This window comes from Athalassotoga sp., from assembly GCF_049965695.1.
Taxonomy (GTDB): Bacteria; Thermotogota; Thermotogae; order Mesoaciditogales; family Mesoaciditogaceae; genus Athalassotoga.
In genome coordinates this window covers 1-57,671 of sequence record NZ_JBMFWB010000004.1, presented here as the reverse complement: position 1 = coordinate 57,671, position 57,671 = coordinate 1, and the positions used below count along the sequence as shown (strand labels likewise).

Here is a 57,671-nt window from a genome sequence, read left to right as displayed (position 1 = left end):
TCATGTTAAGACATTTTTCTCTAAGATATGGACATATTCCGCCTAACAGAGTTGATTTTGCCTCTTCAAGCGCTTTTATTTTTGAACGTGTTTCCGTTATGGATTCGTTCTTTCGATCGAGAAGGGTGCGCAGTTTTTCTTCTTCTTCGATTTTGCCGGAAAGCGCGTCAAAAACCTTTTTGCCTTCAGAATCAAAGTGGTTCGATATCGTACCGTAATCTTTTTTTGCCAAATTCATCTTGATTTCTTTAATTTCTTCGGAGATCGATTTGTATAATTCGTTTGCCTTTAAAAGCGCAACTTTCAGATCATCGGCCGTTTTGGAGTGAAATACGATCTCCTGCGATTGAACATTCATCGCTTCCTGATTTTCGACGATTCTTTTTCTGTCAGATTCTATGTTAGAAATGATCTTTTCTTTTTGATTTTTCTTTAAATTCATGTCATCTTTTATGGACTGAATTAAATCAAGCGATTTCATAATTTTTGAAATTTCATCGTTTGTTTTTTTGACCTTCTCCGATATCTCGTTGTAACGATTGTAATCTTGAACATACCTTTCAAGTATCTGGGCGGATCGTTGCGATCCTTCGGCATCCTTTGAAAGTTTTTCGATCTGCTTTTGAAGGCCTTCAATTTTAACGTCCAACGTACTTTTTTTCGAAGAAAGCATTTTGATTTTGTCACCTATTTTTGTTTGCTCATCGATAAAAATATCGATTTCGGATTTTTGCGCTTCTGAATCGTGAATTGCCTTTTGAACCTTTTCCATTTCTTTTTTTATTTCGGCCATGAGATCGTCAAGTGCTTTTTCCTTTTCGATTTCTGATTCGAGGTATTGTGCTTTTACGGTCAGATCACCCAGATCTTTATCCAGTTTATCGGTGTAATTTTTGACATGGGTCGAGGAGATGAATTTGTATATTTCCGTGTTGAACAGGGTGTTGAAGAATTCATTTCTTTTGGCCGGAGTGCGGGCAAAAACATCCGTTATGTCGTTTTGATAGGCCGTTATGATGTTTTTGTATATTTCTTCGGGATCGCTGGAATCAATTTGAAAAATCTGTTTTATCTTTTCACCTACCTTTGCGGCATTATCCACGATCATGCCTCTGTCATCCACAAGACGTACTTTTGATTGACGACTCGATATTTCTCGCGTTAGCGTGTAATTCATTCCATCGCCGTCATCGAATTCTATTTTTATCGTTGAGCCGTCATTTTTTACGTCATTTGTTATGAATTTAGAGAGATTCACCTTGTTGGTAATGCCAAAAAATCCGAGCCCTATCGCCTGAAGTATACTTGATTTTCCAGAACCGTTCGGGCCGATTATCAAATTCAATCCAGGTGAAAAAGATATGTAAGAATTCACATGGCTTTTAAAATTCTCGAGTTTCACGGATTTGATTTTCATATCAGATCACTCCGTGATTTTGTCAAAAAGGTCATCGATAATTTTAAAGGCATCTTCTTGAAGCGATATTTTTTTAAGCGCGTCTATGACTTCTACCACGCTGCCAGAGTGTTTTCCAAATTTTTCGTCTTTGGATACGATCGAATTCTCAATATCGTAAAGGTCGATATAATCTTTATCATCGTGCTTCGCATGATCGCTAAGTTGCCTTACCGTTATTTTTCCCTTTAAAGCACCCATGTTTTCCATTTCATTCTCAAATTCATTGATGTTTATGTCGAGAAATGTGCCAAAAGGAATACCAACGTTGACCATGTAAATGCAATTCGTTTCAACAGGATTTTCTTCGATCATCTTTGAAAACGCATGCTTGAATTCATCGGCATTTCCTGTCTCCAATTTTATCGTTTTTTCTATCTTCAATCTTCTTTTTGATTCAAAAAAATCAACAGAGCCGTCTTCGGTGTCGTAGATAAAAAAACCTTTTTCTCCCGATTCGGAAAGGTCCCAGTATTCAGGAGCGCCGGGAATGAAAATTTTAGACTTCTCGAGTGCGTAAATATGTTTTTGGTGTGCATGGCCAGAAGCGATGTAAAGGCATTTTCCATCAAAAGGTGAAAAATCTTTCAGTTCCACAAAACCCGGCATGATGAGCGTTTGTTGATCGCTTACGCCTGCGTGGATAACGACGATGTTACGATCGCCTGCGTCGAGTATTTGACCGAGAGATTCAATGTATTCAGGAAAGTTTATTCCCTGATATCCTATGCCGTAGAACTTCACACCGTCAATTTCAACCATGCCTCCGGTGTTTCCGTTCCACGGTTCAAAAAAGACCTTTCCATCTTTGATGGAAGGTCTTAGAATTATCATGTAATTTTTATCTTTCAGGTAATCAAGCCATGAAGAACTTTCAAAGTCGAACAACCTATCATGATTTCCTTCAATGGCTATGACTTTTATGTTGGCATCTTTTAAGATTTTGAAAATGTCTTCGGCCTTTTCAAGTGAATCCGGTGAAAGATCTTTCTTATCAAAGATGTCCCCCGATATGATGACCATATCGATATCTTTTGAAATTGCAAAATCAACTATTGCGCGAAAGGAACTGAAATAATCTTCGTACCTTGCCTTGAAGTACTGCGAATAAATCGAACCTGAAACTTTTCTTCCAAGATGAAGGTCAGAGCAATGCAAAATTTTCACAGTTTCACCTTCTTCCGCCAGAGTTAATTATTATAACACAAAAAATATAAAAAAAGCCCGATTGATTCGGGCTTTTCATTTTTTTCGATGTCAGATCAAAAAATCAAGCAAGTTTAACGTTCGATGCCTGTTTCCCTTTTGAACCTTCACTGATGTCGAAGACAACAGGTTGATTCTCTTTCAAGTTTTTGTAGCCATCCATCTGAATTGCTGAGTAATGAACAAAAATGTCATTACCATCTTCCATCGTTATGAAACCGTAGCCTTTCTTGGCATCGAACCACTTAACAGTACCTTTCATCTGTGTTACCTCCTTAAAAATTATTGCCCTTTCGAACAACATACCTTATTGTACCACGTAAATTTAATAAAATCAATAGGCGAATTGATTATGTAGAGACGGGCATATAGCAGGCGAATAGCCTATGGCAAAAACAAAACAGTGACGAGTGACGCTTAATCAGCAAAACAGCACGTGGCGGGTAGCCAGTGGCATGTAGAAAAAATAGTAACGCGTGATCAGTAACGAGTAAGCAGCCAAAGGCAAAAGGCGATTCCAGTTCTTCGACTGGAATGACATCGGGCGGAGAGCATGATGCCGCGAGGTGGCCGACGCACAAAAAAGCACATGGCATCCGATCTGATTATCAGTTATAAATTAAGATTGCTTAACATATAAGTAAATATAAAATTGATATCGCCTAAATCATTATAATACATGGCTTAAAAATTTGATATGAAAATTAGATCCCCTCTTGACATAAGGATAAGAGTTGATTATAATTTTAATTGAAAATGTGGAGGTGACATGAATGTCTGAAAGAGAATATGTTGTGGGAATAGACCTTGGAACGACGAATTCGGAAATAGCGATTGTAAAAGACGGGAAACCTGAAGTTATAGCTAATGCTGAAGGCTCAAGGCTTACTCCTTCCGTTGTGGCTTTTACAAAAACGGGCGAGGTGCTTGTCGGAGAACCAGCAAAGAGGCAAGCTATCTTGAATGCCGAAAGAACCGTGAGATCTATAAAGCGTCAGATGGGTACAAATAACAAAGTTAAGATTGATAATAAAGATTACACGCCACAAGAGATAAGCGCTTTTATACTTAGAAAGATGAAAAATGATGCCGAAGCCGTGCTTGGCGGGAAGATAACGAAGGCCGTTATAACCGTACCTGCTTATTTTGAAGATGCACAGCGTCAGGCGACCAAAGATGCTGGCAGAATAGCAGGTCTCGAGGTTATGAGGATTATAAACGAACCTACCGCGGCAGCCCTTGGATATGGTATAGATAAAAGCAAAGATGAAATGATAATCGTATGCGATCTGGGCGGAGGCACTTTCGATGTTTCTTTGCTTGAGATAGGTGGCGGTGTTATCGAGGTAAAAGCGACAAGTGGAAATAACCATCTTGGAGGAGACGACTTTGATCAGAGAATAATGGACTGGCTTATCGACAACTTCAAAAAAGAAACCGGAGTAGATCTCAGCGGCGATAAGCAAGCGATGCAAAGGCTAAAGGATGCCTCTGAACGTGCAAAGATAGAACTCACGACGAAGATGGAAACAGAAATAAATCTGCCTTACATCACGGCAGATGCGAATGGTCCGAAACATCTTCAGGTCTCTCTTACGAGGGCGAAATTAGAAAGTTTGATCCGCGATATAGTTGAAAAAATGAGAGATCCGATAGAGACTGTGCTTAACGATTCGAAAATAGCCATTGAAGATATAGGTGAAATTTTGCTTGTCGGTGGACCGACGAGAATGCCAATAGTTCAGGATTTTCTGAAGAATATATTTCACAAAGAGCCATCGAAGGCTGTTAATCCAGATGAGGCCGTTGCAATAGGCGCTGCCGTCGAGGCATCGATACTTGCCGGCGAAACGAAGAGAGAAGTTGTGCTCGTCGATGTTACACCGTTATCTCTCGGCGTCGAGGTCAAAGGCGGACTCATGCACAGAATAATTCCGAGAAACACCACTGTGCCAACGAAGAAATCCGAAGTCTTCACGACCGCAGAAGATGGTCAGACGGAAGTGGAGATAAATGTACTTCAAGGCGAAAGAGAACTTGCAGGAGACAACAAATCGCTTGGAAGATTTAATCTCACCGGTATTCCGCCGGCTCCAAGGGGTATTCCTCAAATAGAGGTTACCTTTGACATAGATTCTGAAGGCATAGTTCACGTTTCAGCCAGAGACAAAGCAACTGGAAAAGAACAATCGATAGTCATAAGTGGAAGTTCAAATCTTTCAGAAGAAGACATAAAGAAAATGGTCGAAGATGCGAAAAAATTCCAGGAAGAAGACGCAAAACGCAAACAGCAAGTCGAAATGAAAAATCAGGCTGATTCTCTTGTCTATCAAACGGAAAAATTGCTCAACGATCAAGGTTCGAAGATAGATCCTGCACTTCGTGCCGAAACTGAAAATATCGTCAAAGATCTTAAAGATGCGCTTGAAAAGAACGATTACGCAAGGATAAAAGTGCTGACAGACGATTTACAGAAAAAATCCCAGCAAATAGGTCAGACACTTTATCAAAAGACGGCCGGTTCACAACCTGGCAATGGGAATGGCACTTCAAGCGATGACACTGTGAATGCGGAGTATCAAGGAAAATAAAAAATTGAGGTGGCCGACGCTGCGCAGCGAGGACCAGACACCGAAGGGCGAATGCGAGAGCGATGATTCGAAATTTGAATTTTAACGTATATATAATGGAGGTGGTTTTTATGGCCATTGAAAAGAGAAGAGAAAGTGAGGAACTGGATATTTACAGACCCTTTGAGGAAATGCAAAGGGTGATGGACAGGTTCTTCGAGGAATTTCCAAAGATATGGCCGGCGACTATTTCTAACGAAATGTTCACCCCGGCAGTTGATATCTCAGAGACCGACAAAAGTTACGAGTTTGAAATTGAATTGCCGGGCATGAAGCGAGAGGATGTTCAGATCGAAGTTAATGACGGCATATTGACTGTAAGCGGTGAAAAACGGGAAGAAAAGAAAGAAGATAAAAAAGGATACAAAAAGATCGAAAGAAGTTACGGTAAGTTTGAAAGATCTTTCTCGCTTCCTGCGGATGTCGACGACAAAAACATAAGCGCGAAATTTGAAAACGGACTTTTAAACATATCGATACCGAAGAGCCCTGAAGCAAAGTCGGCCAAAAGAAAGATAGAGATAAAGTAAATTGGAAAGGGGCTTTGGCCCCTTTCTTTTTTGGAGGTGTTTTAAATGTTTAACCTTGAAGAATACACAGAAAAAGCATCGAATATAATGATGTCAACTCAAGATTTACTTTCAAGATACGGACAGGATCAATTAAGGTCCGAGCATATATTGCTTGCACTTATAGAAGACGAAGAAAATGCGGCGATAGATGCTTTGAAAAATCTGAAGGTCAATATTCAAAAACTAAAAGATAAAACTGAGGAATTCGTCAAAGAGTACGGAGGTAATCCCGCTTCAACCGGCAGCGTAAAGCAGATGTATCTGACGCCAGATGCCAGACATGTACTCGAAAGTGCCAAAAGCGAGGCCGGTCGAATGGGAGACGAAAAAATCGGAACAGAGCATCTTTTGCTTGGAATGGTGAAAACTTCCGATTCTATGGCCGCACGTGTTTTGATGAGATTTGGAGTAAACGATGAGAAAGTTTACAACGCCATTCTTGCGGTCAGAAAGGCTGGAAAATCAAAGGAATCTGAAAATTTAGATGCACTCTCAAAATTCACAACGGATCTCACGCAACAGGCAAAAGATGGAAAACTCGACCCCGTGATAGGCCGTGACGAAGAGATGGAAAGAATGATAGAGATCCTCGGCAGGAAAAGAAAAAATAACCCGGTTCTCATAGGTGATCCTGGTGTCGGGAAAACGGCCATAGTCGAAGGACTTGCCCAACTTGTCGCTTCTGGTAAAATTCCTGATTACATGATGGACAAAAGAATACTTTCCCTCGACATGGGCAGACTCGTGGCCGGTACCAAATTTCGCGGTGAGTTTGAAGAAAGGCTCAAAAGTCTTATAGATGCCGTGAAAGGATCGGATGGAAAGGTCATACTTTTCATAGATGAACTGCATACGGTTGTCGGGGCTGGAAGTGTCGAAGGAGGCAGTTTGGATGCATCGAATATGCTCAAGCCGGCTCTTGCCCGCGGTGAGTTAAGATGCATAGGCGCAACAACACTTGAAGATTACAGAAAATACATAGAAAAAGATAAGGCGCTCGCAAGGAGATTTCAATCTATAAACGTCGATGAGCCAACTGAAGAAGAAACAATAAAAATTCTTTCAGGACTTAAACAGTCTTACGAGGCACATCACGGTGTTGAAATAGAAAATGCGGCAATAGAGATGGCCGTTAAACTTTCATCGAGATACATAACCGACAGATTTCTCCCTGACAAAGCCATAGATCTCATAGATGAAGCGGCGTCAAGGGTAAAATTCGAAAATTCGTTCATCCCCTCAGAAATAATCGAAAGTCAGAATAAAATATCAGAGTTGGAAGAAGAAATAAACGATGCCGCAATTGCAGGAGATTATCAAAAAGCGGCCTTGAAAAAATCAGAACTTGAGAAAGTAAAGGGTGAATTTTCAAAAGTTCAGGAAGAATGGAAAAAGCATCAAGAAAATATACCGAAAGTTGTCAATGTGGACGTTATAGCGAAGATAGTCGAAAGATGGACCGGCATTCCTGTGAGTAGACTCATGGAGGATGAGAGAAATAAACTCATCAACCTCGAAAAGATCATCCACCAAAGGATCGTCGATCAGGAAGAAGCCGTAAACGTTATTTCGTCCACCATAAGAAGGGCAAGGGCAGGTCTTAAAGATCCAAACAGACCGATGGGTACTTTTCTCTTCGTCGGGCCGACTGGAGTGGGAAAAACCGAAACTGCCAAATCTTTGGCTTGGGCACTTTTCAACAGTGATAATGCCTTGATAAGAATAGACATGTCCGAGTACTCTGAAAAGCATACCGTTTCAAGACTTATAGGTGCTCCTCCGGGGTACGTTGGTTATGAAGAAGGCGGTCAGTTAACCGAAGCCGTAAGAAGACGTCCGTACAGCGTCATTTTGCTTGACGAGATAGAAAAAGCCCATCCGGAAATTTTCAACTCGCTCCTGCAGGTACTCGATGACGGCAGACTCACGGATGGAAAGGGAAACACCGTTGATTTCAGAAATACGGTGATAATAATGACATCAAACATAGGATCGGATTACATACTCGAAAGCGTGGAAAACGGGAAAAGAGAATACCTTGACGAAACCATGGTTCAGGAGTTGAGAAAATATTTCAAACCTGAGTTTTTGAACAGAATAGATGCAATGGTTGCGTTTAAACCTTTAGAGAAATCTCATATGGAATTCATCGTGGACAATTTCATATCAAAAATACGAAAGAATCTTGAAAACAAAAAGATTGACATTGAAATAACGCGGAAGGCGAAATCATTACTTGCTCAAAAAGGATACGATCCTGCCTTCGGCGCAAGGCCTTTGAGGCGCGTGATAGAGTTTGAAGTCGAAGATAAAATAGCGGACATGATAATATCAAACAAGATATCAGAAGGAGATAAAATCACCATAGACGAAGAGGACGGGATGATAACCGTAAACGTCGATCGAAATCTTGCGAATACAAAAATATGATAATGTGGTAAAATATGATCGTAACGGGGAGCCAGTGAACTGGCTGAGAGGAGGCTTAAAGCCTCGACCCTTTGAACCTGATCCGGTTAATACCGGCGAAGGGAAATAAGGATGAACTGGCCATCTCCGTGAGAGATGGCTTTAATTTTTTGGAGGTGGTTATTTTGAAAAAATACTTTTTGTTGATCGCATCGATCGTTTTGCTTATCGGAGTCGGCTTTGCCGGCGATACCCTTACGATATACACCTACAGCAGTTTTGTCTCCGGCATTGGCAACGAGATCAAGCCTGTTTTTGAAAAAATGTACAACTGCAAGATCAATTTTGTATCCATGGAAAGTGGAAATATCGTGGCAAGGTTGATCCTTGAGAAGTCTAACCCTAAAGCCGATGTTGTGATAGGTCTGCCTCAAAGCCAGATTCCAAAAGTTTTGGATGAAAACTTGCTTACACCTTATGAGCCAACGGATATCGCAAGCATCGTTGACAAATCTTTTCTCATCGATCCGCAATACAGAGTCATTCCATTTGATTACGGAGCCCTTGCTATAGACTATAACCTTAAAACCATATCGAATCCTCCCCAAACTTTTGAAGCACTTTTAAATCCTGAATATGCACATACCCTCGTCATCGAAGATCCGAGGACTTCAACAACAGGCCTTGACTTTCTTTTATGGACAATTGGAATTTACGGGAACAACTGGCAAAACTACTGGGAAAAACTTGTTCCAACTATAAAGACCGTTACAAGTGGATGGGACAGTGCTTTTCAAATGCTTGAAAGTGGAGAAGCAAAAATGATGGTAAGTTTTGCAACGGACGAGGCTTACAACTATTACTACTACAACGGTTCTGACATAGGCGTCGTCATTCCAAATGGCGAGGCATATGTCATGGTTGAATACGCGGGTATCGTGAAGGGAACTCGCAATCTTGCACTTGCAAAGGATTTTATGAATTTCATGCTTTCGAAAGATTTTCAGTCGGCAATTCCTTTAAATCAATGGATGTATCCCGTTACAAATGTGCCGCTTCCAAAAGTTTTCATCGATCATGCTCCTTCAATAACGAAAACCATAACGATCCCGCTCGATCAAATTTCCGATTCTCTCTCAAATTGGATCACCCAATGGACAGAGATAATCGTTAAATGAAGAAAAGTATCTTTTTCGAACTTACCCCTGCCATCTTTTTCACGGCGGGGGCTTACATCTTTCCGATTGTCATACTCTTCGTCTACACTTACAAATTAAATGGCAACGTTTCGATCTTCAACACCCTTAACTTTCAAATATTCAAATTCACGACTTATCAGGCCGTTTTGTCCACAATGCTTGCCGTTGCCATGGGTTTGCCCGGGGCATACCTTATCGGGAGGACGAAATTCAAATTCAAAGGAATCTTTATGGCACTTTCAACCGTGCCATTCGTCATGCCATCTATTTCCATGACGTTGGGTTTTATATCTTTCTTCGGTCACAGTGGTGTATTAAACGCATATTTTTTATGGCCGATTTTTCATGTGAGGTTTGAGCCGCTTTTCACTTTGCTTGGCGTTGTCATGGGAAACGCTTTTTACAATTTTCCTCTTACCATGGTGATAGTCGGCAGCGCAATCTCAACCCTTGATCCGATATACGCCGAAGCGGCGAAAATAGATGGTGCATCGAGATTGAGAAGTTTCATTTCCGTTGAATTACCGATTCTGTTGCCATCCATAATAGCATCGGCATTGCTTATCTTCATCTATTGTTTTACTTCTTTTACCGTCATGCTTGTCATAGGTGGATCACAATTTTCGACACTTGAAGTGCAGATTTACATGTATCTCACGACGTTACTTGATTTCAAAGGAGCAATAGGACTTACTTTGATTCAAATATGCTTGGTAGGGTTGATAGCATCTGTATTCTCGATTCTGAGAAAATCCGCAGGTACCTTTTCTCAAGAAGTATCGCGGACAAATTCAAAGTTTCCTTCATGGGGATTGTTTTACATACTGGGCATATCCGTATTTGTCTTTGGCCCTATTTTGTCCCAGATTTTCACCGGATTTTGGAACTTTCAAAATTCAACTTTCACACTCGAATGGTTTGAAAGGTTATTTTCCGGCAGGATGGATCCTTACATAGGGAATTCGGTGCTTTCTTCAATTTTATGGACTTTTGCCTTTTCGAGTTTAAGTGCGATTTTGACGGTAGCGCTTTCGATCACTGCGGCACATGCGGTGACAAAAATCAAAGTTCCGATTTTTGACGCGCTTTTCACATCTGCCCTTGCCGTTTCACCCGTTACTCTCGCTTTTGGATATCTCGCAGTTCAAAATTACATACCTCTGACATTTCCGTTCGAAATAATTCCAATATACACGATGCTATCATTTCCCATAGGATTTCAAACCATACTGGCAGGCTGGCAGAGATTCCCGTCGGAAATAGACGAAGCCGCCTCGGTTGACGGTGCAAATTGGTTTCAAAAAACGTTCATGATAAGAATTCCTGTTTTAAAACCTCAGATAATTTCAACTTTTTTCTTTGCTTTTGCCATTTCAATGGGAGAAATGGGTGCAACGCTTGTACTTTACGATCCCCGATTTCCAATGATATCCGCAAGCGCTTACAAATTATTTTCATCGATGCATGTTCCGGAAGCACAGGCCTTCGGTGCAATTTTGACGATTGTGACATTTGCGATTTTTTACGTACTTGAAAGACCAATTTTAAGAGATAATTGATTGTTTTCAACGTTTTTTTCGTAATTAGGACCAATTAAACGAATTTATCTTTTGCTTTCGCTTTTTATCTCAAGTTATCTTCAAAATTTTTGTTTTTAACGTTTTTTGTTGTATGATCTTATTTGTGGGAAAGGAGAGAAGTCTATGTCGATCGAAGATTTCATGAAAAAAGAGTTCGTTACGATTCAAAAAAGCACCTTAATCGGTGAAGCGAAAAGAATTTTGCGCACGTCAGCATCAAATTGTTGTGTTGTCTCTTCTGACAAAAATTTTGAGGGCATCGTGAAAGCCGATGAAATACTTGGGATGGATGATGCTTTACCGGTAACTGACTACATTCATGATGTACCTTATACTTTGAGCCCGCAAGATACCTTAGACGAAGCGGCGGTTTTTTTTCTTGAGTCAGATATGGAAATACTTCCTGTTATATCTTCGGATAAACTCGTTGGAGTTATATCCATTTTCGATATCTTAGACGCTTTTACACAAATGGCAGGTTTTGGTGAGGGAGGCATAAGAATTGAGGTGGATCTCAAAGATACACCCGGATCGTTGAAACATGTGCTTGATGTGCTTTACCTCCATTCCATGAATGTTTTATCAGTTCTAATTTATCCAACGGAACAGGTTGGAAATAAAATAGCCGTAATAAGAGTTGAAGGAAAAAGTGTGAAAGAACTTTCGAGGATTTTAGATATCAACGAAATACGTTACACCTCGATAATAAAAGAAGAAAAATTATGAAAGGAATGGTCATATATGAAAATTGCTTTTGTTTCTTTTGAGGTTTACCCTCTGGCTAAAGTCGGAGGTCTTGCGGATGTTGCCGGATCTCTTCCAAAGGCATTGAAGAAAAAAAACGTGGATGTATCCATATTCATGCCTTATCATAAGATAGTCGAAGAGAACATCAAAAAATTTGGTCTTGAGGTTAAAAAGGTAATCGATGATTTCGATCTCGGTATCGGAACAGATCAAAAAGCCTCTATTTATAAAACGAATCTGCCAGAAACCGACATTCCCATTTACTTGGTCTCAAATGATTATTACTTTTCTTCGAAAGACGTTTACGGATCTCCAGATGGTGGCCAGCAAGCCATTTTTTTCACCAAAGCGGTCATAGATTCAATCAAAAAACTCAACATTCATTTTGATGTAATTCATTCCAACGATTGGCAAACCGGATTACTTCCGGTCTACTTAAAAACCATTTACAGAGAAGATTCCTATTTTTCCGATATATCGACCGTTTACACCATACATAATCTTGGATATCAAGGTGTTTTTGATAGATCGTACATGAATTTTGCAAAGTTACCAGATTATGTCTATAACATGGATGGCATAGAATTCTATGGAAGGATAAACTTCATGAAGGGAGGAATTCTTTTCTCTGATATTGTCAATACCGTTAGTCCAACTTACGCTGAAGAGATAAAAACTCCTGAATATGGAGAGAAATTGGAAGGAGTGCTTCAACTTCGAAAAGATGTTCTATACGGCGTTCTAAACGGTATCGACTATGTAGAAAATGATCCTGAAACTGACAAACGCATTCCTTACAATTACAACCTGAAATCACTTGAAGGCAAAAGAAAAAACAAAGATTCTCTTCAAAAAGAAGTTGGTCTTGAAGTTGAAAGGGATACACCTGTCATAGGACTTATAAGCAGGTTATTCGATCAAAAAGGTCTTGATCTCGTGGATGACATAATGAAATATGTCGTTGCGTCTTGCAACGTTAACTTTGTACTTCTCGGAACGGGAGAACCAAAGTATGAAAATGCCTTTTTGGAACTTGCGAAAGAATTTCCCAAAAAAGTAGCCGTCAAAATCGGATTTGACGTCAACCTTGCACAAAGAATATATGCCGCCTCTGACTTTTTTCTGATGCCATCAAAATATGAACCGTGCGGACTGGGGCAAATGTACAGTTTGAGGTATGGTACAATTCCAATAGTTAGGTACACCGGTGGCCTTGCCGATACCGTAGCGGAATTTGACGGTAAATCTGGAAACGGCTTTGGATTTAAAAATTACGATTCATCTTATCTGCTCAAGGCCATTTTGAAGGCTTTGTATTACTACAAACGGGATGATTTCATGCCGGTACTGATAAAAAATGCAATGAACACAGATCTCTCTTGGGAAAGATCGGCTTCCGAGTACGTTAAACTTTACGAACTTTCGAAAACAAGGTGATAAAATGCCAGAGTTGAGAAAAGATATCATAACGAAAAGTTGGGTCATAATTTCAACAGAAAGGGCCAAAAGACCACACGATTTTGCGAAACCGCCGACTGAAAAAGTCTCAAAATTTTGTCCCTTTGATGCCGGCAACGAATCTTCAACTCCCCCGGAAATAATGGCATTCAGACCTGCAAACACGGCCCCTAATACACCCGGTTGGTGGATAAGAGTCGTACCGAACAAATTTCCGGCACTCGATCCAAAGGTCCAGCCTGTGAGATTGGGCCACGGGATTTACGATTCAATGGCAGGCTTTGGTGCCCATGAGATAATAATAGAAACTCCGGATCATAACGCAACGCTTGGGACACTTGAATACAAACAGGTTCAAGAAGTTGTTTGGGCTTACGTGGAAAGGTACAACGCAATCTTTAAAGATCCAAATATAAAATACGTGCTCATATTCAAGAATTACGGTGCAGACGCGGGTGCTTCTCTCGAACATTCTCACTCTCAGATAATAGCAACTCCAATAATGCCTAATCTTGTGCTTCAAGAAATGGAAGGTTCAAAAGAATATTACGGATTTCGTGAAAGATGTATTTATTGCGATATAATTCAGGAAGAAAAAATGGAAAACACGCGCGTTGTTGAAGAAAATGAAGATTTTCTTGCTTTTGAACCGTATGCTTCTCGCGCGCCATTTGAAACGTGGATCCTTCCCAAAGTTCATCAATATAATTTCGGAGACATAGATGAAACGCACGTTAAGAATTTCTCCGCAATACTTAAAAATGTGCTTTTGAGGATGAAAATAGCACTTGACGATCCTCCTTACAACTTCATGATCCACACGGGCACGCCTCACGGAGAAGGAAAAGAATATTACCACTGGCATCTTGAGATTGTCCCAAGATTGACCAAACTCGCCGGTTTTGAATGGGGATCCGGATTTTACATAAACCCTATGCCACCCGAAGATGCCGCAAAATATCTAAAAGAGGTAAAAATTTCTTGAAAGAAATCAAAATAGTCAAACTTGAATCAACCGTTTCCGTCAGTGTGACGGGAACGGTTTGTTATCTTAACTGTAAACATTGCGGACGTCATTATCTCGAAAGCATGATTTCCATAAACAAAACGGATCAAATTCCTTTAAACACAAAAAGTTTGCTTATAAGTGGCGGTTCAACTCCGGACGGGAAAGTGCCAATAACGGATCATATCGAAGAGATTAAAAGATTGAAAAATTTCAAACTCAATTTTCACACAGGTCTTGTGAATGAACTTGAAGCCATGGAGATATCAAAAATAGCCGATGCGATATCTTTTGATTTCGTCGGAGAAGACGAAGTTATAAAAAAAGTTTACAATCTCAACGCCAAAGTCGAAGATTACGTCAGATCTCTTGAAAATCTTTTGAAATTCAAAAAAGCAGTTTATCCCCATATCACCGTTGGTCTTGATTGTGGAAAGATAAGCCACGAGTACAAAGCCATTGATATACTTTCTTCTTATAAACTTGAAAAAGTGGTTTTTCTCGTTTTTATACCAACTCCAATGACTTATTTCGAAAAATGCCAGCCTCCAAAGATTGAAGAAATAAAAGACGTTTTTGGATATGCGAGAAAAAAATTCAACTGTGATCTTAACCTTGGCTGCATGTACCCGAAGGGAAATCTTCGAGATGAAATAGCCACTGCCGCCGTTGAAGCAGGTTTTAACACCATAACCCAACCTTCCGAAAAATTAACGGAGTTCCTCCGTAAAAGCGGATATAAACTGACGTTTCAAGATGAATGTTGCATTTTTTGAAAAATATCTAAAAATCTGTTAAAATTATGTTTGAGGTGTTGATCCTGTGGACGACATTTTAAAAAAACTTGAGAATCTTGTCGACGGACTTTTGGAAGAAAGAGAAAAACTCGTCAAAAATATCGAAAAATCCAATTCTGAAATAGAAGTCCTAAGAAATGAAAATGTAGAACTCAAAGAGATGCTGAGAGAACAAAGTGTCAGAGTTGAAATTCTTATGAAGAAACTTGAAAATATCGTTGGTTCTGACAAAAAGGAGAGTGTTTGAAAGATATGAAAAGAACGGTTAACTTTGAGTTGGGAACCAAAAATTACAAATTTGAAACAGGCGATCCGCAGAATCAGGTTGATGAAATCCTAAACGAGATCAAGATGAACTTTGCATCTCATTCTCAAGAGGTTGAGAAGTATGGAAATGAACATTTTTTTCTCATGATGCTGCTTAACGTGCTCGAAGAGAATTTAGAACTCAAAAAACAGTTGGCGGCATTAACGGAAAAGATAGAAAAGCAAGGAAAGAGAATTGGCAGCTGAACTTGTTGTAATATCCGGAATGTCAGGGGCCGGCAAAACGACGGCACTTGGAGCGTTGGAAGATGTAGGATATTTTTGCATGGATAACATTCCGCCTGCCCTTTTAGTCGACATACTTTCTCTTATGAATTCAACTTTTAACGGGAAGAAAATTGCAACCATAGTTGATGTAAGAGCAGGCCAAACGCTTGGTCAAATAAAATCCGTCATCGAAGATCTTAAATCGCAGGGTGTCTTGATCAAGATCATCTTCTTAGACGCGAAAGATGATGTTTTGATAAACAGATACAATCTCACCCGAAGACGTCATCCTCTTTCCACGGAAAAAGATCAGGAAATAGAAAAACTTTTGGTCGAAGAAAGACGCCTTTTACAGGAAATAAGAGAGATGTCAGATTACGTGATAGATACGTCTTTGATAAACACGCATCAACTCAGAAGTGAAGTTATAACCATAGTTGAAGGTAAATCAGAAAGGGTTTTGAAGATCTTCCTTGAATCTTTCGGATTTAAATATGGTCTTCCGCTTGGCGCTGATTTCGTTTTTGACGCAAGATTTCTTCCTAATCCTTATTACGTTGAATCTCTTGCGGACAAAAACGGAAATGATCCAGAAGTAATTGAATATCTTCAACGATTTGACATCGTCAAAGAATACATAAATAAAGTATCTGATATTATAAAAATGGCGATCGAAAGTTATTCAAAAGAAGGAAAGAGCGTCATATACGTGGCGATCGGCTGCAGCGGTGGAAAGCATCGATCAGTTTACATAGCAAATGAACTTTCTGAATTGTTAAGAAAAGACGCTTCTGTGAGGATTTCTCACAGAGATATACAGAGGTGATCGTTTTGAAGATCGTTGCTTTTGGTGGTGGAACAGGACTTTCAACTTTGCTCAAAGGGTTAAAAGACTTTCCGGATACCGAGGTTACCGCAATAGTTACGGTTATGGATGACGGGGGAAGTTCTGGTATCATTCGTGAAGAACTTGGAGTTTTACCTCCGGGAGATATAAGAAATAACATAATTGCACTCGCCGAAGATGAATCTTTGATGGCTCAAATTATGGCATACAGATTTAGAGACGGAGAAAGATTCAAAGATCAAAGTCTCGGGAACCTCATAATAGCAGCCCTAACAAAGATAAATGGCAGTTTCCCGATGGCAATAGAAAGCATCTCTTCAATTTTGGCGATAAAGGGACGTGTGCTGCCGGTAACTGAAGAATCTGTAAAACTCATCGCGAGATTTGAAGACGGGCAAATTGTCGTAGGCGAAAGCAATATAACCAAAAAAAATGGAAAGATCAAAGAAATAAATCTAAGCAGTCAGGCAAAACCATTTTCAAAAGCCATAGATGAGATTTCGATGTCCGATGTGATCGTTTTGGGGCCTGGAAGTCTTTTCACAAGTATCATTCCAAACTTGCTTGTCGATGGAATACCTGAAGCCGTAAAGGACAAACCCAAGATACTCATAGCCAATTTGATGACCCAGCCCGGAGAAACAACCGGTATGTCAGTTGAAGATCACGTAAAAACGGTTGAAAATTACCTGAAATCAAAGATAGATCGCGTGATAATAAATTCTCAAAAAATTCCTCAAGCGGTACTTAAAAGATACGAGAAAGAAAATTCCGAACCGGTTATGTGCAAAAGTGAAGATCCCAAATTTTCAAGGATAGATATGGTTAAGATCATAGTCGACAAAATGGACGGACAAGAAAAAGTCAGACACGATCCCCATTTACTTGCACAGGCGGTTAGGCAAATCTCTATGGGTCTTATCGGTGATAAGAGTGGCATTCACTCCTGAGGTAAGAGAAGAACTTTACCATTTCCCCGTTGAGAAAAGGTTTTCTTACGCTGAACTTGCCGGATTGATCAAATTCAAAGGGTCCATTGAGATAGGTGAAACTACATACATAGAACTTTTACTCAAAGACACCGGAGCGGTCAGAAGGGCAAAGTTGATTTTAAAGGCCATAGGCATTGATGATACATCGGTAATCTATCAAAACCAAGAAAAATTAAATCCAGGTAAAACTTTTATAATGAAGGTAATGACTTACGATGTTAAAAAATTCATTTCTGAAATAGGACTTGATTTGATAGGTAGAATTCGTGATGATTTTTTCAGAGATCCTGCAATTATCAGTGCTTTTCTGAGAGGTGCTTTCATATCCTCGGGATATATAGCCGATCCTTCCAAATATCACCACCTTGAATTTTACAGTCGTCAAATAGACGTGCTTAAGTGGTTAAAAGAAAAACTTGAAAACAACTTTGGAATGGTAGGCTTTATAGTTGATGTTCGTTATGGATACAGATTTTACATAAAAGATGGGGAAATGATAAACGAATTTCTGAATCTGATAGGAGCCATAAACTCGGCAAAGGTCTTTTCTTCCATAATGTCATCCAAAAAAATAAATTCCGATGTAACCCGCAGCATGAATTTCATAGATGCAAATTCAAAAAGAAGCGGTAACGCAAGTTGGAAACAAATCAGCGCGATAAAATTCATTCAAGACCAAATAGGACTCGAAAATTTCCCTGAAGATATCCAAACAATAGCCCTTCTGCGTTTAAATCATCCGGAACTTTCCTTAAGAGAAATAGGAAATATGCTAAATCCTCCGCTTTCAAAATCCATCGTTTACAGGAGACTATCCAAGATAATCAAAATGGCAGAAAACAAATAAAATCAAGAAGTGGGAATTATTCCCACTTCTAAATTTCATTTCGACAGCGAATAAAAGTCTATCCCCGGTCTTATTCCATTCGGATACCATCCTTTTAGCCATGTACGACTTACGAATATTCCGAAAGGCTGATCAGTCCAGATGTAGAGTGCATCTTTGTAGTCTAACTCCTCAAGTTGTTTGACTATTTCTGCACGTTTTGAAAGATTGGATGTGGTAAGCAGATCTTTTACAAGCGGATCGAGATTCTTTTGGGCAAAACTGATAAAACTTTGACCTATGAATGCTCCAAATATACCGGTGGAAGAATAATAGGCATAAGCAAGATCGTAAGGATCCGGATAATCGGCCAGATATCCCATCGTGAAGATCGGCAATTTGAAAGACAAACTGTCGCTAAGAAGGTTTGGCCATAATTCTCCGACGACGTTTATCTGAAATTTGGGATTGACCTCTCTTGCGGCATTGCTCAACGCTGTAAGGGCAATTTGCTCTGTCGTATCCCCGCTTTCGTATATTGCAGAGAATTTAAATCCTTTCTCCCATAATTCTCCGTTGTATGCCTTTTTGAAATATTCCGCAGCCTTTGAAAGGTCTTGAGAATATTTGGGTAGATTCGAACTGTATCCGAATAACCCCTTCATTATCGCACCATTTGGTTGCAACGCCAAATTATCGTACGCCTCTTTTATGTAGGTACTATATGGAAAGAGATATTCAAATCCTTTTCTCACATCCAAATTCGAAAAGAAATCGGGCGGGATTCCATTGCCATCTAACTTTCCGGATCCAATGTAAGGATTGCCATCACTGGCAAGATTCCACGTGAAATTCAATTCATAAACGGAAAGTTGGGGATAGACCGAAACTTTTATGTTTTTGTCATTTTGTACCTCGGATAAGTTTTCGACAGGCACGTAAATCGCATCGGCCTGGCCAGATTCCAGATCGAGCAGTCTTGTCGTGAATTCGTTGACATACTTTATGACTGCATACTTTATAGGGGCAGTGCCTGCCCAGTATTTGTCAAATCTTTGAAAGGCTATTTCTCTGTTGGGTATGTAATATTTCATGAAATACGGCCCTGTTCCGTTTTCTATATTTGTAAGGGTATCCTGGCTAAGTGTGGGATTATGGTAATACCACCAGTCATCTGCTTTTCCATTCCATGCCTTATTTTCTGCGCACCATTTTTCATCAAGAATGACCGATTCGCATATTCCGCCCTTTGCAAGCGTGTACAAGAAAGGCTCGAATGGCTGGGGAAGATGAATTATCACGTCATTTCCTTTAATTTCAAAATCACTTGCAAGCAGGTTAAAGGCATCTATCAAGGCCTGCTTATATTTATCATTGAGGGGGACTTTCGTACCGGTTGCAAAGATGTCAAGAGAACTCAAACTTGTGTAACTCAAAGGATTGCTAAGTCCCAATTCTTTCGCAACTTCCTGTACAATTGTCAAAACGTAGTTGCCATTTATCGTCGGTAGCAATGGTTCTGCAAGCATCCATGACGGCCCCCCGCTGTAATCGAGAAGGACCAACCTTTCAAGAGAATAAACGACATCCTGCGGGGTTAAAAGATCTCCGTTGTGAAAATAGACACCTTGTCTGATGTGAAAGACGTAAGTCGTACCGTTGTCAAGAATCGTTCCATCTGCAACCGATGGAACATTCGTAGATAACATTGGCGATAATTTCACGGTTGATGTCCCGTCATATTGAAGCAGGGAATCGTAAAGTTGCCATATAACCTCGGCAGATGTGGTGTCATACTCCCAGGCCGGATCTAAGGATTGAAAAGGTCCCGGTTCTTCGTAAACAATGGTGTCTGGATTCACAACATTCTGGGCTATTCCCATGATCACGAAAAACGCAATGATTGCTGCAAACACGAGAAACTTCTTCATCTTCTTACCTCCCGTCAAATTAAAATAAAAAAGGCCACATCTTTTCAATGTGGCCCGGTGGAATCTATATCAAAGACGATCAAGGCACCGCTCCACCGGGCAGTACTCTATGATGTCTTCTTTCATTTGTTATTGCCAAAATCGAAATTATTCGCATTTTCTACCTCTTTTGCAACTTTGAAAGTATATTAACCTATAAACATTAAGATGTGATTTTCATAAAATTAAATTTTAATTATATTTTAATCACATAATCTTTATTCCCTCTATGTATATACTCTCAACTTTTGATCTGGCATTGAACGGATGACCGCTCCATATAACAAGATCCGCGTCTTTTCCCTTTTCGATAGATCCCGTTCTGTCTGAAATCCCAAGTATTTTGGCTGGATTTATTGTAAGCATCTTTAGCAAATCTTCTTCCCTTGCCCCGTACCTCAAAGCGCTTGCCGCTTGGATCGAGGCATATTCAAGCGGAACTACGGGATGATCGCACATCAAAGAGATCAGGACACCTTTTTCATTTAAAATCTTTATCGACTCCATCGTCATATCTTTCAGTTCGCGCTTTGTCCTGAAGGTCATAAGAGGCCCTACAACGACAGGTATTTCTTTCGCTTTGAGCAAATCAACGATTTTGTATCCTTCTGTCCCGTGTTCTATGACGAATTTGAATCCAAATTCATCCGCTATTCTTGCGGCAGTAAGTATGTCATCGTAACGATGGGCATGAATTCTGGCCGGAATCTCTCCTTTAAGCACTTTTTCTCCCGCTTCAAGTTTCAGATCTCTTTCTGTGAAAGGTTTTCCGTCTTTTTGGGCAATTTCCTTCTTTTTCATGTAATCCTGTACTTTCGTGAAATATGCCCTTACAACTGCTGCAACTCCCAGACGTGTCGAAGGGGTTTTCTTCTGATCGCCGTAAACCCTTTTTGGATTTTCACCGAAGGCCATCTTCAATCCTGCCGGTTCCTTGACTATCATCTCATCGACAATTTTAGATTTGAATTTGATTATCGCTCCCTGACCGCCGACCGGATTCCCGCTTCCCGGCACTATCATGACTGTTGTGACTCCTCCACTAAGCGCTCTATCTATGGCGTCATCTTCAGGATTAAATCCATCAATGGCTTTAACATCGGCCGTGATAGGATCTGTCATTTCATTCACATCTGAGCCAACCGGATCGTTAACACTTTCTTCTTTGAGCCCTATGTGAGAATGGGCATCTATGAAACCTGGGAAAAGATATTTACCGGCTAAATCTATAACCTCGGTGTCTTCATCCTTTTTTATCAACTCACCGACTTCGTATATTTTAGAGTTTTCGACAAGCACGTCTCCTTTAAATGGTTTGGATGTAATTGAGAAAACAGTCGCGTTTTTGAGAAGTAATTTCATTTTAGCCTCCTTCATATATACTAAGTCATTTTCAAATTCCGAATCACCGCTCTGGCAGATGCCTCGCTCGATGTCTGGTCCTCGCGCCGCTGCGGAGGCCATCTCGAAGGTATCTTGCCATTCGCTCACAGTAAATGACTATTCGGCTTTTAAAATGAGTTTGGTATATATACTCTACGTGCCAAAAGCCACGCGCCATGCAAATCACCTGTCGGAGCAATGTTCGATTAAGGTTGGTTCAGTATTTTTTTCGATCACAGATTACGTGTTACCTGTCATTTACTATTTGTCATTTGTTGAGATTAAAGTCTTTTTGTTCTTCTACTATAACACTGAGATCTTCTGTGTTGTGTCCACCTCTAAGTGCAAAAACATATATCACAGAATAGACGGCGATCATCACAATCGTATCCCATGGAAATGGAATTAAAACTTCATTTCCAAATGCCCCGAAATACGAAAATAGTTCAGTCACTATCATCAAAGAAAGCAACCAATAGGAACTTAAAAACATCTGTTTATCTTTTTGAGAAACTTTTAACGATGTTATCGCCGTGAATAAAAGTACAATACCGGCCATCACGGTCAAACTCGAAAGAAATATTTCTGTCCTTGTCCCCATCGATTCTTTAGAAGACGGGTAAAGTACGTACATGTAATTGGCCACCAAAGCAACTATCGCTATGACTAATTCTATTAGTCCCATTGTGTAAGCGAAAAGTTTTGAAAGATTTAATTTCTTAGAGGCGTAAAGAAAATAAAATATTGGAATTCCTATAAATGTTGTGTAAAAGATCATCGTAAAGGTTGTTATTCCAGACCAGTAAACGATAAGGGCTCCTCCAACAAAAGCAATAGGGGCTATTACAGATGCGTAAGGCAAATGGAATGGTCTGTGAAGTTGGGGAGCGTGTTTTCTAAATGTCATCAGTGCCAGTGGTCCCATTACGTACGTTAGCACTGTGGCACTGGATATAAAGCCCACAAAAAGATACCACGACGGAAATGGCAAAAAGAAGACCACTCCAAGTACAAGACTTGCTATCAGTGCAATATAGGGTATCCTTGTTTTACTATGAATTTTAAGCAACGCAGATGGAAAATACCCATCTGCCGCTATGCCATACAACACCCTTGCAGAATTGCCGGAGTATATCCAGCCAGTCCCGCTGGGGGAAATCCAGGCATCAATAAGCAAAAAATAAGAAAATGCTATGAATAGCGCTATTCCGCTGTATTGCAATTCTGTGAAAAATGGTGCGGATCCCAAAGAAGACGAGGTCAATGTAGACCATGTTGTGCCGGCAGGCCATTTTATCGCTCCCAAAAAAGCAACCTGCAAAAGTGTGTAAAGTGCTATCGCAGCCAGCACGGAATACACAGTCGCTCTTGGAACATCCCTTTGAGGATTTTTCGCTTCTCCACCAAATTCAAGCGCTTGCCTGAATCCAAGGTAAGAAAAGACTATTCCTGCGGATGGAATCGCGTAAAACATACTGCCAACTCCTAACGGGAAAAATCCTCCGTGAGAGACCAAATTTGATTTATTGAACATGAAAAGCAGAAAGATAAATGTAAGCGTTGGAATGATGAATTTCCGCTTCAGCCTCAACAGTTGGTACCGTTACGGCACTCAACATGTAAGCCCATCCTATTATGTATCCCGTGTAACCACCATAGGCCAGATGAGGATACCTCACAATGGCACCACTTTTTGGAATCGCACCTGAAATTTCTGCAAAGGTCAGGGCTATGAATAAAACTATGACCCCTCCTATTATCCATGACAGTATTGATGCAGGTCCTGCCGTACCGGCAGCACCCGCAACTCCTAACAGCCATCCAGAACCTATTATTCCTCCCATTGAAAGAAAAAATAAATCCTGAAGACTTAAAGCTTTTTTGAGTTTTTTATCTGATTCTTTTGCTATAGCCTCTGCCGGTCTTATCTCGCTATCTTTTTGATCTGCCAAGAAAATCACCTCCCCATGCAAAACTTCTCACTAATTACCAGATTTGTACAAACCGTAAAAATGAAGATCTTTAGAGTAACTCGGGTTGTAATTTGTTGGATAAAGGCCATGCAGCCAGTCTCTGTAAACTAACTGACGTGATGGTTGAATCAACCATATCATGATGGCATCTTCGTATGCTTTTAGGCTTATCTCTTTGTAAAGTTTCTCCGCAACACTGTCAGATGTCGCCGCAACTGCAGCGTTTATAAGGGGATCGAATTCATCTTTTTCAAAAGCACTGAAATTTTGTCCAAGCGCTTCTCCATAAACTCCGGATGAATCCAAATATCCATACACGCGATCGTAAGAAGTATTTGCAAACCAATCAAGTGCTACCATTGGAAGGTCATTGCCGAGAAATTCTCCGACGAGTGTCTGCCATAACACGGGCACAGGTACAACGTCAAATTTGGGATTTATCTGCTGGGCATACGTGCTTAACATCTCACATGCTTCTTGCATTGTCGGATCTGTGGAATTGTAGATTATGGCGAATTTAAATCCTTTCTTCCACACCTCTCCGTTGTAGGCTTTCTTGAAATATTCGGCAGCCTTTGCCAGATCCTGATGGTACGCGGGAAGATCGGGATCGTATCCTATAAGACCTGTACATATCGGACTGTTAGGCACTATTCCAAGTCCATTCCAGACATCCTTTACATACGTTTGGTGCGGGAATAGATATTCGAAGCCCTTTCTTACATCTAAGTTCGAAAAGAAATCGGGCGGAATTCCATTGCCATCCAATTTGCCGGAATAAATGTATTTGTTGTGCGGACTGACACTGAATGCAAATGACAGTTGATACTGGGCAAGTTCGGGTATGTTTTCGGAAACTTTCACTCCCGGAATATTTTCAACCTGTGTAATGTAGGCCGGCGGAACAGAAATTATGTCCGCGTCTCCGCGCATCAGATCGAGTTTTCTTGTGGTAAATTCAGAAACTGTTTTTATCACGGCGTATTTTATCTTCGCCGGCTCTCCCCAGTAGCCATCAAAACGTTTTAAAACCACTTCTCTTCCCTGAGTCCATGATTGCAATTCAAACGGCCCTGTACCGTTTGTTATGGAATAAAGCGGATCTGCCTGACGCTCTGGATTGTAATAATTCCACCACGTATCTGCCGTTCCGGGCCATGCTCCGTTATTCGAAGCCCATTTTTCATCCAAAATATCTATTTCTTCAAGATAACTGAAGAAAAGATCGGATGAAAATGGATGGGCAAGGTGTATTATGACATCATCGCCTTTTATCTCAAAACATTTGGATAAAAGATCAAAAGTCTCTACAAGGGCTTTTTTGTATGCCTCATTCTTTGGTGTGATCGTACCGGTGGCAAATAAATCATTCCATGATTTCACTCCTGCAAGTTTTACCGCCCACTTTGAGATGTTGTCGACATAATTTCCGTTTATCTCCGGAAGTAGAGGCTCAGTCAATACATATGAATTGCCTCCAGCCATGCCCGTCACAACAAATCTTTCAAATGAATAAACCACATCCTGAGGTGTAAGCAGATCTCCATTTTGAAAATGGACCCCCTTCTTTATGTGAAAAACGTAGGTCATGCCGTTATCGAGGATTGTACCATCTTTGACAGAAGGCACATTTGTCGAAAGCACGGGGACATATCGTGTCAAAAACGTACCGTCAAAGGTAATAAGCGTCTGATATATGTTGTCGAGCACCTCGCCAGAGGCTGTATCAATGACCATAGCAGGATCGAGAGTTTCTGCCGCTCTTTCTTGCTCGTAGACAACTGTGTCAGGGTTCGGAACGGCAGCCAAAGCCATAATTGAAAATAAAACCAGTACACCTGTCACAAAAAACCATTTATGCTCCATATAACCACCTCCGTATGAAATTTATACTGAACCAATTTCAAATTCCGAATCATTGCTCCAGCGGGTACCAGAACAGCACGTAGTGCGTGGCTCGTGGCACGTAGAAAAAACAGAGATTAGGGATCAAAGATTAGAGAAATTTGTGATGCGTAACGCGTGATCCGTAATCAGAAAAACTGTTCACTTCTAACCTTTTACTGTTTACTCTTCACTTGTCACTATTTGATCAAGGCATCCTGCCCTTATGGCATTTTTTATGCCTTCTGCGCCTTCTGCATGCGCTGCAACAAATGAACCAACCTTTCCTATTTTCCCATCCTCTACGAGTACCACCCCGTCGAACGGCGCTTTACCCGTACCGTCTATGATCCTGCCGACAAATGCCATTTTCATAACCATCACCCTAATCTCTTGTATATCTTTCCGGCTTTCATGACGAATTTGACGTCTTTCAAAACAGATACGTCTTTTAGAGGATCTCCATTTACGGCTATCAGGTCGGCCTCTTTTCCTGCCTCAACGGTGCCCACGATCTTTTCCACACCAAGCAATTGTGATCCCCATTTCGTTGCGGCCATTATCGCATCCATGGGTTTCGCGCCATTTTCTACCATCAAAACCAATTCCTGGGCATTTTCGCCGTGTTTGTTGAAAGGCGTGGCGGCATCGGTACCCATCGCTATCTTCACACCGGCTTTGTATGCCCTTGAAAAACTATCCGCATGATAACTTATTATCTCTTCAGTCTTTCTCACGGCGTGTTCCGGAATACCGGCTTCGCGTCCGTATTTTTTTATGTTATAAGGTGCCACAAGAGTGGCGACCAAAAACACTCCTTTCTCTTTCATCATTTCAATGGCTTCATCGTCCAAAAATATTCCATGCTCTATCGAATCGATCCCTGCCCTTATGGCATTTTTTATGCCTTCCGTACCCTGTGCATGGGCGGCCGCTTTCTTCCCGACTTTGTGTGCCTCTTCAACTGCCGCTCTCATCTCTTCTTCCGTAAGTTGTGGCGATCCGGGTTCGTCTCCTTCAGACATAACTCCGCCGGTAGCCATCATCTTCACAACGTCCGCACCCATCTTCAGTTGATATCTCGCGGCCTTTCTCATTTCATCCGGACCATCGGCTATAACGCCGTATCCGTTTGCACTTACCTCCGGCGCAAGCCATCTGTCACCATGACCTCCCGTCATAGAAATGGCCTGTCCCGAGACTTTCATCCTTGGCCCTTCCACCAGACCACTTTCTATGGCTTTCTTTAAAGATATATCGAGAAATCCTCTGTCTCCCATCGACCTTATCGTCGTAAATCCGGCCATAAGATCGGATCTGGCATTAACATACGCTTTCAAGGTTGTCATCGGAAGCAATTCTTTCAGCATCTCAAGTTCTCTGTTTGGCTCCCCATTTCCGCCTAAATGCATATGGGCGTCTATCATACCGGGAAGCATTGTATATCCTTTCATGTCTATAACTTCAGCCCCTTCCGGCACATGATCGTTGTTCTTTCGCACATCGCGGATCTTCGTTCCTTCAACTATCACAACGGCATCTTCTAACACGTTACCGTTACCATCGATCAAATTCATGTGATTTAGCACGTACATGTTGTTCTCTCCTTCATATCAGCATTTTTGGATCAAGAATGTCTCTTAACGTGTCTCCAAGCAAATTCCACCCAAGCGCGTAAAGCACTATGGTTATTGCCGGAAAAAAGATTGTGTACCAAAATTGAAAAGGATTTCCTCCATTTGAAGATATTATCCAGTTTCTCGAAAAGGCCACAAGTTGTCCCCAGTCTGCATATCCAACGGGAGCCCCTAAGCCAAGAAAAGATAAGGCCGCCGCAAGTAAAGGAATTGTTGCCATGTCCATTGAAACCTGAATTATGATTGGATATATGGAATTTGGAATCAAATGGTGCGCGATGATGCCGTATCCCGGCGCCCCAAGCGCAACCGATGCCATCACATATTGATTTTCTTTGACCTGAAGAATACTACCTCTTATAAGTCTTGCAAAGGTCATCCAGTAGAAAATTATCATCGCAAGCATGACATGATTTAAGCCGGGTCCGAGAATTGTGACAAGCACTATGACACCTACAAGAAATGGAAACGCAAGAAAGATATCCGTTATCCTCATTAGCAATTCGTCAATCCAGCCTCCAAAGTAAGCCGCAAGCGTGCCCATTATAAGCCCTATTGTAAGCGCAAAGCCTATCACTATAAGTCCTACCCTAAAAGCAGTCCTTGTGCCCCATATAACCCCGTAATATATGTTATATTGTCCTTCAGTCGTTCCGAATGGATTCTGTAAAGATGGAGACTGAGGTGTAACGCTCCAGCCGCTTCTTGGCATTTGGTAAGGATCCCCAGGATAGGATGGAGGTGCAAGAAATGGAGCGCAAATTGCCACCACTATGAAGAAAGAAACGAGTACGACACCTAACAGTGAAACTGCGTTTCTCATTATTTTTTTGACTGTCCTGAGGATCTCTTCCATCTAAATCACCCGCTTATTTAGATAAAGAATAGAAATTCAATCTCAAAAAGCTCATTGGATTGTACTCCCATCCTTTAAGCCATGTGCGCATCACCGCTACGCCTTCCTGCTGGTCCGTGAAGAGAAAGAGTGCGTTATCATGCGCTATCGTGTTCATTTCCGTAAAGATTTCGGCACGTTTCTGTGGATCCGTGGTGCTCATCGATTCCGAAAGCAGTGGATCCATGTGTTCCCTTGCCCATTCTATGTAATTCGATCCAAGAAATGCCGCAAGTGCTCCGCCGGAACCGTAGAAAGGCTGTGCCGAGTCATATGGATCTGGACCGCCTGTCCATCCGATCATAAACATAGGAATTCTGTTGATTATTAAATCATTCAAATACGTGGCCCATAATTCACTTGCTATGTCTATTTTGAATTTTGGATTAACCTGTGCCGCGTAATATTGAAGCATTTCGAGTGCGGTTTGTCTTTGAGTGTTCCCTGTGTTGTAAACTGCTGTGAATTCAAAGCCTTTGTTCCATAACTCTCCGTTGTACGCTTTCTTGAAATATTCCGCAGCCTTCGCGAGATCCTGCTGGAATGCCGTGGGAGTGGCCGAATTGTAGCCAAGCAATCCTTTCGGGACGGCTCCGTTTGGAATCAAGGCCTGATCAAGCCATACCTGTTTTATGTAGGTACTGTAAGGGAAAAGATATTCAAAGGCCATTCTCACATCTTTGTTGGAGAAAAAGTCAGGCGGTATGCCATGTCCATCTAATTTCCCGGATCCAAGGTATGGATTTCCTCCCTGATTGTTCACATTCCACGTGAAAAATATCGAATCAATCGCGAAAGTTGGCAAATGTGTGTAAACTTTGACCCCTGGAATTCCCTCAACCTGACTTAGGTACGGCACCAAAACATTTATAACATCGGCCTGTCCCCTTGTAAGATCAAGTTTTCTTGTGGTGAATTCAGCGACATCGTTTATAACGCCATATTTTATCTTTGCAGGGCCTGCCCAGTATTTGTCAAATCTTTCGAATGTAATCTGCAATCCACCGCTCCAATTCACAAGTTCAAAAGGTCCGGTTCCATTTTCAACGTTGTAGAATGGATCATCGTTAACGGTAGGATTGTGGTAGGACCACCAATCGTCTGCTGAGCCGTCCCATGCCTTATGCGCTGCACACCATTGTTCATCCAATACAGAAGTCAATGTGTTGTAATGTGCCAGTGTTGCCAAAAATGGAGCGTAAGGATGTGGAAGATGAATTATGACATCATTTCCTTTTATCTCAAAGTCCTTCGCAAGAAGATTGAATGCATCTACCAAAGCCTGCTTGTAAGACGCATTGAGAGGATTTTTTGTACCTGTTGCAAAAAGATCATTCCACGATTTAACTCCTGCAAGTTTGGCAGCCCATTGAGTTATCGAATCAACGTACTTTCCATCTATTTTCGGAAGCAACGGCTCGGAAAGCATCCACGAAGGCCCTCCTGCCCTGTCGAATAACACTGCCCTTTCGAGAGAATAGACAACATCCTGCGGTGTTAGAAGATCACCGTTGTGAAAGTAAACACCCTGTCTGATATGGAAGATATAAGTCGTTCCGTTGTCAAGGAGCGTGCCATCTTCAACTGAAGGCACATTTGTAGACAACATAGGTAAAAATCTTGTCACAGAGGTCCCGTCATATTGAATGAGGTTATCATAGAATTGACTTATCGCCTCTTCAGATCCAACATCTGAAACCCATGCAGGGTCAAGACTTTGGATGTTGTAATAAGTATCTTCGACAACCGTATCCGGATTCACCACGGCTTCGGCAATCCCGATCGAAAAAATGCCTATCAAAACGATTGTAACTGCAACTAAAATCTTCCTCACATTCAACCCCTCCTTTAGTTTTGATCCTGGACTGTTTCCCAGAAATGACATGCTACAAAATGTCCCTGTGATACCTCTTTAAGTTTTGGTTCTTCTTGGGCACATACCGGTTGTGCCAGCCAGCACCTTGTACGAAATCTGCATCCGGACGGAGGATTCGCAGGACTTGGAACATCTCCCTGCAGTATTATCCTGTCCCTTCGCTTTACAGTCGGATCCGGTATCGGATTGGCAGAAAGCAACGCTTTTGTGTAAGGATGCAAAGAATTGGTGAATAATTCGTGCTTGTCTGCCATTTCAACTATCTTGCCGAGATACATCACTATGATTCTGTCACTTACATGCCTTACAACGCTTAAATTGTGGGCTATGAACAAATACGTAAGATGAAATTCTTTCTGTAAATCATCCAAAAGGTTTAACACCTGAGCCTGAACGGATGCATCCAATGCGGAGACCGCCTCGTCTGCCACTATCAGTTCCGGATTCAAAACGAGCGCTCGCGCAATTCCTATCCTTTGCCTTTGACCTCCACTGAATTCATGGGGAAATCTGTTCATGTAAGTCGGAGAGACACCAACTCTTTGCATGTAATCTCTGACCTTTTCATATCTTTCCCTCAAATTTCCCATGTGTGCGGATTTAAGACCTTCCGCTATTATATCCTTGACTCTCATTCTCGGATCCAAAGAACTGTAAGGATCCTGGAAGATCATCTGTAACCTTGATCTGTATCTTTTCATCTGACCTTTTGAAAGTTTGAAAAGATCAACGCCGTTGTAAAAGACATGACCATCCGTTGGTTCTATAAGCCTTAAAATAGTTTGACCGGCCGTTGTTTTTCCACATCCGGACTCTCCCACAAGTCCTAAGGTTTCACCTTTTTTTATGTAAAATGAAACATCATCGACGGCTTTCACCCATCCGACTGTCTTTCTAAAAACTCCTGCCTTTATCGGGAAGTATTTCTTGAGATTTTTAACTTCCAAGAGAATATCTGTCTTTTCATCTTTGTTCTGGTCCTCAAATTCTTCTGTCAAAACGCTTTCTTCAATTTCTTCCTGCATAAACATCACCACTTTTCGAAATTAGCCCAATCTAACTCTTGGATCTATCAAAGCGTAAGAGACATCAACGACTAAGTTGCCTATGACTGTCACAAGGCCGTAAATCAAAGTTATGCCCAGCACGGTCGCATAATCGAGTTGCTCTGATGCCTGAGCCATAAGGCTTCCTATGCCCGGGTAGTTGAAAATCGTTTCGGTTATGACAACTCCGCCTAATATCCCTATGAACATCAAACCCGCAACTGTTGTTGCCGGAATTAACGCATTTTTTCTTGCATGCTTGTTTATCACGACACGCTCGCTCAACCCTTTTGCCCTGGCAGTTCTCACGTAATCCTGTCCTAAAGATTCAAGCATCGAAGATCGGGTTATTCTCAGAAGAGCCGCCCATGAAAGGAATGAAAGTGTCATTATAGGAGCAACAAGGTGTTTCAGCGCATCCAAAAACATCCAAAATCTGCCATTTAAAAGCGAATCGATGGTAACCAAACCTGTGTAGTGATGAAAAGCGGCCGAATCATATATCATAGAAAAACTTATACCCAATCTACCCGGAGGCAACCATCCAAGCACACCGTAAAATATGAAAAGTATTACAAGGCCTAAAACAAAGGACGGAATCGAATATCCCATAAGTGCAACAACTCTTAAAACCTGATCTATGAATCTGTTATGATGTACCGCCGAGGTAACGCCAAGCCATATTCCAATGAATATTATAGGGATGATAGAATAAACGGCAAGTTCAAGAGTTGCGGGGAACCTTTGCATGATAGCCTCGGAAACGGGTTCGTTAAGAGTCACAGACCATCCAAATTTTCCATGAATAATCTCATCAATCCATTTAACGTATTTAACGTAAAATGGTTGATCAAGGCCATATTGCTTTATGAGAGTCTGCGCAGCACCTCCTTGAAGTTGCCTTGGGTCGCTTACGTAAGTTGCCAGAAGTTCATACGGAGACAAAAAAGACATGAAAAGGAAGATCAACAAAGTGAGACCGAGAATGGTAACAGGTAAAAGCAACATCCTTCTTGCCGCAAAACTCAGCAATACCAGCACCTCCTTAATTTTTTATTTCTTCCGCCTCACCTTGAGAATATTCTATATATAAAAAAAAGCCATGCTTTATAATTTGACATGGCCTAATAGAGCAAATCATCAAAAACTCTATTAGGTCTTCGTGTTTATCACCACAAATTTTTCAAAAACATTATCTGTTATCATAACAAAACCGCCTTATTACTTTTTATTGATGTTTATCTTAACATTTAACAAAGTAGAAGTCAATTAACAACAAATTAAATCTTGCTTATGTTAGGATTGCTTTTATACTACGATTTTGTGAGATAACATTTGATAATCAAATGAAAAAAGAGGAAATCGAATTTAAACTGTCTAATTTATCCAAAATTGGGAAAATCAGCGTAATAAGGTGTTTTTATCGGAGGAAATTTGTATACTTGCTTTTGAAAATCATTTGTGATATAATCTATACTAAAGTAGTCCTATTTAGGAGGTGTAAAATGAAGAAACTTGGAATCGTTACTTTAATGTTTATATTTGTAACCGCTTTAGGTATGGCGCAAACATGGTCAACCGGCGCGGCTTCTCAATCCACTTCAAATGCTACGAGTAATTACACCATAAATGTATCTTACAAAACCGGTATCGGAAATTACCTTGTTGATGCAAATGGCATGACTTTGTATTATTTCACAGAAAATGTCGATGGAAAAACGTTTAATGGGTCTTATTTGGACTTTTGGAGTCCATTTTACGTTTCGAAAATAGTTGTTCCATCAAGTTTAAATCCCAAAGATTTCTCAGTTGTAACTGGTGGAGACGGCAGACCACAAATAGCCTATAAAGGATGGCCACTTTATTACTTCATAAACGATAAAAAGCCTGGCGACACGAACGGAGAGGGAGTAAAAGGGTTGTGGTATGTCATGAAACCAGATTACACCGTGATGGTAGGTACAAACCCGAAACTTGGAAATTACCTTGTTGATGCAAATGGCATGACGCTTTATTATCTTGACGGAGAATCGACAAGTACAATCAAATGCAATGGTATGTGTCTTTCTTTCTGGCCTGCTTTTAATGTGAAAAGTATCGTTGTTCCTTCGGGACTTAATTCCTCTAACTTTCAAATTTTCAAAAGGCCGGATGGCAGCAGCCAGTTATCTTATGAAGGAAAACCTTTGTATTATTTCATAAGAGATTCTTATCGCGGAGATGTAAGCGGAAACAACCTTAAAGATCCTTTCGGAATATGGTATGCCGTGACTTTCTAATTGAAAGCATTGCCGTGGCTAACTTGTTAAAACCCCTTCTAAAAATTAATGAATTTCAATCCCCCCAAAAGGGGGGATTATTCTAAACCGTACTCTTATCATCCGCTTTTTTTGTCGTTCTCCCTTTTCTTTTGTCAAGATTATATTTTTTTATCATGTTATCTATGGTCTTCCGACTTAAAGACAGCTTTTTTGCGGCCAAATTTTTATCCCAACCGCAAGAATTAAGCACACGTCTTGTTATCTCGCTTTCAAGTCTTGCACGTATCCTTTTTATGACTGTTTCTAAAGGTTCAATTTGGCCCATGTAAAGATCTGTCATCGATGCAACAAATCTTTCCGTTAGTTCCTGTTTGGCAAAAGCATTCGGATCGTATTTGGGAATATTTTCAGAATTAGGAGATTCCGAAAACTCGACAAAGCGTGCGACGATATTTCTTAATTCTCTTATGTTGCCAGGGTATTTGTGAGCCATGAAAGCATGTTTTACTTCTTCAGGAAAATCTTTAAACCTTATCTTGTAATTGGAAGATAGCAAAAAGAAATCAACTATTGATGGTATGTCTTCTTTCCTTTCTCTCAAAGGTATCATTTCTATCTTTGCTTCCGATATCCTTTGAAACAGATCTTCTCTAAGGCGTAATTGCGGATTCTGATTGGTTGCGGCGCAAAATCTGACATCAACGTTTATTTCTTTGTTAGAACCTATCGGCATGAATTTTTTGGTATCGATGACCCTCAGCAATTTTGATTGCATGTGATGTGACATCTCTCCTATCTCGTCAAGAAACAATGTCCCATTGTTTGCCTCTTCCAAAAGTCCACGTTTTTCCGAATATGCACTTGTAAAAGCACCTTTTGTATGTCCAAAAAGTTCACTTTCGAGCAAATCTTCAGGCATATTCACGCAATTCAATTCGAGAAATCTGTTTTCTCTTCTGTGGGAAATTAAATGAATTATCTGTGTCACCAACGATTTTCCCGTTCCGGTTTCTCCTGATACGAAAAGATTGCTATTGCTGAAAGACAAGAAGATCACGTCTTCTCTAAGTTGTCTTATAAAATTGCTTATTCCTGAAAGTCTGTATGTTTGGGCTTCGATATTTGAAATAAATTCCGCCACTCCACCGTAAAGATCAAAATCAAATGAAATTATCCTGCTTGATTTAATGGAAAGATTTGCTTTAGGTACATTTATAAATATTCTTGAAGGTATTCTGTTTGCAATCGTAAAGTCTTTCAACTTTTGTGCATCGTTTGCATATTCACGATCTAAAAATATCAAAAACTTATCATTTTTTTCTGCAATTAAAGTTTCAAACACGCTTTCTATTTTATCGTAAACGGAAAATCTTTCGACGAGATCTCCGGTATAATCTTTTAATTTCAACATACCAAAATCCCCGATGAAAACAGTTTTCATCTCAACCACCCCCTTATATCCACCACTTGATATTTTATCATTTTTTAAAACGAAATTCAAAAGCATTTTGTTCATTTTAAAGCCTTTTTATGTGGATTAAATCTGAATTTTTAAATCACTGGAAGATACACGTGATATAATTGATAGGGTGAAGATAATTTGGGAATTCTTCGTTATTTGTTGACAGGGATATTCTTTCTGGGATACATGGCTTACGCTCCATTTTTTGTAAGAGGTGTACTTAAAAGAACAGGAGAAGAAAGAGAAAATTACATAAAATTACACGTAGGCCGATGGGGAAGAAGGTCTTTTTCTCTTCCGAAGAGTAAAGTACACATTTCAGGTTTGGAGAATAAGCCGCAAAAAGGTCCTTACATAATTGTCGCCAACCACAGAAGTATGCTTGATATAACGTTAATTCAAGGATACGTTAATGCTCATGCCGGATTTATAGCAAAAAAAGAACTCGGAAAATTCTTCACCGTTGGACAGTTTTTAAAGATACTCGGTGGAGAACTCATAGATAGAGAAAATCCAAGGGATGCAGTCGTAGCGATAGACAACATGATAAGGAAAATGAAAGAGGAAGGACAGGTTATCGCTATATTTCCAGAAGGCACAAGAAGTACTGATGGTCAAGTGCATGAGTTTAAAATTGGTTCAATGAAAATCGTGACAAAAGCAAAGGTACCTATCTTACCCATCGCTATTTCGGGAACTGAAAAATCTATGCCAAAGGGTTCTGTGTATATAAAGAAAGCGGATATTTATCTTTCGATAATGCCAGTTGTAAAACCGGAAACATTTGACAAATGGGATTCAAAAATGCTATCCGAGTTTTTAAGAAATATGTTGATCGACGAATTGAAGAAAATCGAAGGAGGTGAATTAATTGAAAGAGGTAAAGGTTAAAGGACTTGCTTTTGATAAGCGAAACAACACGCCGGTTGTGATACTTGAGATTCCAAATTCCCCTTTGGTACTTCCAATATGGATAGGATCATGTGAGGCTTTTGCACTTTCTTTGGCAATCCAAAAAGCAGAATTTCCAAGACCTTTAACACATGATTTGATTCTCAACGTGATAAGCGCTTTCAACGGAGTTGCGGAAAAACTTTTCATAGATTCTCTTGAAGATAATACCTATAGGGCTAAATTGATTTTGAAAGTTGATGATAAAACCATGGAGATAGATTGCAGACCTTCAGACGGGATAATCATGGCCACAAAAAAAGCATTACCCATTTACACTACAGAAGAAATAATAAAGGAAAGTGGCATAAGAATAGAAGATCAAGCAGAACAAACCGAAGAAAGAGAATTCAAAGATTTCGTAGAACATCTTGATATAGATCAAATAAGAAAGTATTTTGAAAATGAAGAGAAAGGTGAAGGTGGAAGTCACGAAGGAAATTGATGATGCCATTGAAAGTATGATAAAGCAACTTGGTTTATCTACAAAACTTGAAACTGCCGCACTTTACACGTTAAAATTGCCAGGCAAAAGAATAAGGCCAAAGTTTGTAATTGCAAGCGCAAAAGACTTCAACGTTGATCAAAATATTGCCTTAAAAGTTGCATGTGCAACCGAGATGATGCACGCCGGCTCTCTTATACATGATGATCTTCCAGCCATTGACAACGATGATTATAGGCGAGGCCAGCCTTCGAACCATGTTGCTTTTGGCGAAGATATAGCCATAATGGCAGGAGATTTGCTTTTTTCAGTGGCCGGCTATATCTGTACCGAATCAAAGAACAACGATGTGATAAGGGCCTTTACCCAGACACTTATAGAACTCGTAGACGGAGAAACAAGAGACATCATCATGTCGAAAAAAGGGTATCAACCTTCGGAATCAGAGATCTTACAGATGTATAGGGGAAAGACTGGGGCGCTTTTTGCCTTTTCTTTTTCATTTGGTCCGATGATGGCGGGATTAGATCCTTTGCCTTACAGAGAAGCAGGGTACGAATTTGGAACGTATTTTCAAATTCGCGATGACATTCTCGATGTTACAGCCACTTTCGAGCAAATGGGTAAAACACCAAAAAAGGATCTCCAGGAAAATAAAGCAACGATAGTTAAAATAATGGGCATTGCAAAGGCTCAAAAACTTGCTGAAGATATTCGAGATAGGATACTTTCAAGGATAAACAAAGGATTTCTTTACGATGAGGTTAAGGAAATACTTTTTAACAAAAAATCAGTTTAAGGCTGACTCAGCAAATATCGTTCAAAAAATCTGCGAAACCTGAAAGGTAGTTTTCCTGCTTTTCAAACATGATCTTTTCGGATGCTTTATCTCTTTCATGATCGTATCCACACACATGGAGTATCCCATGAATGCAAACGCGCAAAAGTTCTTGATTAAAAGTAACGTTGAATATTTTTGCGTTTTCCATCACGTAATCAGGACAAACGTAAACTTCTCCTTTTAACGCCTGTTGATCATAGTTAAAGGACAAAACATCGGTAGGTCCTGATTTTTTTCTGTAAGAATTCAGCCTTACAATTTCATCAATATCGACGAATATGAGATCGATAATTCCATTTTCTTTTTCTGCATTCAAAACCTTTTCAAGCAATGTGCTTATAAGTGGCAAATTCAAATTGACCTTTTGATCGTTGAAAATTCTAATTGGCAATTTTTATCACTTTCTCAATTTCTTCTCTTTTTGGATACGACAAACGCGTTTTCATCCTTAAAGAAAGTATCTTTGAAAATTCTTGGGCTATTTCATCAAGATCTTTGAGAGACAAACCGGAATCATCCAATTGACGTTCATTGTAAACCCTGTTGACAATTTCTTCGACTATATTTTGGATTTTGGATGGGTTTATCTCTTTCATCGATTTGAAGGCAGCCTCGCATGAATCCGCAAGCATTACGATGCCTGCCTCTTTGGTGCGCGGTCTCGGGCCAGGATACCTAAAATCATCAGGACTTACGTTAAGATTTTCGGCAAGCGCTTTCTGATAAAAAAACGAAACCATTCTTGTGCCATGATGTTCCCTTATCATGTCTTCCACAAGCAAAGGCAGTCTTTTTTCCTTTGCCATTTTAACTCCATACTTAACGTGAGAAATTATCACAAGATAGTTCATGATAGGAGTCATTGAGTCATGAGGATTGAATCCTTTTTGATTTTCAGTGAAAAATTCAGGCCTTCTCATCTTTCCTATGTCATGAAAATAGGATCCTATTCTTGCGAGGATGTAATTCGCGTTTATTCTGCTTGCCGCCATCTCACACATATTTGCAAGTTCAACGCTGTGAAAATACGTTCCCGGCGCTTCCATTGACAATTCCTTTAAAAGTGGGTGGCTTAAACCTCCAAGTTCAAGCAAGCCTATGTTCGAATATATTCGCGATATGTATTCCACGTATGGCATAATTCCAAGCACTAAAATCATCGAAACAAATGGATTTAAAGCGATGATCAAAATGCTGGTCCCACTTTGAGATATAAATTGAAGATCCATGTGCATCGCAAAAAACATTATAACCGATACGATGGAGCCATAAAACGCAACTTTCGTCATATCGGTACGCTTGTTGAAATTTTTCACCATGTATATGGCCGTGATTGAACTTACGATGTACATCGCGAAAAGATCAAAACTGTTATTTGACATGACCGCCGCAACGGTTGAAAGCGTTATCGCCGAAGCAATACCACTTTCGGTTCCCATCAAGGCCGCCACAAGAATTACACCAAAGAAAACTGGAATACCATAATGACCAACAAGAAGATTACCCAATGGAAAAAATGCAACTGCAAGAAATATCGTAGCGGCATATGTCCAGAAATATTGTTCATGTATCTTAAAGAATTTCACGTGATCTTTTATCCATTTGAAACTCAGAAAATTAGCCCCGCCTATGAGGATATATTCATTTACCCATTCAATTCTCGGCTGAATTGACAGATTGGACAAAATTATAAGCACAAGAGGCGTCAAAAAGTAGTAAAGATATACGTAAAGTTTTTTACTTCTCATTTTCTTCAAAAATCTCATATGCCTTTATTATCCTTTTAACTATGGGATTTCTCACCACATCTTCTTCGTTTAAATAAACAAAAGAAACTCCTTTTATGTCTTTGAGAATTCTTTGTGCCTCCAAAAGGCTTGAAGTTGCCTTGTCTTCAAGATCTATTTGAGTCACATCTCCAGTTACGACTACTTTAGATCCAAATCCCATTCTTGTCAGGAACATTTTCAATTGACCATGAGTTGTATTTTGAGCTTCATCGAGGATCATGAAAGCGTTGTTGAGAGTTCTTCCTCTCATGTAAGCAAGAGGTGCGACTTCTATTATGCCCTTTTCGCGGTAATAATTGAATCTCTCGGGACTCATCATGTCAAATAAGGCATCGTAAAGTGGCCTTAGGTACGGATCTACTTTTTCTATCATGTCTCCGGGTAAAAAACCGAGTTTTTCACCCGCTTCAACGGCAGGGCGAGTTAAAACTATTCGTTGTATCTCGCCGCTTCTTAAACCCTCGACTGCCATTGCAACTGCAAGGTAAGTTTTACCTGTTCCGGCAGGGCCTATCGCAAAAACTATGTCATTTTCTTTCATGGAATCAACATAAAACTGCTGTCCTTTTGTTTTTGGAAATACCCCGACACCTTCTATTTTGGAAGTCGTTCTTTCTTTTGTGTTCAAAAGATCTCTTATATCAACACTTCCTTCCTTTAAAACGATCTTGACCATCCTATCAAGCACGCCACTGACACGTTTTACCTTTTCCTCTTCCCCTTTTATCCATAATTCTGAGTCCATAAGCGTAACTCCAACATCGAAATACTTCTTTATAGTTTTGAGATTTGAATCATATTCTCCAAGAAAAGACACGATATCGATCGAATCGGGGATCTTAAATCTCGAAATCGTTTCCAGCGATACTCACCTCCTACAAAATTATTTCTCGCTACGATAATTATAGCACTTAATACCGAGAAAATTCCGAACTTAGGCTCGTAAAGGAGTCCTCAGTTGGATGTGTTAGGTAAATAGTGGTAAAATTAAAAATAGAAATGCTCGGAAGGAGTAAATCAGATGGGTGAAAAATTTGTTGTCATGCAAGGAGATGAGGCTTGCGCGCGGGGTGCTATTTTGGCCGGATGCAGATTTTTTGCAGGATATCCAATTACCCCTGCGACGGATATAGCCGAGGCGATGTCTGCCAAATTGCCAAAGGTAGGCGGTACCTTTATACAAATGGAAGATGAGATATCAAGTGCTGCTGCAATTATCGGTGCTTCTCTGGCAGGAGTTAAATCGATGACAGCCACGAGTGGACCTGGTTTTAGCCTTATGCAAGAAGCCATAGGTTACGCTTCGATGACGGAAACTCCTGTTGTTTTCGTTGATGTTCAAAGAACCGGTCCCAGTACAGGCTTTCCTACAAAAACTGCGCAGGGAGACATTATGCAAGCAAGATGGGGCACGCATGGGGATCACGCGGTAATAGTTTTGTATCCATCTACAGTTGAAGAAGTCTACAAATACATAGTCACGGCTTTTAATTTTTCTGAAATTTACAGAACTCCCGTCATATTTTTGATGGATGAGACCGTTGGCCATATGAGAGAAAGTTTTTATCTTCCCGATCCCGATGAGTTTACAATCGTAGACAGGATACTCACAAAAGATATGGATCAAAACACCATATATCAGCCATTTCTCGAAGAATCAGAACTTAACGATGAAATACAACCCCTTGTATCGATGGGTAGTACAAGATTTCATGTTTCAGGCCTTTTTCACGATGAAAGCGGTTTCCCGATAGGAAATGCTGATATGGCTTCAAAATTGATGAAACATTTCGTGAACAAGATAAATTTACATCTTGATGAAATACTTATATACGATTCATACATGGTCGATGATGCTGAATATCTCATAATAGCCTATGGCACAACGGCAAGAAGTGCTTACCGTGCCATCAAACTGGCAAGATCTAACGGAATAAAGGTAGGCCTTTTCAAGCCTATAACGATATGGCCATTCCCGATAAATCCTCTCAAAAAGTTGATTTCACGTATCTCCGGCATCGTGGTTGCCGAGATGAATATGGGGCAATTCGCACATGAAGTAAGCCGTATAAACAAAAAAAATGTACCGATGGAAACCGTGTTGAGAGAAGACGGAGAATTGATCCAACCTTACGATATAGTTGAGGCATTGACAAGACTGACAAATGAACACGAAGAATGATAATTTAAGCATAATACTTGGACTTACGATTATTTTTTTCTGGGGAATTTCATTTGTTGCGATAAAAGTTGTTGTAAGTGTTATACCACCTATAACCATGGCAACTTTAAGGTTTATCATTTCATGGATTATACTGTGGGTATTTTCAAGGTTAACGGTGAAAGATCGAAAACTTCCGAAAAAAGCAAAATTCTTATCGGCTATGGCAGGGTTGTGGGGCATAACCATATATTTTGTGTTCGAAAATTTCGGTGTCAGTTTCACCACACCGTCTCAGGCTTCTATTTTAATAGCAACTGTACCGATATTCACCATAATAATTGCAGATATATCGAGAAGAAAGGCAAGTTCATTTATGCTTTACCTTATGTCTTTTCTTTCTCTGGCAGGTGTTACGATAATAATCGCTTCAAATGGATTTGAACTGAAAGGCGATGCTTTGGGAGATCTTCTCGTATTGGGCGCTGCCATCTCGTGGGGAATGTATACTTTATACATCAACAAACTGGAAAATTACGATAACTTACTCACAACTGTTGAAATGACAAAATGGGGTTTGATCTTTTTGATTCCGTTTTCAATCATTGAAATATCGGTAGAAAGGCCTAATGTAGCAACATTTTTGAGACCTGATGTTATTTTATGGCTTCTCTTTCTTGGCACTCTATGCTCCGGATTTGGATACTTAATATGGAATTACGCCGTCAGATCGCTTGGATCGCGCACATCGAGTAATTTCATATATTTGATCCCTGTTGTTTCCGTTTTAGCAGATACGATGATCTTGAAGAACATACCGTCGGTATGGATATATATCGGCGGTGCTATAACGATGGTGGGAGTTATACTTGGGGAAAGATTAGGAAAAAAAGAAGAAATCATTTTATGATCTTGTTCTTAGAATCAACAATGACAATCTTCGCATCGTGCTTTTCGTTGGCGTTGAAAATAGCGTAAGCCATTATTATGACTTTATCTCCAATTTCTCCAAGACGCGCTGCAGCTCCGTTGAGAGAAATAATGCCTGAATTTTCTTCTCCGTTTATCACATAAGTTTCAAACCTTGTGCCGTTGTTAAGATTGACTACCTGAACCATTTCTCCTTCTTCAATACCAACTGCTTTCGTTAGAACAGGATCTATGGTTATCGATCCTTCATATTCAAGATTCTTGTCCGTTATAGTTGCTCTGTGGATCTTTGCGTTTAAAAATATCTTTTGCATTACGTTCCTCCGTTTTTTATTCGTTATACACATTTATATTATATCCCATTTTCCGCAGATTAAAAACATATTTTGGGATTTATTAGGCCTTTGAAAATTTTAAATTGATAACTATCAAAATCAGCACAGTGGAACATAAAATAACCCCGCCTATAAAGAAGCGAGGTTTAACGTGAATTTATTTCAAAAAACCATAGTAGGCCTTTTTGGAGATGATCGTTATGGATTCAAAAATTTTTCTTGATAAACTTAAAGCACATGCCGGAAAAGTTGCCATCCTCACAGGAGCCGGCGTGAGTACGCCGAGTGGCATACCTGATTTCAGATCTCCAAACGGAATTTATTCAAAATATGATCCAGAAGAATTATTTGGCCTTGACAACTTTCTCTCACATCCATCTTACTTTTACAAATTTGCCGCTGATAACATATTCACAATGAAGGATGCAAAACCCAACGTTGTTCATCATATGGTGGCAAAACTTGATGATGATTCTAAAGAAGCGATTTTAAAACGCCTCATAATACTTCAAAATATAGGCCCTTCATTAGGAAGACCTTATGTTGATACTGTCAAACAAAGCAAATATAAAAATATGAAAGAGATGCGCATACAAACCAAAGAACATGTTTTAAGAATATTTTTTGCTTTCGACCCCGAAAGACAGATAGTACTTTTAATCGGCGGAGATAAAAGAAACGACAAAAATTTCTATGATAGGATGATTCAGACAAGCATTTCCAGAATTGAAGCAAGAAAAGACATCAAAATATCGACACTCTTGAAGTATCTCGATAGTATAGGAATGAATGTCGAAATATACGCTTATCCTAAAGGTAAAAGAAACAAAAAGATAGCATTGCTTAAATGAAATTTTGAATATCACAAATTCAGATAAGATGCCCATACTTTTGAGTTCAACCTTTTCTCAAGCGGACTCGCCGATAATTCCGTTAAAGCATTTGTGTCCGACATACGGCAGTTTTTGGATTTGAACCTTGATCCCGAAAGCTATTTAGAAGGCGTTCAAAATTGATCGATGAAAATGCGCAACAATTTTCGATGTTGACAATATCTTTTATCTTCTCTTCCAAAGGGTCGTAATGTTTGTAATCACCTTTGATGTACGATAAACGGTAGCAGGTCATTTCATATCTGCTTTGTTATCAACATGATTGGAGTCATCATAAGGGTTTTGGGATGGAATTACGGTGCTTATGGCGTGCTTGTAGATTATGCTTTGCTGTTTTTCATCTTCCACAACCACAACGTATGGATCAAACGCTTTTATGAGCCCGTTTATCTGGACTCCGTTTACAAGATAGATCTTGACAATTATTTTCTTTTCTTTTAAAAATTCCAAATTACTTTCCTGAATTCTGTCTTCCGGCATTTCACGCCTCCATTATTTTTTCCAATTATACCCCACAAAGATTTTTATTAGACATTTGCATCCGACATAATATACTAACCTGACTTTAAAAGCCGAATGGTCATTTACTGTAAGCGGAGGCCGTCTCAAGGGTATGCTGCCTTCCGCTTCGGTAAATAAGCATTCGACTTGACGAATCAAAAATTATTTGGGGATCTAAAATTTTGTTTGAGTTTCAAAACTCTTTACTTATTATTCTACACGAGTATATAATACATAATATGTGACGATAATTTGAATTACGTTGGGAGGAATTTCAATGAACAAAACTTTGGACGATCTTGTTTTGTCAATGAAAGATGAGATGATAAAAGAAATTTCGGAGATCATAAAATTCAAATCTTACAAAGTTAAAGGCACAGAAGATGCCCCATTTGGCATTGAAACCAAAAAAGCCCTTGATTATGCACTTGAACTGGGTAAAAAATATGGTTTTAAAACCAAAAATGTTGATAATTATGCCGGTCATGTTGAATTTGGAAACGGCAAAAAAACTTTTGGTGTTCTCGGTCATCTTGACGTTGTGCCGGAGGGTACAGGATGGTCTGTTGATCCGTACGGCGGCGTTGTAAAAGACGGATATCTTTGGGGAAGAGGCGCAACGGACGATAAAGGTCCCATAATCGCAGCCTTGTTTGCCTTGAAAGCCGTAAAAGCATTTGGAATAGAACCTAAAAGCAAGGTAAGGATTATCTTCGGTACAAATGAAGAATCGGGATGGGAATGCATGAAACACTATTTCAAGCACGAAACAAAACCGGATTGGGGAGTAACTCCAGACGGAGACTTTCCGATGATAAACGTTGAAAAAGGAATAGCAGATGTAAACGTTACACTTTACAGACGTCAAAGAAAGGTGGATGAAGAATTTTCTTTGCTCTCTTTCAAGGGTGGAGATGCGCCCAATATGGTCGCGCCGACGGCCGAGGCCGTAGTCAAATTCAAAGATAAAGCATTAATCGAAGAGGTAATAAAATACAAACCATCGAATGGATCGAAGATTGAAGTTACAAACAAAGGTCGCAAGTTATTCATCAAAGCAACAGGAAAATCGGCGCACGGTGCAAATCCATCGGCTGGCATCAACGCTATAAGCACCTTAGTTGATCTTTTGAACCATTTCCCCATTGACGATGATGAAATGCAGTATCATCTTGAGAATATAGCAAAAAAGATTGGATATGAAACAGACGGGAAATCTCTTGGCATATCTGGTCAAGACGGCATGTCCGGACCTTTGACTGTAAATCTTGGTCTCATGGAAATAACACCGAAAAAGATGAAATTCGTTTTGAATATAAGATATCCCATATTCTTTAATTTGAAGATGATAAAAAAGCAAATAGAGGAATCACTCAAAGGGATGGAAGTTTCAATAGGTCATCATCACGATCCTCTTTTTGTCTCTCCCGATAATGAACTTATACATCTGCTTTCTAAAGTCTACGAAGATGTGACAGGTCAGAAATCCTTTTTAATAGCCATAGGAGGTGGTACCTATGCAAGGGCCATTCCAAATGCCGTCGCTTTTGGCCCCACATTTCCAGGCCATGGGTCCACAGAACATCAACCGGATGAAAGAATCTCCATCGACGATCTTACAATGATAGCAAGGATTTACGCGCAATTGTATTATAAAATTCTTTCTTAAAGGATGGTACCGATGACAATACTTGAAGATTTACGTGCCAAATTGAAAGATTCCATGATCGCCAAAGATGAAACGCGTACAGGCGTGCTGAGGATGCTTGTCTCGGCAGTTAAAAATTTTGAAGTTGAAAAGATGAAACCGGTGACGGAAGAAGAATTTGATGCCATAGTCAAAAAGCAGATGAAAGAACGCGAAGAGTCGATAAATGACTTTGAAAAAGGCAATCGTCCCGAACTTGCAAAAGCAGAAAAGGATGAACTTGAAATACTAAAGTCATTCGCGCGACCCGAACTCTCGGACGATGAGGTTGAAAAATTCATCTCGCTAAAAATAAAAGAGATGAATCTTTCTTCTTCAAAAGATATTGGCAAACTTATGGGAATCGCAATGAAAGAATTGAAGGGAAAGGTTTCAGGAGATCGCGTCAAAGCGATCGCAGAGAAACTGCTAAAATAAAAAATTCGGTGAGGAGGAAGAAAAATGATCGGAAACAAATATGGCGCCCACAGGGTCATCGAGCCAAAAGGAGTGCTTCCGCAACCTGCGTGGAAGATCGATAACGATGTTTCAAAAATCTACGATAACGAAATTCTTGTCGATGTTTTGACGCTAAACATCGATGCCGCTTCGTTCACGCAGATCAAAAAAGACGTGGGAGAAAATGAAGAAAAAATAAGTGCAAAAATCCTTGAAATAGTCAATTCAAGGGGAAAAATGCACAATCCGGTAACGGGTTCAGGAGGCATGCTAATAGGCAAAATCGAAAAAATAGGAGATGCATTAAAGGGAAAAGTGAACATAGATGTAGGAGATGAAATTGCCACTTTGGTCTCCCTTTCTTTAACACCATTGAATATAAAGAAAATAAAAAAGGTTCATCTTGACAACGATCAAGTTGATGTAGAGGCAAAAGCCATAATATTCGAAAGCGGAGTTTATGCAAAACTTCCAAAAGACATGGACAAACGTCTCGCACTCGCGGTATTGGACGTTGCCGGTGCTCCGGCACAGACAGCAAGACTTGTAAATCCAAATGATACGGTCGTTATAATTGGTGCATCCGGTAAATCTGGCCTATTATGCGCTTATGCGGCCAAAAAATATGCAGGGCCAACCGGACGTGTCATAGCAATCGTACACTCAAAATCAAAGGCTGAATATCTTAAAAAAATAGGAATAACCGAAATTTTTGAGGCAGATGCAACCGATGCCGTAAAAGTAGAAAAGATCGTTTCCGATGTCACAAATGGAAAAATGGCAGACATAACGATAAACGTGGTTAACGTTCCAGACACCGAAATGGCCTCAATACTTGCAACAAAAGAATACGGGACGGTTTATTTTTTCTCCATGGCAACATCATTCACAAAAGCAGCACTTGGTGCTGAAGGCATTGGTAAGGATATCAACATGATAATAGGCAACGGTTACATGACAAACCATGCCGAAATAGCGCTTGAGGTCGTACGTGAAAGTAAAGAGATAAGGGAATTGTTCGAAAAAATGTACCTTTAAAAAATTGGGATTAAAAAAACACGGAATTTCGGTTCCGTGTTTTCATCCCTTTACCGCTCCTCCAAGCAAGCCCTTGACGAAATATTTTCCTGCGATAAGGTAAACTATCAAAGTTGGAATTGCGGTTATCAGAGCTCCTGCCATCAATGTATTCCATTGGGCCATCATTGCACCGTTTAGATTGTTCAGCATGACGGTAACAGGCCTTACGTTGGGCATAGACCCCAAAATCAATCCAAACAGGAAGTTATTCCATATATTCGTGAACTGCCATATTGAAGCAACGACGATTCCCGGTATCGAAAGTGGAAGAATTATCCTTCCATATATCTGAAGTGTGTTTGCACCATCGACTTGACCTGCTTCCAGTAAACTTGTCGGGATTGAACTGTAAAAGTTTCTGAAGATCAGGGTAGTTATTGGGATACCGTAAGCCGTGTGCGTTATTATCAAAGACCATATATTCCCATAAAGTCCCAAAGCAGCCATGAATTTAACAAGAGGTATTAAAACAACCTGATAGGGCAAAAACATGCCAAAGAGTAAAAATAAAAATATGGTATTAGCACCTTTGAATTTGACTTTTGTAAGTGCAAATCCCCCGATTGAACCCAAGAAAACTGAAAGTATCAACGCAGGTATCGTGAACTCAAAACTGTTGGCAAATCCCTGCGAAATACCATTCCACGCCGTTACAAAACCGGAAAGATCGATGTGAACCGGCAACGACCATGAACTTGTGGTGTTGACTTCTTGCAACGATTTCATCGAAGTTACGACCAACATGTATATCGGAAAGAGAAAGAAGATCGAAGCAATTATCAAAACCAAATAAGTTGCTATCTTTTTAGATATTCTCATGCTTCTTCCTCCGTTATTTTACCAGCCGTGAATAAATATGGTATTACGACCACAAGAGTTAGCGCGAAGATTATAATTGCTATTGCCGCACCTCTTGCAACGAAATTTTGCTTGAATCCCGCTATGAACATGTAAACGGCAGGCATATCCGTTGCAAAAGCGGGACCTCCCTGTGTCATGACCCACACAATATCGAACATCTGCAAAGAAAGTTGAACCATTAAAACGAAAGCGGTGACCGTCGAAGATTGAACCATTGGAATTATTATATTCCAGTACAATCTTAATCCATGTGCGCCATCAAGCCTTGCCGCCTCAAGCACTTCTTGAGGTATACCCCTTAGGCCGGCTAAGTATATCGAAGTTGTAAAACCGGTGTACTGCCATATAGTCGCTATTATTATGGCCGGAAGCGCATAGGTCATACTTCCAAGCCAATTTACGGCAGGAAGATGGAAGATTTGAAATAAGGACGCAAGTGCCCCATTTGTCGGATCGTAAATCCATATCCATATAACACCGGACACAACGAGGGAAATGGCCATAGGAAGCAAAAAGACAGTTCTGAAAAATGCTTCGAATTTTACCCCGCTGTTCAAGAGAGTTGCAAGGAAAAAACCTAAGATCATCGTTCCAAGCACGAAAAATGGCAAGAAAATGAAATTATTTACAAGATCCATATGGAATCTCATATCTTGAGTGAAAAGATATATGTAATTCTTAAGGCCTGCAAAAGACCAGTTTGGAAGCAAGGTATTCCAGTTCGTAAAAGATGCAGCCAAAGTCCATGCTATGAATGCATAAACGAATATTCCAACGATTATGACAGACGGCACAATAAACGCTATCGAAACAAGAGTTCTTTTTCTCATCAAAACCTCCAAAAAGGGCACCCATTAGGGTGCCCGAAAACTTTAGTAGTTGACGTTAGCGCTGGCAACTGTTCCAGCAAGATTATCCTGCTGGGCAGTCATGTTGAGAAGGTTAACGCAGGCTTGTAAACTCATATCTGGATGGTATTGAATGACAGTCAAAGCATTTTCCCAGTCTGTAACAAATGCAACTGGTGCTTCACTGCCATGAACTGCTGAAGCTGTAAGCACATCTTTCTTGAGGGCTTCCATATTCGCAACCTGTATCGGATTAAATCCGGTTGTTGGCACGTCTATTCTTGCAGGTATTGAACCTTTTATCTGATTAAATGCAGCCTGAGCCGGTACAGATGCTATTAATTTTAACCAATCGTATCCAGTCTGAACATCCGGTGCGCCGACAGGAATCGGGAATGAATCAACAACGAGGTTGTAAATGCCTTCTGTTCCCGGTACGGCAACACCACCGTAATCAACATTTGGTTTCCAACCTGCGGCCATGAAATATCCATTTGCCCAGTCTCCCATTATGGTCATAACAGCCTGACCGCTGACAAGCAATCCGCACGCCTGATCCCATGTTAGAGATGCATGGTTAGGATTAACGTACTGAAGTTCGGTTTTGAAATATTGAATCGTCTGTTGAACTGCAGGATCAGAAGCCGTTATCTTACCCTCAAAATATTGATTGTATTTATCGGGTCCCGCTACGGCAAGCAATGTTTCTTCAAACAACATAGCCGTTGTCCAGTTTGCAGAATCTCCAAGGGCTATCGGAGTATATCCGGCTGCTTTTATCTTTGGAAGCATGTTTATGAAATCCTGAATTGTTGTTGGCATCGTAAGGCCAAGTTTATCAAATATCGCCTTGTTGTACCATATCATGTTTGCTCTGTGAACATCCATTGGGACAGCATAAAATTGACCGTTGTAACTGCATATTTGTTGTATTCTTTGCGGGAATACATTTGTCCATCCCTCGGATTGCCAAAGATTCGTTATGGGTTGAAGCAAATTCGCACTTGCGTACTGGTACATTTCCCATCCAGCATGAACCTGGAATGTCGTAGGAGGAACACCTGCAAAGATCAAAGATTTTATGACTGCCTGCATGTTAACGCCAGCTCCACCGGCAACTGGATTTTGAACTATCGTGACATCCGGATATGCCTGATGGTACATGTTCAAAACAGTTGCTATTGCCTGTGCTTCTCCACCTGCAGTCCACCAATCGTAAATCGAGAAGGTGGCAGCCATCGACATGATTCCCATCGCCCCAATAAGGAGGCCTACCAACAAAAACACTTTAAAACTTTTCATCTACTCCTCACCCTTTCTTTGAATTTGAATCTGGGATACCAGATTCTATTTTTAATCTAAATTGTTTATCATCACATCTATTGCCAGTGCATTTGCACCCGCAACTGGCGCTTCTATTTCGTCGAAATGTGTATCTCTGAAGGTCATATTATCTATCACCCCAGGCATAGCACGATCTAATATTCTTTGATAAAGTGCTTTGCCAAAATATTTCCAAATCTTGTTAAAGCCACCTCCGATGATCACAACTTCTGGGTTAAAAGTGTTTGTTATATTTATGAGTCCTATTGAAAGGTAGTGGATAAATCCTTCAAGAGAATCAATTGCAACTTTATCTCCCTTTGCGTAAAATTCGGCCAGCGTCTTAAATTTTTCCGTGTAAGTCTTGCCATCAAGCCTTCTGCCGTTTTTTTCATATTCGATAACCGGAAGTACAAGAGAAGCATATCTTTCGAGACATCCGTAGTTTCCGCAATGACATTTTATATTCGATTGTGCCTCAACAACCGTATGTCCGACTTCTGCGCCCGCAAAACCGCTACCTCTTAAGATTTGGTGATTTATCATTGCCCCTCCACCTATTCCCTGACTTACGTAAAGAAAAAATGTGTTCTCGGACTTTTTTGCATCTTCTGAAGATATGCTTTCGGCCAGTACGGAAAGATTTGCTTCGTTGTCTGCTATTATTCTGTATCTGTACTTTACAACGTCTCTCAGATTCAAATTTCTCCAATTAAGATTTGGCGCGTAGATCACGGTTGCCGTTTTTGCATTTACAATGCCCGGAAAGGCAAATACTATTGATGTTAACTCATGATTCAACGGATAACATTTTTCCACATCTTCCAAAGAAAGATTAACCGTTGAGATAAAACTTTTCAAACTTCCGGTTGAAAATCTTTTTATTTCTTTTACCGATCTGTCAAAAAAACCTATCGCGATTGTTGTTTGCTCTACCCCTACGTTAAACACCACGCTTGACACGAACTTTTTTGTGACGGCAACATTCACGGGTTTTCTTCCGATTTGAGATTTGTCAGAATAACCTATTTCTTCAACAAGCGCTTTTTCCGAGAGTTCGGATATAATTCTGCCGATGGTGCTTGGTGTGAGCTTTGTAAATCTGGAAAGTTCCATCCTTGATGTGGGACCATTCTCAACGAGATGCCTTAAAATCATTCTTTTGTTCATCATTTTCATGCTTTTCAAATTAATCTTCACGTTATGATCCCCTTAGTTCTTTCGAAGAAAGAATAAACTATTTTACTTTCAAATACAAACCTGATTTCAGACTGTTATTGGCGATTATCAATGATTAAAGACATTTAGCCATTAAAATCATCATATCTCGCAGAATTTCATTGAAAATCATCGCTTATCTTCAAAAAACTTGACATCAGATCAAAAATGTGCTAAAATCAGATCGCGATCTGATAGAAAGATATCGCAAATGTACTATCAGGAAGGAGTGAGTTATATGTGGTGGACATGGCAGGTTTATGATCTCTACCAAAAAGAACTCCAGGAAAAGATGGAGAAAAAATCGAGCAAGTGACATATCTTGCTCTACCGACGGGTAGAGCCTTGTTGAAAAAAATTTCAAATTCGAATAAATTTTAAGCCACGCAATGCGTGGCTTTTGTAATTTCTCAAACCATCTTTTTATTTTCAAATTTAGAACTGAAAAATTAATATTGCGCAAAAATTATTTTGTTGAATACCAATTTTATTCTATTATCTTGACACTATCTTGATTTACTTTTTTACTTATGAAAAAATAAGCAAAGCCACAAAGACCAGATAAAATCCCAAGATATACAAGAAGTGTTGTTATCGGAAATAAAGTGCTTATAAGCCCTGCAAATCCGTAAGAGACAGGCCTAAGTCCAGAATTCAAAGTCGATCTAAAAGAAAAAACACGACCTCGAACCTCTTTCGGAGAACTTCTTTGCAGGATCACATTCTGTATCACATTTGCAATTCCAGAGAAAAATCCAAGGATTAGCAATGCGGGAGCAAGCACGAAATAAGATTGCTTTATCCCGATAAAACTCATACATGATCCTAAGATAAATGTTGATATTGCCATAAGAAGAAACTTTCTTTTCGGTTCCGGCATAAAAGAAAGCAGAACGGAGGCCACAATCGTTCCAACTCCCATAAGGGACTGCATAAGACCGTATTGAGCAGAACCGCCATTCATGTATCTCGTGATTATCAAAGGTAAGAAGATAAAAATAGGAGTTCCGAAGAAATCTATTATCGACTCTGTTACGATCAATCCTCCAAGATCGGCTTTCTTAAAAACAACTGCAAAGCCTTCTTTTATTTCAGAAAAGATTGAACCTAAACCCTTTTTACTATCTTTTTTGACTTCATTCACTTCCAAAAAAACCTCTGAAATACCGGAAAATATGAAACTTATCCCATCGACAAGTATGGCTCCATACAGTCCAACGACTGCGATAAGTATCCCTCCGATCGCCATCCCAATCAATTGAGAAATGCTCCCTGTCATCGAGAGCAAAGCGTTTGCATTTGAAAGTTCTTCATCTTTTACTATTAATGGAACAAGTGACTGAAGTGCCGGATTAAAAAATGTCGAAAGAATTTGAATGGTAAATACAACACCTAAAAGTATCCATAATTGCCCAAACTCGGCATTAAGAAAAATAAGCATTAAAAAGAGTACGATACCACTTATCATATCTGTGAAAATGACTATCCATTTTTTTCTTTTTCGATCCGCTAACACCCCGGCAAATGGTGAAAATATCGCTGAAGGTATTGCCGTGGCCATTAAAACGAGGCTGACAGGTCCCACACCACCAACCTTTGTGGCAGCGGCCCATACGATTGCTACGAAAAAAATAGCAGAGCCAGCCGTAGATATGAGCCTTCCGAAGAAGAGAAGAAGAAAGTTCCTGTTTTTCAATATATGAACATTTGTCGCCATTTTTTCAAAAATCCCTCCCAAGTTCGGTAATACATTTCTGTCATTCTAAAAATATGGAATTGAAATTCTCTGTCTTTATTATATCTTCGTACTTCCCATTTGCCGCAACCTTCCCATTTTCGATAAGATAGATTGTGATGTTTCATTGCAATGATACATTCGTACATGGTCTCTACTTTTGATTGTATCAACTTTGGGGACATATCAGTACAAATCACTATTGCCTCGAGTGCGTGCCTGACGTTCAAGAAATCGTATAAGTAAGATGCTTAACGTGAAATATATCAAGCCTATAGCAATTTCCATACACGAAAGGCTTAACCCATACCAAATATTTCCATTTACTACCAACCGTATTGCTGAAACGGCATGAGAAAGCGGAAGAATTTGTGAAACATAGTTTAAGCCAAAAGGTAGACGCTTAACTGGAAAGTTTGCTCCACTGAACAAAAACACGACACTTTCTGCAATACTAAGTAGCATATTTATGTCTCTCGTTAGTAATCCGAAACTTGATATAAAAATTCCAAAGGTGCTAACTGATATCGTACCCAAAATAGATATAAAAAGTAAAGCGGCATAGATATTTACGGTAAATCTAAAATCGAATATTATTGCTGCCAACACTACTCCTATTGTCACGGTTATCAAAGCATCGAAGATGTGGTAGAGAACCTTTTGAAATATCACAACAAATTTAGACTTTGGACTTATTATCGTGTAGATAAGTGTTCCTTGATGCCGTTCAGAAAAATAGATGATCCCCACCCCATTAAAAGCACTTATCGTGGACAGAAGCATCGCGTTTGCGAGGATATACACAGTGGCGTTCTCCGTGGTTTTATAACCGTAGGCAAGCAAAAAACCGTAGAACATAAAGCGAAAGACTGGATTTACGATCTTTTCGGTAAGGTAGGCTTGTGGATTCAACCAAAGTGAAACACCTTTAAACGCTAACCAAGAATTCCTAAAAAAAGATGCAATTCTTTTCATTAAAAACCTCTCAGTGTTCCTTCTCTTCTTGTTCTTATCTCAATAATCCTGAAACAATAATGTGCTAATCCGATATAAAACAAACTCAAAATTATCGATATAAGGTTCGGGATAATAAAAGAATTAGACGTTACACTTGTTATTCTTGTTAAGTCTTCCATTGACCATCGAATTGGTATAACAGAAGATATGTACTGAACCCATTTTGGTAGTATCTTGATTGGAAACAACATACCAGATAGAAAATAAACGGGATATTGCACCGTCGACATCCATGCGAAAGCATTTCCGGAAAGTGTGAATAATGTCGCCAGTAGGAATGACATTGATATAAATGAAAAAAGAAGAACAAAAAACCATAAAATGAATTGTGCATAAGAGTACACAGAAAAAGGTATTTGTAAGATCAGCAAAGAATAAATTATTGTGATGCCAAATGAAATGAGACCAAGTATTGTATTCGCAATGATTTTTGAGAATATTACAAACTCAAAGTTAACAGGCGTTACACCGACTGTTTCAAGTGTTCCGGAAATTCTCTCTCTTTCTATTTCAATGGCTGATGAATAACAGGCAACTCCCCATAATGATGCAATGGCGCTTCCAAACATTATATATGAACCAGAAGTGTTGTCCGTTTTACCATAAATAAAGTACAATAGTGTTGAGAAAAATACTGGCATGATTAGTACAGAAAATTTAAAAAGATTTCTTGAGAATGAAATTTTTGCCTGTACTTGCAAAACAACTAAAAAAATTCGTAAGTGTCTCATAGTTGTTAATGTTCTCCTCCCAAAAGTTTGACATAAACATCCTCAAGGGTTGATTTTTTGATTGAAACATCCTGGATAGGTATTCCATGTAAAACGTTAAAAACAGATTCCACTGCCTCAGAACAAGCTTGCGTATCGATGAAAAGGTGAGTTTTTTTCTCCAATTCATTTACTCTCACATAATTCACATGTTTTAAGTTTTGCAGGTGTTCCAAATGATCGTGCGTGATAAATGTCAGTGTTAGATCTATCTGAAACTTCTCTGTGTATGTTTTCTTTAGTTCAGTTGGTGTTCCAATTGTTACTATCGTTCCTTTGTTCAAAATAGCAACACGATCACAGAGTTCATCCGCTTCCTGCATATAGTGAGTTGTAAAAATAATGGTTTTCCCCATTCTCGTCAGAGTTTTAACTATATTTTTTAGTTCTCTTGCTCCAATTGGATCTAATCCTATTGTGGGCTCGTCGAGAAACAGGCAATCCGGATCGTTTATAAGCCCTCTGGCAATTTGAAGCCTTTGCTTCATGCCTTTTGAGTAAGTTTCTACTTTGTCTGACCATCTTTCTTTCTGTAACCCTGCAAGTCCGAGCAAGTCATAAATTCTTTTTTTTCTTATATTCAATGGTACATTGTAAAGTTCAGCAAAGTATTCCATGTTTTCTAAAGCAGTCAACCTTTGGTAGAGATTTCTTTCTCCTCCCATAACGAGGTTTATCCTTTTTCGTATTTCAATGGGATGTTTTTCAACGTCATACCCAAAAACTTTTGCCGTTCCGCTTGTTGGCAAAAGCAAAGTTGCAAGTATTTTAATCGTTGTGGTTTTACCTGCTCCATTCGGACCGAGAATGCCAAATATCTCACCCTTCTTAACTTCAAAATTTATTCCATTGAGAGCTTTCACAACACGCTTTGTTTTGTTTGAAAACATACTACGAACAACGTAGTCGCGACACAGATCATGCACTCTTATCGTAACATCCATAATATCACTCCTAAAGTAATGCTCTAATGCTCGGTACCAATTAAAGAAATTTTTCAAAGCACGCAACGAACTACATGAATCATAGTTTTTTTATTTTCTGAACAAATTAGCCCAAAAACATTTTCAATGCATCATCCGCGCTTCCACCACAAAAATAATTATATACAAGATTGTGAAATCCTATTATGGCTGCTCCTTGTGAATCTTTAAAAGTTGGAACAAGGTAAATTTTCTCACTTGTTTTTCCTTTTTCTCTTAGTTCATAACATTCATATAGATTAGACGATGGAGATTCTGAAACGAATTTAGCCCCCGGTATTATGAATATAGGTGGATGTTTATCTATAGGAATAGAAATATTGTTTCCAAGGTTTAAAGCTCTGCCAGAATTAAAGAGACCTTCTGTCGCAATTACGTATTGCTTCCATTCTTCGTCTGAAATAAAGGAATAAATATTTTTATGGTAACTCAATCGCCCTTTTTCACAATGTATTTCTAAGTAACATCCGCGGAATCCAGGAACAATTTCTTTCAACTTTTTGCAAGCAGCCAAAAAATTCTTAATCGCGATTTTCATTAACCTTATTCCTTTTTCGTTGCGCTGGTAGATCTCAGAAAGATTTTGTATGGGTATGTTTCTTCCAATTAGATAATCATAAAAACTTCCTGCATGATGCTCGTCAGCAGATAAATGAATTTCAACAGATTCCCGAACAATACCAATTGATAAAAGTTTCTCTAACGCTTCCTCAATTCCGATTTGCTCTTCTTTTATAGATAAAATATTTCGGCCGCTAGTAAGTATTCGTATTGGAATGTGAAATGTTTGATTTTTTTCCACTATTTTATCTAATACAATGGAGATTTTCTTGTATTCTAAGGGCTCTCCACCAGTGATTCGTAATTCCTTAATTTTCTTGAAATTTGCCCTTTCAAAGAAGGAAATATGCCATTCAACGGGCATATAACTACCTAATAATTTATTAGCTGACCAACAGTGTGCACATGTACCACTGCAAAAGGGATTCAAAAAATAAACAACTTCCCATTTCTTTGAGCGAGAATTTGAAATATTACTGATCACCGCCCGTATGATTCAACTTGTGATATATTTGCATTCAGCAACACATCCCAGACGTACATCTTCTCGCTCTATCAATCTGCCGGATGCTTCAATAACACCTTGCTTTAAAGACTCTATGTCTGAAAAACACCGATTTTTAAGTTCTACTTTCTTTAACCAATTCCATATACCCTCGGTTGGATTCAATTCAGGTGCATATCCAGGCAATGCTTCAAGATGTATTCTTTTTGCCGCTCCTGATTTCAAAAATTCTTTTATCTTCTTGCTTTTGTGAATCGGTGAATTATCCCATATTATTGTTATTTTCCCTTCTACTGCTTCAAGCATATTCTCAAGAAATCTTACAACATCTTCAGAGTCATAAGCCTTCTCCTGAACCTCAATCAACAATTCTCCATCTATTCCTAAAGCACTTGTATAAAGTCAAGCAAAAATTGATCCACTGCGCCCATTAAAAGTGATCCACCTCAGTTATTTCTTTGCTCCTTGCCTCCTTCTGTAACTTTCTCCGTTCATGTTCAAGATAATCGCGTTGTGTGTTATCCTGTCCAGCAGAGCCATTGTCAGAGCCGTATCATGAAAGGTCTTTATCCAATCTGAAAAGATAAGATTCGTTGTTATGACCGTGCTTTTCCTTTCGTATCTCATCGCTATGTATTGGAATAACAGTTCAGACCCTTCCGTATCGAATGAAATGTATCCCAACTCGTCAAGAATCACCATATCGTATTTTTCAAATATCCTTGTCAACATCGAAAATTTTTGATTAAAAACGCCGAATTTTTTTGCTCATTTTCATCGGTCAATTTTGCGCATTTTCATCAATTATTTTTGACGTATCTAATCTTATCATACCGCTTTTTTGCTTTTCCCTCAATCTGTAACTCTTTCCCCGTATGTTTATTATCGTCGAATGATGAAGCAATCTGTCAAGTACAGCCGTAGCTATTACCTCATCTTCGAAGATCTTGTTCCATTCGTTGAAACTTCTGTTAGATGTCACTATTACACTGCCTTGCTCGTATTTCTCGCTTATTAGCTCGAAGAACAGTTTCGCCCCTTCTGAATCAAGCGGAAGATATCCAAGTTCATCTATTATGAGCAGATCCAAAGCCTTATAGAATCTCATCTGTTTTTCAAAGCTCCTCTCAT

Annotated in this window: 56 protein-coding genes and 1 riboswitch (1 of these 57 running past the window's edge); of the genes, 24 read left to right on the top strand and 32 right to left on the bottom strand. The window is 39.7% G+C overall.

Going from position 1 to position 57,671, the window contains the following annotated elements; translation table 11 throughout:
* The 3 genes from ACP5NR_RS02185 to ACP5NR_RS02175 all read right to left on the bottom strand — a co-directional run.
* Positions 1-1,417, bottom strand: the 5' portion of a protein-coding gene (locus tag ACP5NR_RS02185; protein ID WP_428004339.1) for an AAA family ATPase. 1,262 nt of this gene lie to the left of the window's left edge; only the first 1,417 of its 2,679 coding nucleotides appear in the window; it begins with the start codon at positions 1,415-1,417; its stop codon lies beyond the left edge, outside the window.
* Between the two features lie 6 nt (positions 1,418-1,423).
* The gene (locus ACP5NR_RS02180) at positions 1,424-2,623 is read right to left on the bottom strand and encodes a metallophosphoesterase family protein (protein WP_428004338.1); all 1,200 of its coding nucleotides are present in this window, start codon (positions 2,621-2,623) and stop codon (positions 1,424-1,426) included.
* Positions 2,624-2,726: 103 nt separating this feature from the next.
* Positions 2,727-2,924, bottom strand: a complete 198-nt coding sequence (locus tag ACP5NR_RS02175) for a cold-shock protein (RefSeq protein WP_428004337.1) — start codon at positions 2,922-2,924, stop codon at positions 2,727-2,729.
* Between the two features lie 511 nt (positions 2,925-3,435).
* On the opposite strand from ACP5NR_RS02175, the gene dnaK reads away from it, so the two are divergent.
* The 14 genes from dnaK to whiA all read left to right on the top strand — a co-directional run bounded on the left by dnaK (position 3,436) and on the right by whiA (position 18,280).
* Positions 3,436-5,253: a molecular chaperone DnaK gene (dnaK, locus tag ACP5NR_RS02170; RefSeq protein ID WP_428004336.1), complete on the top strand. Its 1,818-nt coding sequence runs from the start codon at positions 3,436-3,438 to the stop codon at positions 5,251-5,253.
* Between the two features lie 110 nt (positions 5,254-5,363).
* Positions 5,364-5,822, top strand: a complete 459-nt coding sequence (locus ACP5NR_RS02165) for an Hsp20/alpha crystallin family protein (protein ID WP_428004335.1) — start codon at positions 5,364-5,366, stop codon at positions 5,820-5,822.
* Between the two features lie 45 nt (positions 5,823-5,867).
* Positions 5,868-8,294 (top strand): ATP-dependent Clp protease ATP-binding subunit, encoded by a 2,427-nt coding sequence (locus ACP5NR_RS02160; RefSeq protein WP_428004334.1) that lies wholly within the window; start codon positions 5,868-5,870, stop codon positions 8,292-8,294.
* A 14-nt stretch (positions 8,295-8,308) separates the two neighbouring features.
* Positions 8,309-8,416, top strand: a riboswitch (TPP riboswitch).
* Between the two features lie 42 nt (positions 8,417-8,458).
* On the top strand, positions 8,459-9,451 hold the full coding sequence (locus ACP5NR_RS02155; protein WP_428004333.1) for a thiamine ABC transporter substrate-binding protein: 993 nt from the start codon (positions 8,459-8,461) through the stop codon (positions 9,449-9,451).
* On the top strand, positions 9,448-11,031 hold the full coding sequence (locus ACP5NR_RS02150) for an ABC transporter permease (protein ID WP_428004332.1): 1,584 nt from the start codon (positions 9,448-9,450) through the stop codon (positions 11,029-11,031). The genes ACP5NR_RS02155 and ACP5NR_RS02150 overlap by 4 nt, the downstream gene beginning before the upstream one ends.
* Positions 11,032-11,175: 144 nt before the next feature.
* Positions 11,176-11,778, top strand: a complete 603-nt coding sequence (locus ACP5NR_RS02145; RefSeq protein ID WP_428004331.1) for a CBS domain-containing protein — start codon at positions 11,176-11,178, stop codon at positions 11,776-11,778.
* Positions 11,779-11,793: 15 nt separating this feature from the next.
* Entirely contained in the window at positions 11,794-13,236 is a 1,443-nt protein-coding gene (locus tag ACP5NR_RS02140; RefSeq protein ID WP_428004330.1) for a glycogen synthase, read from the top strand.
* A 4-nt stretch (positions 13,237-13,240) separates the two neighbouring features.
* Positions 13,241-14,242, top strand: coding sequence for a galactose-1-phosphate uridylyltransferase (galT, locus tag ACP5NR_RS02135; RefSeq protein ID WP_428004329.1), 1,002 nt, complete (start codon positions 13,241-13,243; stop codon positions 14,240-14,242).
* Positions 14,239-15,039 (top strand): radical SAM protein, encoded by an 801-nt coding sequence (locus tag ACP5NR_RS02130; protein WP_428004328.1) that lies wholly within the window; start codon positions 14,239-14,241, stop codon positions 15,037-15,039. Before galT ends, ACP5NR_RS02130 begins: the two co-directional genes overlap by 4 nt.
* A gap of 46 nt (positions 15,040-15,085) precedes the next feature.
* Positions 15,086-15,307, top strand: a complete 222-nt coding sequence (locus ACP5NR_RS02125) for a hypothetical protein (protein ID WP_428004327.1) — start codon at positions 15,086-15,088, stop codon at positions 15,305-15,307.
* 5 nt (positions 15,308-15,312) lie between these two features.
* Positions 15,313-15,573 carry a cell division protein ZapA gene (gene zapA, locus ACP5NR_RS02120; protein WP_428004372.1) on the top strand — a complete coding sequence of 87 codons (261 nt, stop codon included), beginning with the start codon at positions 15,313-15,315 and terminating at the stop codon, positions 15,571-15,573.
* Complete coding sequence (gene rapZ / locus ACP5NR_RS02115; protein WP_428004326.1) at positions 15,563-16,420, top strand: RNase adapter RapZ; 858 nt, start codon at positions 15,563-15,565, stop codon at positions 16,418-16,420. The genes zapA and rapZ overlap by 11 nt, the downstream gene beginning before the upstream one ends.
* 5 nt (positions 16,421-16,425) lie before the next feature.
* Positions 16,426-17,391, top strand: coding sequence for a gluconeogenesis factor YvcK family protein (locus ACP5NR_RS02110; protein WP_428004325.1), 966 nt, complete (start codon positions 16,426-16,428; stop codon positions 17,389-17,391).
* Positions 17,375-18,280: a DNA-binding protein WhiA gene (gene whiA / locus ACP5NR_RS02105; RefSeq protein ID WP_428005881.1), complete on the top strand. Its 906-nt coding sequence runs from the start codon at positions 17,375-17,377 to the stop codon at positions 18,278-18,280. Before ACP5NR_RS02110 ends, whiA begins: the two co-directional genes overlap by 17 nt.
* A 35-nt stretch (positions 18,281-18,315) precedes the next feature.
* Here the strand turns inward: whiA and ACP5NR_RS02100 are convergent, their stop codons facing one another.
* The 11 genes from ACP5NR_RS02100 to ACP5NR_RS02050 all read right to left on the bottom strand — a co-directional run bounded on the left by ACP5NR_RS02100 (position 18,316) and on the right by ACP5NR_RS02050 (position 31,955).
* A complete protein-coding gene (locus tag ACP5NR_RS02100) occupies positions 18,316-20,190 on the bottom strand; it encodes an ABC transporter substrate-binding protein (protein ID WP_428004323.1) in 1,875 nt (624 codons plus the stop codon).
* Between the two features lie 246 nt (positions 20,191-20,436).
* Entirely contained in the window at positions 20,437-21,591 is a 1,155-nt protein-coding gene (locus ACP5NR_RS02095; RefSeq protein ID WP_428004322.1) for an amidohydrolase, read from the bottom strand.
* 289 nt (positions 21,592-21,880) lie between these two features.
* Positions 21,881-23,086 carry an APC family permease gene (locus tag ACP5NR_RS02090; RefSeq protein WP_428004321.1) on the bottom strand — a complete coding sequence of 402 codons (1,206 nt, stop codon included), beginning with the start codon at positions 23,084-23,086 and terminating at the stop codon, positions 21,881-21,883.
* A 49-nt stretch (positions 23,087-23,135) separates the two neighbouring features.
* Entirely contained in the window at positions 23,136-23,564 is a 429-nt protein-coding gene (locus ACP5NR_RS02085) for an APC family permease (RefSeq protein ID WP_428004320.1), read from the bottom strand.
* 30 nt (positions 23,565-23,594) lie between these two features.
* Positions 23,595-25,451, bottom strand: a complete 1,857-nt coding sequence (locus ACP5NR_RS02080; RefSeq protein ID WP_428004319.1) for an ABC transporter substrate-binding protein — start codon at positions 25,449-25,451, stop codon at positions 23,595-23,597.
* A 201-nt stretch (positions 25,452-25,652) separates the two neighbouring features.
* A complete protein-coding gene (locus tag ACP5NR_RS02075) occupies positions 25,653-25,844 on the bottom strand; it encodes a hypothetical protein (RefSeq protein ID WP_428004318.1) in 192 nt (63 codons plus the stop codon).
* A gap of 5 nt (positions 25,845-25,849) precedes the next feature.
* Positions 25,850-27,064, bottom strand: a complete 1,215-nt coding sequence (locus ACP5NR_RS02070) for an amidohydrolase family protein (RefSeq protein ID WP_428004317.1) — start codon at positions 27,062-27,064, stop codon at positions 25,850-25,852.
* A gap of 13 nt (positions 27,065-27,077) precedes the next feature.
* Positions 27,078-27,962 (bottom strand): ABC transporter permease, encoded by an 885-nt coding sequence (locus tag ACP5NR_RS02065; protein WP_428004316.1) that lies wholly within the window; start codon positions 27,960-27,962, stop codon positions 27,078-27,080.
* 13 nt (positions 27,963-27,975) lie between these two features.
* Positions 27,976-29,835, bottom strand: coding sequence for an ABC transporter substrate-binding protein (locus ACP5NR_RS02060; RefSeq protein WP_428004315.1), 1,860 nt, complete (start codon positions 29,833-29,835; stop codon positions 27,976-27,978).
* A gap of 14 nt (positions 29,836-29,849) precedes the next feature.
* Entirely contained in the window at positions 29,850-30,902 is a 1,053-nt protein-coding gene (locus ACP5NR_RS02055) for an ABC transporter ATP-binding protein (RefSeq protein WP_428005880.1), read from the bottom strand.
* Between the two features lie 21 nt (positions 30,903-30,923).
* On the bottom strand, positions 30,924-31,955 hold the full coding sequence (locus tag ACP5NR_RS02050; RefSeq protein WP_428004313.1) for an ABC transporter permease: 1,032 nt from the start codon (positions 31,953-31,955) through the stop codon (positions 30,924-30,926).
* Between the two features lie 473 nt (positions 31,956-32,428).
* On the opposite strand from ACP5NR_RS02050, the gene ACP5NR_RS02045 reads away from it, so the two are divergent.
* A complete protein-coding gene (locus tag ACP5NR_RS02045; RefSeq protein ID WP_428004312.1) occupies positions 32,429-33,202 on the top strand; it encodes a hypothetical protein in 774 nt (257 codons plus the stop codon).
* An 82-nt stretch (positions 33,203-33,284) separates the two neighbouring features.
* Here ACP5NR_RS02045 and ACP5NR_RS02040 read toward each other — a convergent pair whose 3' ends face one another.
* A complete protein-coding gene (locus ACP5NR_RS02040; protein ID WP_428005879.1) occupies positions 33,285-34,700 on the bottom strand; it encodes a sigma 54-interacting transcriptional regulator in 1,416 nt (471 codons plus the stop codon).
* A gap of 84 nt (positions 34,701-34,784) precedes the next feature.
* On the opposite strand from ACP5NR_RS02040, the gene ACP5NR_RS02035 reads away from it, so the two are divergent.
* From ACP5NR_RS02035 to ACP5NR_RS02025, 3 genes are read left to right on the top strand one after another with little or no spacing between them, the layout of a single operon-like run.
* The gene (locus tag ACP5NR_RS02035; protein WP_428005878.1) at positions 34,785-35,537 is read left to right on the top strand and encodes a lysophospholipid acyltransferase family protein; all 753 of its coding nucleotides are present in this window, start codon (positions 34,785-34,787) and stop codon (positions 35,535-35,537) included.
* Positions 35,518-36,042 (top strand): bifunctional nuclease family protein, encoded by a 525-nt coding sequence (locus tag ACP5NR_RS02030; protein ID WP_428004309.1) that lies wholly within the window; start codon positions 35,518-35,520, stop codon positions 36,040-36,042. The genes ACP5NR_RS02035 and ACP5NR_RS02030 overlap by 20 nt, the downstream gene beginning before the upstream one ends.
* Positions 36,020-36,841: a polyprenyl synthetase family protein gene (locus ACP5NR_RS02025; RefSeq protein ID WP_428004308.1), complete on the top strand. Its 822-nt coding sequence runs from the start codon at positions 36,020-36,022 to the stop codon at positions 36,839-36,841. Before ACP5NR_RS02030 ends, ACP5NR_RS02025 begins: the two co-directional genes overlap by 23 nt.
* Positions 36,842-36,848: 7 nt before the next feature.
* On the opposite strand, the gene ybeY is transcribed toward ACP5NR_RS02025, so the two are convergent.
* Genes ybeY through ACP5NR_RS02010 form a run of 3 tightly spaced genes read right to left on the bottom strand, consistent with a single transcriptional unit; the run spans position 36,849 to position 39,490 of the window.
* A complete protein-coding gene (ybeY, locus tag ACP5NR_RS02020; RefSeq protein ID WP_428004307.1) occupies positions 36,849-37,274 on the bottom strand; it encodes an rRNA maturation RNase YbeY in 426 nt (141 codons plus the stop codon).
* Entirely contained in the window at positions 37,264-38,631 is a 1,368-nt protein-coding gene (locus tag ACP5NR_RS02015; RefSeq protein ID WP_428004306.1) for an HDIG domain-containing metalloprotein, read from the bottom strand. Before ACP5NR_RS02015 ends, ybeY begins: the two co-directional genes overlap by 11 nt.
* A complete protein-coding gene (locus ACP5NR_RS02010) occupies positions 38,621-39,490 on the bottom strand; it encodes a PhoH family protein (RefSeq protein WP_428004305.1) in 870 nt (289 codons plus the stop codon). Before ACP5NR_RS02010 ends, ACP5NR_RS02015 begins: the two co-directional genes overlap by 11 nt.
* A gap of 204 nt (positions 39,491-39,694) precedes the next feature.
* On the opposite strand from ACP5NR_RS02010, the gene ACP5NR_RS02005 reads away from it, so the two are divergent.
* Together ACP5NR_RS02005 and ACP5NR_RS02000 are read left to right on the top strand one after the other, a co-directional pair.
* On the top strand, positions 39,695-40,855 hold the full coding sequence (locus tag ACP5NR_RS02005) for a 2-oxoacid:acceptor oxidoreductase subunit alpha (protein WP_428004304.1): 1,161 nt from the start codon (positions 39,695-39,697) through the stop codon (positions 40,853-40,855).
* Entirely contained in the window at positions 40,839-41,744 is a 906-nt protein-coding gene (locus ACP5NR_RS02000) for a DMT family transporter (protein WP_428004303.1), read from the top strand. The genes ACP5NR_RS02005 and ACP5NR_RS02000 overlap by 17 nt, the downstream gene beginning before the upstream one ends.
* On the opposite strand, the gene panD is transcribed toward ACP5NR_RS02000, so the two are convergent.
* The gene (gene panD, locus ACP5NR_RS01995; protein WP_428004302.1) at positions 41,734-42,078 is read right to left on the bottom strand and encodes an aspartate 1-decarboxylase; all 345 of its coding nucleotides are present in this window, start codon (positions 42,076-42,078) and stop codon (positions 41,734-41,736) included. The genes ACP5NR_RS02000 and panD overlap by 11 nt on opposite strands.
* Positions 42,079-42,299: 221 nt before the next feature.
* On the opposite strand from panD, the gene ACP5NR_RS01990 reads away from it, so the two are divergent.
* The gene (locus ACP5NR_RS01990) at positions 42,300-42,950 is read left to right on the top strand and encodes a type II toxin-antitoxin system RelE/ParE family toxin (RefSeq protein ID WP_428005877.1); all 651 of its coding nucleotides are present in this window, start codon (positions 42,300-42,302) and stop codon (positions 42,948-42,950) included.
* A gap of 273 nt (positions 42,951-43,223) precedes the next feature.
* Here the strand turns inward: ACP5NR_RS01990 and hfq are convergent, their stop codons facing one another.
* Positions 43,224-43,472, bottom strand: a complete 249-nt coding sequence (gene hfq, locus ACP5NR_RS01985; RefSeq protein WP_428005876.1) for an RNA chaperone Hfq — start codon at positions 43,470-43,472, stop codon at positions 43,224-43,226.
* Between the two features lie 298 nt (positions 43,473-43,770).
* On the opposite strand from hfq, the gene pepV reads away from it, so the two are divergent.
* From pepV to ACP5NR_RS01970, 3 genes are read left to right on the top strand one after another with little or no spacing between them, the layout of a single operon-like run.
* Entirely contained in the window at positions 43,771-45,162 is a 1,392-nt protein-coding gene (pepV, locus tag ACP5NR_RS01980; RefSeq protein ID WP_428005564.1) for a dipeptidase PepV, read from the top strand.
* Positions 45,163-45,174: 12 nt separating this feature from the next.
* Positions 45,175-45,618 carry a GatB/YqeY domain-containing protein gene (locus tag ACP5NR_RS01975; protein ID WP_428005565.1) on the top strand — a complete coding sequence of 148 codons (444 nt, stop codon included), beginning with the start codon at positions 45,175-45,177 and terminating at the stop codon, positions 45,616-45,618.
* Between the two features lie 24 nt (positions 45,619-45,642).
* A complete protein-coding gene (locus ACP5NR_RS01970) occupies positions 45,643-46,677 on the top strand; it encodes a zinc-binding dehydrogenase (RefSeq protein ID WP_428005566.1) in 1,035 nt (344 codons plus the stop codon).
* Between the two features lie 42 nt (positions 46,678-46,719).
* Here the strand turns inward: ACP5NR_RS01970 and ACP5NR_RS01965 are convergent, their stop codons facing one another.
* From ACP5NR_RS01965 to ACP5NR_RS01910, 12 genes are all read right to left on the bottom strand, one after another.
* Positions 46,720-47,538, bottom strand: a complete 819-nt coding sequence (locus ACP5NR_RS01965; RefSeq protein ID WP_428005567.1) for a carbohydrate ABC transporter permease — start codon at positions 47,536-47,538, stop codon at positions 46,720-46,722.
* Positions 47,535-48,410: a carbohydrate ABC transporter permease gene (locus ACP5NR_RS01960; RefSeq protein WP_428005568.1), complete on the bottom strand. Its 876-nt coding sequence runs from the start codon at positions 48,408-48,410 to the stop codon at positions 47,535-47,537. The genes ACP5NR_RS01965 and ACP5NR_RS01960 overlap by 4 nt, the downstream gene beginning before the upstream one ends.
* 42 nt (positions 48,411-48,452) lie before the next feature.
* Complete coding sequence (locus ACP5NR_RS01955) at positions 48,453-49,730, bottom strand: ABC transporter substrate-binding protein (RefSeq protein WP_428005569.1); 1,278 nt, start codon at positions 49,728-49,730, stop codon at positions 48,453-48,455.
* 51 nt (positions 49,731-49,781) lie between these two features.
* Positions 49,782-50,951 carry an ROK family transcriptional regulator gene (locus tag ACP5NR_RS01950; protein ID WP_428005570.1) on the bottom strand — a complete coding sequence of 390 codons (1,170 nt, stop codon included), beginning with the start codon at positions 50,949-50,951 and terminating at the stop codon, positions 49,782-49,784.
* Between the two features lie 505 nt (positions 50,952-51,456).
* A complete protein-coding gene (locus ACP5NR_RS01945; protein ID WP_428005875.1) occupies positions 51,457-52,686 on the bottom strand; it encodes an MFS transporter in 1,230 nt (409 codons plus the stop codon).
* A gap of 204 nt (positions 52,687-52,890) precedes the next feature.
* Entirely contained in the window at positions 52,891-53,679 is a 789-nt protein-coding gene (locus ACP5NR_RS01940; protein WP_428005874.1) for an ABC transporter permease, read from the bottom strand.
* A complete protein-coding gene (locus ACP5NR_RS01935; RefSeq protein ID WP_428005873.1) occupies positions 53,679-54,452 on the bottom strand; it encodes an ABC transporter permease in 774 nt (257 codons plus the stop codon). Before ACP5NR_RS01935 ends, ACP5NR_RS01940 begins: the two co-directional genes overlap by 1 nt.
* Before the next feature lie 5 nt (positions 54,453-54,457).
* A complete protein-coding gene (locus ACP5NR_RS01930) occupies positions 54,458-55,435 on the bottom strand; it encodes an ABC transporter ATP-binding protein (RefSeq protein WP_428005872.1) in 978 nt (325 codons plus the stop codon).
* A 106-nt stretch (positions 55,436-55,541) separates the two neighbouring features.
* Positions 55,542-56,519 carry a radical SAM protein gene (locus ACP5NR_RS01925; protein ID WP_428005871.1) on the bottom strand — a complete coding sequence of 326 codons (978 nt, stop codon included), beginning with the start codon at positions 56,517-56,519 and terminating at the stop codon, positions 55,542-55,544.
* A gap of 12 nt (positions 56,520-56,531) precedes the next feature.
* Positions 56,532-56,906: a transposase gene (locus ACP5NR_RS01920; RefSeq protein ID WP_428005870.1), complete on the bottom strand. Its 375-nt coding sequence runs from the start codon at positions 56,904-56,906 to the stop codon at positions 56,532-56,534.
* An 84-nt stretch (positions 56,907-56,990) separates the two neighbouring features.
* A complete protein-coding gene (locus tag ACP5NR_RS01915) occupies positions 56,991-57,269 on the bottom strand; it encodes an ATP-binding protein (RefSeq protein ID WP_428005869.1) in 279 nt (92 codons plus the stop codon).
* A gap of 52 nt (positions 57,270-57,321) precedes the next feature.
* A partial coding sequence (locus ACP5NR_RS01910; protein WP_428005868.1) for an ATP-binding protein occupies positions 57,322-57,671 on the bottom strand: 350 nt, incomplete at its 5' end.

Excerpts from the sequence above, each read along its gene's own strand:
- ACP5NR_RS02000 (WP_428004303.1), top strand. The coding sequence starts at position 40,839 with ATGAACACGAAGAATGATAATTTAAGCATAATACTTGGACTTACGATT.
- ACP5NR_RS02070 (WP_428004317.1), bottom strand. The coding sequence starts at position 27,064 with ATGTACGTGCTAAATCACATGAATTTGATCGATGGTAACGGTAACGTG.
- ACP5NR_RS02165 (WP_428004335.1), top strand. The coding sequence starts at position 5,364 with ATGGCCATTGAAAAGAGAAGAGAAAGTGAGGAACTGGATATTTACAGA.
- ACP5NR_RS02065 (WP_428004316.1), bottom strand. The coding sequence starts at position 27,962 with ATGGAAGAGATCCTCAGGACAGTCAAAAAAATAATGAGAAACGCAGTT.
- ACP5NR_RS01990 (WP_428005877.1), top strand. The coding sequence starts at position 42,300 with ATGGATTCAAAAATTTTTCTTGATAAACTTAAAGCACATGCCGGAAAA.
- galT (WP_428004329.1), top strand. The coding sequence starts at position 13,241 with ATGCCAGAGTTGAGAAAAGATATCATAACGAAAAGTTGGGTCATAATT.
- ACP5NR_RS02080 (WP_428004319.1), bottom strand. The coding sequence starts at position 25,451 with ATGGAGCATAAATGGTTTTTTGTGACAGGTGTACTGGTTTTATTTTCA.
- ACP5NR_RS02015 (WP_428004306.1), bottom strand. The coding sequence starts at position 38,631 with ATGAGAAGTAAAAAACTTTACGTATATCTTTACTACTTTTTGACGCCT.
- ACP5NR_RS01955 (WP_428005569.1), bottom strand. The coding sequence starts at position 49,730 with ATGAAAAGTTTTAAAGTGTTTTTGTTGGTAGGCCTCCTTATTGGGGCG.
- ACP5NR_RS01975 (WP_428005565.1), top strand. The coding sequence starts at position 45,175 with ATGACAATACTTGAAGATTTACGTGCCAAATTGAAAGATTCCATGATC.
- pepV (WP_428005564.1), top strand. The coding sequence starts at position 43,771 with ATGAACAAAACTTTGGACGATCTTGTTTTGTCAATGAAAGATGAGATG.
- ACP5NR_RS02090 (WP_428004321.1), bottom strand. The coding sequence starts at position 23,086 with ATGTTTTACGCGATTCCATCCGCAGGAATAGTCTTTTCTTACCTTGGA.
- ACP5NR_RS02095 (WP_428004322.1), bottom strand. The coding sequence starts at position 21,591 with ATGAAATTACTTCTCAAAAACGCGACTGTTTTCTCAATTACATCCAAA.
- ACP5NR_RS02040 (WP_428005879.1), bottom strand. The coding sequence starts at position 34,700 with ATGAACAAAATGCTTTTGAATTTCGTTTTAAAAAATGATAAAATATCA.
- ACP5NR_RS01935 (WP_428005873.1), bottom strand. The coding sequence starts at position 54,452 with ATGAGACACTTACGAATTTTTTTAGTTGTTTTGCAAGTACAGGCAAAA.
- ACP5NR_RS01965 (WP_428005567.1), bottom strand. The coding sequence starts at position 47,538 with ATGAGAATATCTAAAAAGATAGCAACTTATTTGGTTTTGATAATTGCT.
- ACP5NR_RS02140 (WP_428004330.1), top strand. The coding sequence starts at position 11,794 with ATGAAAATTGCTTTTGTTTCTTTTGAGGTTTACCCTCTGGCTAAAGTC.
- ACP5NR_RS02160 (WP_428004334.1), top strand. The coding sequence starts at position 5,868 with ATGTTTAACCTTGAAGAATACACAGAAAAAGCATCGAATATAATGATG.
- ACP5NR_RS01940 (WP_428005874.1), bottom strand. The coding sequence starts at position 53,679 with ATGAAAAGAATTGCATCTTTTTTTAGGAATTCTTGGTTAGCGTTTAAA.
- ACP5NR_RS01960 (WP_428005568.1), bottom strand. The coding sequence starts at position 48,410 with ATGAGAAAAAGAACTCTTGTTTCGATAGCGTTTATTGTGCCGTCTGTC.
- zapA (WP_428004372.1), top strand. The coding sequence starts at position 15,313 with ATGAAAAGAACGGTTAACTTTGAGTTGGGAACCAAAAATTACAAATTT.
- panD (WP_428004302.1), bottom strand. The coding sequence starts at position 42,078 with ATGCAAAAGATATTTTTAAACGCAAAGATCCACAGAGCAACTATAACG.
- ACP5NR_RS02100 (WP_428004323.1), bottom strand. The coding sequence starts at position 20,190 with ATGAAGAAGTTTCTCGTGTTTGCAGCAATCATTGCGTTTTTCGTGATC.
- ACP5NR_RS02145 (WP_428004331.1), top strand. The coding sequence starts at position 11,176 with ATGTCGATCGAAGATTTCATGAAAAAAGAGTTCGTTACGATTCAAAAA.
- ACP5NR_RS01945 (WP_428005875.1), bottom strand. The coding sequence starts at position 52,686 with ATGGCGACAAATGTTCATATATTGAAAAACAGGAACTTTCTTCTTCTC.
- ACP5NR_RS02005 (WP_428004304.1), top strand. The coding sequence starts at position 39,695 with ATGGGTGAAAAATTTGTTGTCATGCAAGGAGATGAGGCTTGCGCGCGG.
- ACP5NR_RS01970 (WP_428005566.1), top strand. The coding sequence starts at position 45,643 with ATGATCGGAAACAAATATGGCGCCCACAGGGTCATCGAGCCAAAAGGA.
- ACP5NR_RS02075 (WP_428004318.1), bottom strand. The coding sequence starts at position 25,844 with ATGAAAATGGCATTTGTCGGCAGGATCATAGACGGTACGGGTAAAGCG.
- hfq (WP_428005876.1), bottom strand. The coding sequence starts at position 43,472 with ATGCCGGAAGACAGAATTCAGGAAAGTAATTTGGAATTTTTAAAAGAA.
- ACP5NR_RS02045 (WP_428004312.1), top strand. The coding sequence starts at position 32,429 with ATGAAGAAACTTGGAATCGTTACTTTAATGTTTATATTTGTAACCGCT.
- ACP5NR_RS02175 (WP_428004337.1), bottom strand. The coding sequence starts at position 2,924 with ATGAAAGGTACTGTTAAGTGGTTCGATGCCAAGAAAGGCTACGGTTTC.
- ACP5NR_RS01930 (WP_428005872.1), bottom strand. The coding sequence starts at position 55,435 with ATGGATGTTACGATAAGAGTGCATGATCTGTGTCGCGACTACGTTGTT.
- dnaK (WP_428004336.1), top strand. The coding sequence starts at position 3,436 with ATGTCTGAAAGAGAATATGTTGTGGGAATAGACCTTGGAACGACGAAT.
- ACP5NR_RS02150 (WP_428004332.1), top strand. The coding sequence starts at position 9,448 with ATGAAGAAAAGTATCTTTTTCGAACTTACCCCTGCCATCTTTTTCACG.
- ACP5NR_RS02055 (WP_428005880.1), bottom strand. The coding sequence starts at position 30,902 with ATGCAGGAAGAAATTGAAGAAAGCGTTTTGACAGAAGAATTTGAGGAC.